General features: G+C 40.3%; 46 protein-coding genes (2 of these 46 only partly in view). 19 read left to right on the forward strand and 27 right to left on the reverse strand.

Translation table 11 applies throughout. From position 1 onward, the window contains the following. From J7E57_RS09020 to J7E57_RS09045, 6 genes are all read left to right on the forward strand, one after another. Nucleotides 1–509: the 3' portion of a hypothetical protein gene (locus J7E57_RS09020; protein WP_215127212.1), read on the forward strand. Its footprint begins 2,908 nt before the window's first position; only the last 509 of its 3,417 coding nucleotides appear in the window; the start codon falls outside the window, past its left edge; it ends in the stop codon at nucleotides 507–509. 41 nt (nucleotides 510–550) lie between these two features. Further along, nucleotides 551–5,059: an RHS repeat-associated core domain-containing protein gene (locus J7E57_RS09025; RefSeq protein WP_215127214.1), complete on the forward strand. Its 4,509-nt coding sequence runs from the start codon at nucleotides 551–553 to the stop codon at nucleotides 5,057–5,059. Between the two features lie 11 nt (nucleotides 5,060–5,070). Beyond that, a complete protein-coding gene (locus J7E57_RS09030; protein ID WP_215127216.1) occupies nucleotides 5,071–5,520 on the forward strand; it encodes a DUF4304 domain-containing protein in 450 nt (149 codons plus the stop codon). 91 nt (nucleotides 5,521–5,611) lie between these two features. Beyond that, nucleotides 5,612–6,061 carry a DUF4304 domain-containing protein gene (locus J7E57_RS09035; RefSeq protein WP_215127219.1) on the forward strand — a complete coding sequence of 150 codons (450 nt, stop codon included), beginning with the start codon at nucleotides 5,612–5,614 and terminating at the stop codon, nucleotides 6,059–6,061. Between the two features lie 93 nt (nucleotides 6,062–6,154). Further along, on the forward strand, nucleotides 6,155–6,808 hold the full coding sequence (locus tag J7E57_RS09040) for a hypothetical protein (RefSeq protein ID WP_215127221.1): 654 nt from the start codon (nucleotides 6,155–6,157) through the stop codon (nucleotides 6,806–6,808). Between the two features lie 636 nt (nucleotides 6,809–7,444). Then, a complete protein-coding gene (locus tag J7E57_RS09045; protein WP_215127223.1) occupies nucleotides 7,445–8,767 on the forward strand; it encodes a site-specific integrase in 1,323 nt (440 codons plus the stop codon). A 448-nt stretch (nucleotides 8,768–9,215) separates the two neighbouring features. Here the strand turns inward: J7E57_RS09045 and J7E57_RS09050 are convergent, their stop codons facing one another. From J7E57_RS09050 to J7E57_RS09065, 4 genes are all read right to left on the reverse strand, one after another. After that, nucleotides 9,216–9,671: a hypothetical protein gene (locus J7E57_RS09050; protein ID WP_131029860.1), complete on the reverse strand. Its 456-nt coding sequence runs from the start codon at nucleotides 9,669–9,671 to the stop codon at nucleotides 9,216–9,218. Nucleotides 9,672–9,675: 4 nt separating this feature from the next. After that, the gene (locus tag J7E57_RS09055) at nucleotides 9,676–11,328 is read right to left on the reverse strand and encodes a hypothetical protein (protein ID WP_215127225.1); all 1,653 of its coding nucleotides are present in this window, start codon (nucleotides 11,326–11,328) and stop codon (nucleotides 9,676–9,678) included. Nucleotides 11,329–12,421: 1,093 nt separating this feature from the next. Continuing rightward, nucleotides 12,422–13,711, reverse strand: a complete 1,290-nt coding sequence (locus tag J7E57_RS09060) for a hypothetical protein (protein WP_215127227.1) — start codon at nucleotides 13,709–13,711, stop codon at nucleotides 12,422–12,424. Between the two features lie 18 nt (nucleotides 13,712–13,729). Beyond that, nucleotides 13,730–14,590 (reverse strand): HEPN domain-containing protein, encoded by an 861-nt coding sequence (locus J7E57_RS09065; RefSeq protein WP_215127229.1) that lies wholly within the window; start codon nucleotides 14,588–14,590, stop codon nucleotides 13,730–13,732. 123 nt (nucleotides 14,591–14,713) lie between these two features. On the opposite strand from J7E57_RS09065, the gene J7E57_RS09070 reads away from it, so the two are divergent. Next, the gene (locus tag J7E57_RS09070) at nucleotides 14,714–15,127 is read left to right on the forward strand and encodes a helix-turn-helix domain-containing protein (protein ID WP_215127231.1); all 414 of its coding nucleotides are present in this window, start codon (nucleotides 14,714–14,716) and stop codon (nucleotides 15,125–15,127) included. A 131-nt stretch (nucleotides 15,128–15,258) separates the two neighbouring features. On the opposite strand, the gene J7E57_RS09075 is transcribed toward J7E57_RS09070, so the two are convergent. From J7E57_RS09075 to aspT, 16 genes are all read right to left on the reverse strand, one after another. After that, the gene (locus J7E57_RS09075) at nucleotides 15,259–15,681 is read right to left on the reverse strand and encodes a hypothetical protein (protein WP_215127233.1); all 423 of its coding nucleotides are present in this window, start codon (nucleotides 15,679–15,681) and stop codon (nucleotides 15,259–15,261) included. Nucleotides 15,682–15,723: 42 nt separating this feature from the next. Then, nucleotides 15,724–16,704, reverse strand: coding sequence for a relaxase/mobilization nuclease domain-containing protein (locus J7E57_RS09080; RefSeq protein WP_215127235.1), 981 nt, complete (start codon nucleotides 16,702–16,704; stop codon nucleotides 15,724–15,726). Further along, on the reverse strand, nucleotides 16,685–17,098 hold the full coding sequence (locus tag J7E57_RS09085) for a plasmid mobilization protein (protein WP_215127237.1): 414 nt from the start codon (nucleotides 17,096–17,098) through the stop codon (nucleotides 16,685–16,687). Before J7E57_RS09085 ends, J7E57_RS09080 begins: the two co-directional genes overlap by 20 nt. A 240-nt stretch (nucleotides 17,099–17,338) precedes the next feature. Then, nucleotides 17,339–17,689, reverse strand: a complete 351-nt coding sequence (locus tag J7E57_RS09090; protein WP_215127238.1) for a hypothetical protein — start codon at nucleotides 17,687–17,689, stop codon at nucleotides 17,339–17,341. Beyond that, nucleotides 17,686–17,946: a helix-turn-helix domain-containing protein gene (locus J7E57_RS09095; RefSeq protein WP_215127240.1), complete on the reverse strand. Its 261-nt coding sequence runs from the start codon at nucleotides 17,944–17,946 to the stop codon at nucleotides 17,686–17,688. Before J7E57_RS09095 ends, J7E57_RS09090 begins: the two co-directional genes overlap by 4 nt. Nucleotides 17,947–18,070: 124 nt before the next feature. Next, complete coding sequence (locus J7E57_RS09100) at nucleotides 18,071–18,409, reverse strand: helix-turn-helix domain-containing protein (RefSeq protein WP_215127242.1); 339 nt, start codon at nucleotides 18,407–18,409, stop codon at nucleotides 18,071–18,073. 89 nt (nucleotides 18,410–18,498) lie between these two features. Continuing rightward, on the reverse strand, nucleotides 18,499–19,509 hold the full coding sequence (locus J7E57_RS09105) for a hypothetical protein (RefSeq protein ID WP_215127244.1): 1,011 nt from the start codon (nucleotides 19,507–19,509) through the stop codon (nucleotides 18,499–18,501). Nucleotides 19,510–19,788: 279 nt separating this feature from the next. Continuing rightward, on the reverse strand, nucleotides 19,789–20,877 hold the full coding sequence (locus tag J7E57_RS09110; RefSeq protein ID WP_215127246.1) for an AI-2E family transporter: 1,089 nt from the start codon (nucleotides 20,875–20,877) through the stop codon (nucleotides 19,789–19,791). 25 nt (nucleotides 20,878–20,902) lie between these two features. Continuing rightward, complete coding sequence (locus J7E57_RS09115) at nucleotides 20,903–22,069, reverse strand: ABC transporter permease (protein ID WP_215127248.1); 1,167 nt, start codon at nucleotides 22,067–22,069, stop codon at nucleotides 20,903–20,905. Next, nucleotides 22,038–23,222 (reverse strand): ABC transporter permease, encoded by a 1,185-nt coding sequence (locus J7E57_RS09120; RefSeq protein ID WP_215127250.1) that lies wholly within the window; start codon nucleotides 23,220–23,222, stop codon nucleotides 22,038–22,040. Before J7E57_RS09120 ends, J7E57_RS09115 begins: the two co-directional genes overlap by 32 nt. After that, complete coding sequence (locus tag J7E57_RS09125) at nucleotides 23,222–24,211, reverse strand: HlyD family secretion protein (protein WP_215127252.1); 990 nt, start codon at nucleotides 24,209–24,211, stop codon at nucleotides 23,222–23,224. The genes J7E57_RS09120 and J7E57_RS09125 overlap by 1 nt, the downstream gene beginning before the upstream one ends. Beyond that, on the reverse strand, nucleotides 24,211–25,662 hold the full coding sequence (locus J7E57_RS09130; protein WP_215127255.1) for a TolC family protein: 1,452 nt from the start codon (nucleotides 25,660–25,662) through the stop codon (nucleotides 24,211–24,213). Before J7E57_RS09130 ends, J7E57_RS09125 begins: the two co-directional genes overlap by 1 nt. A 20-nt stretch (nucleotides 25,663–25,682) precedes the next feature. After that, nucleotides 25,683–26,873 (reverse strand): porin, encoded by a 1,191-nt coding sequence (locus tag J7E57_RS09135; protein ID WP_215127257.1) that lies wholly within the window; start codon nucleotides 26,871–26,873, stop codon nucleotides 25,683–25,685. Nucleotides 26,874–26,932: 59 nt separating this feature from the next. Continuing rightward, nucleotides 26,933–27,982 (reverse strand): type II asparaginase, encoded by a 1,050-nt coding sequence (locus J7E57_RS09140; protein WP_215127259.1) that lies wholly within the window; start codon nucleotides 27,980–27,982, stop codon nucleotides 26,933–26,935. Between the two features lie 28 nt (nucleotides 27,983–28,010). Beyond that, on the reverse strand, nucleotides 28,011–29,657 hold the full coding sequence (gene aspD, locus J7E57_RS09145) for an aspartate 4-decarboxylase (protein ID WP_215127261.1): 1,647 nt from the start codon (nucleotides 29,655–29,657) through the stop codon (nucleotides 28,011–28,013). A gap of 37 nt (nucleotides 29,658–29,694) precedes the next feature. Beyond that, nucleotides 29,695–31,389 (reverse strand): aspartate-alanine antiporter, encoded by a 1,695-nt coding sequence (gene aspT, locus J7E57_RS09150; RefSeq protein WP_215127263.1) that lies wholly within the window; start codon nucleotides 31,387–31,389, stop codon nucleotides 29,695–29,697. A 24-nt stretch (nucleotides 31,390–31,413) separates the two neighbouring features. Between aspT and J7E57_RS27250 the strand changes: the two genes are divergently transcribed. The 7 genes from J7E57_RS27250 to J7E57_RS09180 all read left to right on the forward strand — a co-directional run bounded on the left by J7E57_RS27250 (nucleotide 31,414) and on the right by J7E57_RS09180 (nucleotide 37,913). Further along, entirely contained in the window at nucleotides 31,414–31,545 is a 132-nt protein-coding gene (locus tag J7E57_RS27250; protein WP_262897883.1) for a hypothetical protein, read from the forward strand. A gap of 974 nt (nucleotides 31,546–32,519) precedes the next feature. Continuing rightward, nucleotides 32,520–33,530: an aldo/keto reductase gene (locus J7E57_RS09155; protein WP_215127265.1), complete on the forward strand. Its 1,011-nt coding sequence runs from the start codon at nucleotides 32,520–32,522 to the stop codon at nucleotides 33,528–33,530. A 57-nt stretch (nucleotides 33,531–33,587) separates the two neighbouring features. After that, nucleotides 33,588–34,502, forward strand: a complete 915-nt coding sequence (locus J7E57_RS09160; protein ID WP_215127267.1) for a helix-turn-helix domain-containing protein — start codon at nucleotides 33,588–33,590, stop codon at nucleotides 34,500–34,502. Nucleotides 34,503–34,604: 102 nt separating this feature from the next. Beyond that, nucleotides 34,605–35,519: an AraC family transcriptional regulator gene (locus J7E57_RS09165; RefSeq protein WP_215127269.1), complete on the forward strand. Its 915-nt coding sequence runs from the start codon at nucleotides 34,605–34,607 to the stop codon at nucleotides 35,517–35,519. Between the two features lie 118 nt (nucleotides 35,520–35,637). Then, nucleotides 35,638–36,369, forward strand: a complete 732-nt coding sequence (locus J7E57_RS09170) for an SDR family oxidoreductase (RefSeq protein WP_215127271.1) — start codon at nucleotides 35,638–35,640, stop codon at nucleotides 36,367–36,369. A 173-nt stretch (nucleotides 36,370–36,542) separates the two neighbouring features. Beyond that, nucleotides 36,543–37,406, forward strand: coding sequence for a helix-turn-helix domain-containing protein (locus tag J7E57_RS09175; protein WP_215127273.1), 864 nt, complete (start codon nucleotides 36,543–36,545; stop codon nucleotides 37,404–37,406). Nucleotides 37,407–37,586: 180 nt separating this feature from the next. Beyond that, the gene (locus J7E57_RS09180) at nucleotides 37,587–37,913 is read left to right on the forward strand and encodes a DUF6616 family protein (protein WP_215127275.1); all 327 of its coding nucleotides are present in this window, start codon (nucleotides 37,587–37,589) and stop codon (nucleotides 37,911–37,913) included. Nucleotides 37,914–38,001: 88 nt separating this feature from the next. On the opposite strand, the gene J7E57_RS09185 is transcribed toward J7E57_RS09180, so the two are convergent. The 6 genes from J7E57_RS09185 to J7E57_RS09210 all read right to left on the reverse strand — a co-directional run bounded on the left by J7E57_RS09185 (nucleotide 38,002) and on the right by J7E57_RS09210 (nucleotide 42,490). Next, nucleotides 38,002–38,724, reverse strand: a complete 723-nt coding sequence (locus J7E57_RS09185; RefSeq protein ID WP_215127276.1) for a DUF5131 family protein — start codon at nucleotides 38,722–38,724, stop codon at nucleotides 38,002–38,004. A gap of 2 nt (nucleotides 38,725–38,726) precedes the next feature. After that, a complete protein-coding gene (locus J7E57_RS09190) occupies nucleotides 38,727–39,080 on the reverse strand; it encodes an MmcQ/YjbR family DNA-binding protein (protein ID WP_215127278.1) in 354 nt (117 codons plus the stop codon). Between the two features lie 53 nt (nucleotides 39,081–39,133). Then, nucleotides 39,134–40,567 (reverse strand): carboxylesterase family protein, encoded by a 1,434-nt coding sequence (locus J7E57_RS09195; protein WP_215127280.1) that lies wholly within the window; start codon nucleotides 40,565–40,567, stop codon nucleotides 39,134–39,136. A gap of 64 nt (nucleotides 40,568–40,631) precedes the next feature. Further along, nucleotides 40,632–41,009 (reverse strand): MmcQ/YjbR family DNA-binding protein, encoded by a 378-nt coding sequence (locus J7E57_RS09200; RefSeq protein ID WP_215127282.1) that lies wholly within the window; start codon nucleotides 41,007–41,009, stop codon nucleotides 40,632–40,634. An 11-nt stretch (nucleotides 41,010–41,020) separates the two neighbouring features. Continuing rightward, nucleotides 41,021–41,899, reverse strand: coding sequence for a helix-turn-helix domain-containing protein (locus J7E57_RS09205; RefSeq protein ID WP_215127284.1), 879 nt, complete (start codon nucleotides 41,897–41,899; stop codon nucleotides 41,021–41,023). A gap of 126 nt (nucleotides 41,900–42,025) precedes the next feature. Continuing rightward, the gene (locus J7E57_RS09210; RefSeq protein WP_215127286.1) at nucleotides 42,026–42,490 is read right to left on the reverse strand and encodes a nuclear transport factor 2 family protein; all 465 of its coding nucleotides are present in this window, start codon (nucleotides 42,488–42,490) and stop codon (nucleotides 42,026–42,028) included. Between the two features lie 1,592 nt (nucleotides 42,491–44,082). Between J7E57_RS09210 and J7E57_RS09215 the strand changes: the two genes are divergently transcribed. The 5 genes from J7E57_RS09215 (at nucleotide 44,083) to J7E57_RS09235 (ending at nucleotide 56,802) form a co-directional block, all read left to right on the forward strand. Then, nucleotides 44,083–44,970, forward strand: a complete 888-nt coding sequence (locus J7E57_RS09215; protein WP_215127288.1) for a hypothetical protein — start codon at nucleotides 44,083–44,085, stop codon at nucleotides 44,968–44,970. Between the two features lie 147 nt (nucleotides 44,971–45,117). Then, a complete protein-coding gene (locus tag J7E57_RS09220) occupies nucleotides 45,118–47,082 on the forward strand; it encodes a hypothetical protein (protein ID WP_215127290.1) in 1,965 nt (654 codons plus the stop codon). A 26-nt stretch (nucleotides 47,083–47,108) separates the two neighbouring features. Beyond that, nucleotides 47,109–47,933, forward strand: a complete 825-nt coding sequence (locus tag J7E57_RS09225; RefSeq protein ID WP_215127292.1) for a phytanoyl-CoA dioxygenase family protein — start codon at nucleotides 47,109–47,111, stop codon at nucleotides 47,931–47,933. An 82-nt stretch (nucleotides 47,934–48,015) separates the two neighbouring features. Further along, entirely contained in the window at nucleotides 48,016–56,142 is an 8,127-nt protein-coding gene (locus J7E57_RS09230) for an RHS repeat-associated core domain-containing protein (RefSeq protein WP_215127294.1), read from the forward strand. A gap of 87 nt (nucleotides 56,143–56,229) precedes the next feature. After that, nucleotides 56,230–56,802 carry a TIGR02466 family protein gene (locus J7E57_RS09235; protein ID WP_215127296.1) on the forward strand — a complete coding sequence of 191 codons (573 nt, stop codon included), beginning with the start codon at nucleotides 56,230–56,232 and terminating at the stop codon, nucleotides 56,800–56,802. A gap of 288 nt (nucleotides 56,803–57,090) precedes the next feature. Here the strand turns inward: J7E57_RS09235 and J7E57_RS09240 are convergent, their stop codons facing one another. Then, nucleotides 57,091–57,671, reverse strand: partial view of an SAM-dependent methyltransferase gene (locus J7E57_RS09240; RefSeq protein ID WP_215127298.1) — the 3' portion only. 169 nt of this gene lie beyond the right edge of the window; only the last 581 of its 750 coding nucleotides appear in the window; its start codon lies off the right edge, out of view — the gene reads right to left on this strand; the stop codon is at nucleotides 57,091–57,093.

A 57,671-nucleotide genomic window follows, 5' to 3' on the forward strand; every position in this document is an offset into this window, starting at 1 on the left:
TTACAGCGGCGACAGCATTACTATCGGGCGTTTCGGGTAAATATATTTATGTTCTTTCTCCTCCTAATATCCTTGGTAATAGCGATATTATCGGAAGTCAACAGCTAACTGCCGGGAAAGAGTATATACTTTCTTTTTGGTCACATAATGGAATTCCGAAGGTTTATTATGGCAGCACTTTATTACCAATACCCACGGCGGCCACATACGAATATAATGGTTGGAGTAACTATATCTATAAATTCAATGCTGGAAGCACCCCGGAGTCAATTCATATAGCACCTCAACCCACAATTGCAATTCATTTAGATGAAATTAGATTACAACCGGTTGATGCTCTTATGACTTCGTGGACTTATAACCCGCTTTATGGTATGAGCTCTGTAACAGACCACGCAGGAAGAATCTCATATTACGAGTATGATGAAATGGGCCGACTTTACCTAACAAAAGATCAGGAAGGAAATATTACAGAGAAGATTAAACAGGTGATAAATGGCGGATTGTAATTGCCTCAAAAATTCTCTATAACTAAATTAACAATAAATATATGAATCTCAATTATAAACATGGGCGTGCCCTTTGGGTATTCTTATTCACTTCTCTTAATTTCCATGTATATGGTCAAAATATTCCTGACCTTACAAAGCTCAGCGCTGATGGATCAGTAAATGTTGGTTTAACGCCCGACATTTTGCCAGCACCGAGCAATGGTAAATACAATTATTATAGAACGCTTACCCCACTTGTCCCAATTAATAATGCTAATAGCATTTCTGAATCAAGTTCTCCAACGGATGTTCAGATAAGTACGGTTTTTAAAGATGGTTTCAACAGACCTATTGAAAAGGTAACAAGAAATTTCAGTTCTAATGGGAATAACCATTATGTTGTTCCATTTGATACGCGTAATTTTTCCGGAGTATCCTACCAGTTACTCCCATATGCACGGGTTGCAGATGCCAGTGCTGCTCCTGATCCCGGGGCTGGATATAGCCCATATACATTCGCGTATCAAGCAAATTATTATGATGGTTTATATCCTCAGGAAGGGTATACTGGCTATACGGCTGTAAAGAATGCATCTGATGCCAATTCGAGGAAAACAATTAGCTATTTAGCGGGCAAAAGTCAGATCGGTCAAAATAATGGCACAACAACAAAGAAAGTTGGAAATGATGCAAATACAATAAGAATATGGAATCTTGATGCATCGGGCTTACCAGTTGCCAACAGTTTTTATGCACCGGATGAATTGTTTGGTATTGAAACTGTGAACCCTGAAGGCGAATACTCTCTTACGTTCAACGACAAAGACGGGCATCTTATTTATAAAAAGATAAAATTAAGCAGTCTGCCGTTGCAATACGCTGAAACGTACTACATCTACGATCAACTGGGTGCACTACGATATACTATACCACCAAAAGCAGTTGAGGCCATTGGTTCGGGAACCACAGTGCCAACTGTTATTCTGAACAACCTTTGTTTTCAATATAATTATGATGCCAAAGGCAGGCTAAGTGATCTGCAACATCCTGGTCAGGGTGCTAAAACCTATATGGTTTATGACAGGTTCGAAAGGCTGGTGATGCGCCAAACACCGGTTGAAAATGCGGATGGTAAGTGGGAAGTTATCTTTTACGACAAACTTGGCAGGGCAATCGCAACGTCTATATATAACAATACTAATGACAGAAGTTACTGGCAAAATTTGATGGATTCTCCTCCAATCAACCCTACAGCTTCCACACTTGCCTATTACCTTACCACAGATGGTGGAGAAGGTATCGTGCCAACCGAAAGTGCTATACCTGGTAATACCATGATGACCTATTCTTATTATGATCATTATGGCAATACCATAGATAATAACGGTAACATATACAGTTTACTGGAACAAGAACAGGTATTCCAAAATGATTGGTTGAGCATTCCGGGTGCCGAGCAACCGATAAAGAGTAGTAGGACCCATAGCTTGTTGATTGGTACTAAAACGAGAATTCTTAAGTCTGTCAATGCCCAACAGGGAATTGGGGATTGGAAGTATTCGCTTTATTATTATGACGATAAAGGCAGGATTATTGCTTCCGCCGCCTTTGATAAAATGGCTAATCAGGGCCAGATGGATTATCAACATGCCCATTTCGTAAGTAACCAATTCGGTTTTAACGACCAGATTCTGATTAGTAAACATACGGTAAAAAATAACCTTTCTCTTGATGGGAACAATCGGCATGTAGAGTTGGTAAAAAATGAATACGAGCCTGCGAGCGGTAGGCTGGTCAAAAAAAGTCATAAAGTCAACAATAGTGGCTGGTCAACTTTAGCATTATATAGCTATGATGAACTTGGAAGGGTAAAGAGACAGGTTTTAGGAAACTATGGCGAGGTCCAGGATTTCAACTATAATATACGAGGTCAATTGAATGGGATTAACGCTGTATATGCGGAAACAGGAAATAAACAGAATGAAAGCAGAACCTTTGGCCAGTCTATAAAATACGATTATGGCTTTACCAACGTTCGCAAAGACGGCAAGATTGCAGGTATCGTTTGGAGAGGTGCAGGCTCTTCAGCCAAACCAATGTCATATGGCTACGCCTATGATCAGGCAGGTCGATTAAAAACCGCAGATTTTAGAGAACTTACAAACAGTGCCTGGTCAAATACAGCAACTGATTACTCTGTATCGAATCTAAAATACGACGTTGCCGGAAGTATTCTGTCAATGAAACAACGGGGAATGGCGTTTGAAAATGGTTCACTTGTTCCTAAAGATATTGACAGGTTATATTATAATTACAATCCCAATAGCTATCGACTATCAAATGTTGAAGATACCGTTACCCAAAATTATGGTATTGGGGATTTTGTAAATAACAATGTTGGTTCAGCAGACTATAAGTATGATCTCAATGGAAACGTGACTGGTGACCTGAATAAAAAGATACAGGATATCACGTATAACCATATGAATAAGCCCGTAGCCATTGTGTTTATTAATGGTGATCGAATTGAATATAGTTATGACGCGGAAGGGATCAAACTTGAGGAAGTAATTAAACCAAACGGTGCCACCGCAAAAAGAACCGATTATATTGGAAACTTTGTTTATAAAAACGATAGCCTTCAGTACTTAATAACCAGTAAAGGAAGGACCATTTTTAATCAATCCAATGCCACTACAAAGGAGGAATTTTTTGTCACCGATCACCTGGGGAATGTTAGAAGTGTAATAGATGTTTTCAACTGGCCCATTCTTCAGTACCTGGCTTCTTATGAATTGGCAAGTGCCAATATAGAAGGTCTGTATTTTGATAACCTAAACGAAATAAGAGATGATAAACCTGCCAGCCTTAATCCGGATGATTTCAAGGCAGGAAGGCTTAATGGACAGGAACCAGATCACCGCGTTGGAACATCCCTATTATTGAAAGTAATGGCTGGCGACAAAGTAGAGCTGAACGTAAATAGCTTCTATGAGAGCTATAGTCAAAATGATGATACTCCGGTGGCTGCTGAGGATATGTTAAATGCCATTACACAGACGCTTACAAGTGGAGCAGGCGGATTCATTGGTAGTGAATCGCACAACGCGGATATGGTTGGCAAATTCTTCAATACAGAAAATTATCTTAATGTTTTCAATCAACTGGTCAATCAATCTACTGACCCCACTCAGCCCAAAGCCTATTTAAATTATATTCTTTACGATGAAAGTTATAAAATAGTCAGTCAGTTTAGTGGTGCTTTTCAGGCAACAGGAAATAATGCTTGGACCGCAATAGGAACAACCCAACCATTAGAGATACCGCGTAATGGTTACCTTGCTGTTTATATCGACAACCGATCATTTACTAATGTTTATTTCGACCAGTTATCAGTCCGGTTTACAACTGGTAAGTTGAAGGAAGAGAGCCACTATTATCCTTATGGACTACCGATGGGTAATATCGGAAGTGTCGCGAGCGGATTCGTTCCAAACAAGTATAAATACCAAACAAATGAAAATAATAATGAGCTTGGATTAAATATAATGGATTTTAACTTCCGTCAATATGATGCGCAGATTGGAAGGTTTATGGGTGTAGATCCTCTTGGTGCATCACCGGACATGATAAGTCCATATGTTGCGATGAATAATAACCCCGTTATATTTACTGATCCATCCGGACTAACTGCTTTGTCCGATTTTTACAATGGCTTGCTTGATGCATTTTATGGCGGCCAATGGGACGAAGTTATTATCGTAGGGGATGGACCAGGCAAATCGAACGAGAATCCAGGCGGAGGAAACAATCCAGGTGCCGATTATGATCCTGGACGCGATGGACCTGGCTCTGGCTGGGGAAGTGGCTCTAATGGGGGTTTAGGTAGTGTGCCTAATGCACCCGGTGGAGGTGGTGGTTCAGCTAGTGGCACTGGTAATGAAAATGCTCCAGCCAATACTCCGGGAAGCCCCAACGGCGCGGTTGATGGTGTAACAGGTGGTGGAAACGGTCACGGAACCAATACCGAGGACGTTGACGGCGCTGCGGCCAATGGGATCAAGGACGGTAGTCCAGATGGCACTCCTGATGGTTATGATTTAGGATGGCTCAATGGAGTTCAAAATGTTCTTGACATAGCAGGTCTTGTACCTGGGCTCGAATTCCTTGATGGAATAAACGGATTGATATATTTGGCACGGGGAGATAAGTTAAGTGCTGGACTAAGTTTTGCAGCCATGATACCAATCGGCGGGCAATTTGCAACCGCTGCAAAGAGTGCCGAAAAAATTGCTACAAAGTCATCAATGAAGACTGGTCGGGCGATGCATAGAGTTTATAAGGCTGCAGAACATGCACCTGAATTAGGGCGGATTAAAGAATTTACAGGTATAAAGGGAATCCGGCCAGACTTTGTAGATTTGCCTGCAAAAACTATTTTTGAGCTAAAGCCAAATAATCCGAGATCAATAAAGCGCGGGCTGAAACAACTGGAAAAGTACAAAAACGCTTTTGAAAAACGTTTCAACGAGCCAGGATTGTGGAATACGCAGTTAGATCTTTATTAAAAAATAATAATATGGAAAAGCAAGATTTAATAAACCTTTTAAACGAAATATTTGTGCCGCTAGGATTCAAAAAGAAAGGGAATAATTGGGTGCTTAATAAGGAAGAAATAGCAAAAATCTTAAATCTCCAAAAGTCACAATTTTCAAACTCATTTTATATAAATTATGATTATATAGTCAAGGCTATACCATTGGATGGTTTCAGGGCCCATATTTTTAATGGGCTGTCATCCTCAAATGAGGTAGAAAATGCCTATATAAAGCAATTGTTAGATTTAGAGTCTTCCGTAAATCCAGAAAAAAGGTTGTCAGACTTGAGGGATCGGATTCAAAGTAAAATTGTTTCTGAATTTAATGAAGTTAATAACGAAGCAGATCTGCTCAAGGTACTCAATCGACGAGAACGCCTAATTGGAATACCCCCTTTGGTGTTAGAACATTTTAATTTGGCTGCCAGGTGAGAATTGAGGTGGAGTTCTAACAAGGACTCCACTTTCAAGAATAAAGATTTAGTGGTTGAATGCGGTATTGGATTTATATTAAAACCTTAGTATGGAAAAGAAAGATTTAGCTAAAATACTCGATAACATATTCCTTCCATTAAACTATAAAAAGAAGGGAAACTATTGGGTAAACAATTATGGGGAAATCATAAAGATGATTAACCTCCAGAAGTCCAATTATAGTAACCTATATTATATTAACTATGGATTTATTCTGAAAAGTGTTCCGCTAGGTAACAATACCATGCATATTTATCATCGCTTCGGCTCTAGTGATTTAAAAGAAAATCAAAGAATTAATGAATTGTTAGATTTAGAGAATAACATTAATGATGTAGAAAGGCAATTCGGCCTAACAAACATTCTTGAAATTGACCTAGTCCAAAAATTACAATCAAAAAACAGTGAAGACGATATATTAGCTGACTTACAGAATCGTCCACATCTCAATGATATTCCACTTGTGGTTAAAAAACATTTTGGATTACCTGTTGATTAGGTTATGCTACTACAGGTTTCACACCGTACAAATTTCGTTACTCAATATTCATTAAAGTTTTGGCATTGTACATCAAATTAACCACCCTAAAACATGTATAAGAAGATCGTTTTAATTCCCTTCCTGCCTTTGGTTCTACTTACTACAAGTTGCAATGGCGACAACAAGCCTGGGGAGGTTCCTGAAGTAAAATATAACGAGCCGGGTGCAATTACTATTGGTACTGATTCCCTGCCTGTAAATAATGGGATTCAAAATGACAATGTGCATCCGAACAAAAACCAAAATCCTGCGAAGATAATTTCTCTTTATGACAACAAATTGGAAATTATAATTCCGGCTTCCTTAGAGCGGCTGGACAGGAGTAAACTAGTAAGAAAATATCCTAATGCAAATCCGCCTGAGATAGCCTTTTCAAATAAGGATGGTAGCGTTAATATTGCCTTTAGATTTAATTCGAGAGTCACAATAGGAAATGATGCTGCTAAGCTTGTGCAAATGATGTCAGCCAATTTAAAATCAACGGGCATAGAAGTTACAAGCGAAATAACGAACGTTAGCGGCCGAGATTTTGCAGTAGTTGAATTTGTGAGTGATGCCTACAATACAAAAATATATAATAAAATGGTTGCTACAGTTATTGACGGACGCGTAATGATCTGCACTTTTAACTGCACCACCGGACAGCTAATAGAGTGGAAGGAAATTGGCGAAGCTTGCCTAAAGTCTATTCGAGTTAAAGTTTGAGAACAATAACTACCAAACCACACATATGTACCATGATAACAAAATAAAAACTAAAGATTTACCAATATTAGATGGAGATATTGACGGATGGGCTTCTCGTAGAGACAACATTTATATGACGAATTCCTGTTAAAACTTCTGAGCTTCTATGAATGATTCGAGCTTTTTACTTTAGTATGTTAAAATGAAGTAAACATAAAGAATTTTGATGATAGTCTTTGCAGGATTCTACAAAATGGTTATCTTTGTTTCATACAAAAAGTTCTTTAAAACACATCAAAACAGGTCAAATAAAATGGTGACCCATTCAGTGACCCGATTTTGAAATCCTTTGAAATAACGCCATTTAAGCGGATTATATCGACATAAAGTGATTCCAGCGGGATCACAAGAAACAATATCAAAGAGAACTAAAACCCTGCAAATCAAACGATTGCAGGGTTTTTGCTTTTACGGGTTTTGCCAAAATATGCACGAAATCGCATATAAAATGTGCGTCATTCGGTGCGTCGTTCTTTATAATATCAAACTCCCCTAATTCGTATTAATACATTGATATTCAGCTAGTTTAATAGGTGAACATCTTGTGTGAATGAAACTGCAAAGCTATTTTTATTTAACCTTAATGTTATCGTTATGAAAACTAATTTTAGCGTGCTTTTCTTTTTGAAAAAGCCAAAAAACTACACAAAAGGGGCTGTCTACTTTATCTTTTTAAGAATTACAGTGGACGGGGTTCGTGCGGAAATGTCAACAAGCAGAAATTGCGAGCCGGAGCGGTGGAACGCAAAAGCCGGAAAAGTCATCGGCACAAAGGAAGATGTTAAAACCCTGAATGCCTATCTGGAAAATATGAAAGCAGAAGTTTATGCAGCCCATAGCCAGCTAAGCGTAGACGGAGCCGAAATAACCGCCGATGCTGTTAAATGCAAATTCTTAGGTAAAGAAGAAAAAGCACATACTATATTGGAGGCCATTAAAACCCACAATGAAAAAATGAAAGCATTAGTGGATAAAGAAGAATATGCGCCTGGGACACTTAGAAGATTTGAGGTACTGGAAAGGCATGTTGAAGATTTCATTGCCGCTAAATACAATCGAGCGGACTTTAACGTAAAAAGTATAGACCATGAGTTTATCGATGGTTTTGACTTTTATTTGCATACGACCAAGGAGAACGATACCAATACGGCTAATAAACACCTTAAAAACCTCAAAAAAATAGTTACCATCTGCCGGAAATATAAATGGATCCACACTGATCCTTTCTTCGGACATATACTAAAATCCAAACCTGTACATCGGGAGTATCTGACCGCAGATGAATTGCGTAAGATCACCGAAAAACAGTTTACTACTCCAAGGCTATCTCACGTGCGTGATTTTTTCCTATTCAGCTGTTATACCGGGCTTTCCTATGCCGATGTTCAAAAACTAAAATTAGCCGACATCGGTATTGGGGTTGATGGGGAACGCTGGATATTTACCTATAGAAAAAAGACAGATACCAGGGCAGCAATACCGTTATTGCCAATAGCTGCAAATATTCTTGATCAGTACATAGACCATCCATACTGTCTCAACAATGACAGGGCCCTACCCATTTCAAGCAATCAAAAGATGAACGAATATCTGGTTGAAATTGCGGCACTTTCAGGGGTTAATAAAATATTAGGCAACCGTGTAGCGAAACGGACTTTCGGCACTACTGTAACTTTATTGAATGGTGTCCCGATCGAAAGCGTATCTAAAATGCTTGGACACACCAATATACGCACCACACAACTATATGCTAAAGTATTGGATACCAAAGTAAGTGAAGATATGGCCCCGCTTATGGAAAAATTTGTTTCCCGTTACCAGCTGGTTAATGAAGTCCCAGAATCTAAAATAAGCGCAGACACAGCGATGTTAAGGAAGAAATGCACTCCGGTTTCAAAAATGACCGAAGCCTGTTAAAACTGATCACCAATTAACCCAGATATTTACCTTCAACTGCCTAATATTTAAATATTAGGCAGTTATCCGTAATATGGTTAAATTGGTATGATCGATTGGTTATAGAGGTTATTTCGGTGTGGTTTATCTAGGTTGAACAATGACTTTCTATTATTTTCAAATGGATTCTTAGGGGGCTACTTTTTTATTGCATAAGGTGTTGCTTTCCAGAGTTCACAAATTTAAAAGGATAATTTGCTTTGGGAAGGTAAAAATCATTAAAATAAACCCCTATTCATAAAAACAGGGGTTTATTTATCGAGACACAATCAACAGCTACATTTTTTTATTAGAATCGGACAACGAATGCGCTTAAAAACAGCACTAATGTGATTTTAAGTATAACCCCTAGTTATTCTTATCCTGATTTTATAAAAAAGTTACTCCGAAACAGTATGTTTATACCCGATTATTGGTTCTCTTTCACTACCACGCTATCGTCAATTGGAGTCCTATAAGGAACGAATTGTACTTTATTCGTTCTATATTTATTGCCTGGTAATACTTCTGTAATATACAGGTCATACTTATTATCAAGATAACGATTGTGTTCTGCTGAAATATCCATTAATTCTTTGAAGCTTATATAAGGATGATCTGGCTTTTTCGATACGATTTCTTCTTTCTTGTCTCCCTTTTTATTGATGTATGAAAATACTGTGTAGCTTTTATAGGGGGGGGTACACTTGCAAAAGAATGTAAAGTGGTGTTCGAAAAAACTTATCGTTTCAATTTTTAACAATCGATTAGGCGGAGATATATTTATTGTGTCTGCTAAGAAATAAATTTTCTTATTCATGCTTTGGGAAAATGCCTCAAAGATTATAGTTGATAAGATGGCGATAAAAAACAATTTCTTTTTCATGGTATTAAGGGCAAGTGGTAGGCAATTTTTTATTAGCAGGAACATTTTTTAGATTTGCTAAATTAAAAGTATTTAATTCAGCATCGGTAATTCCATACTTTGTTTTAATATTGTTAAAAGATGTGATTAGCATACCCTTGTAAATTTCGTATACATTTACTCCATTTACAATCGGAGACTGTGGGGCTGGGCCAGGATTGTTCAAACCAAATAATGCGGCCATTTGGTATTCTTTATTCGTATATGCGGTACCGTTGACGGCCTTCAATATCCCCCAGAAATTCTCGAAATATTCTTCTAAAAATATGGAATGGTCGTTGAAATTCCCACCTCCTTGGGCCGAACTCTTGGCAACCGTTTCAAAATTAACAATATTAATCGCCCATGTCGAATATCTAGTTGTATCCACAGGGAAGCCATACTGACCAGCCTTGATATAATAATTAGCATATGCATGACCAGTTTCATGGATTGCTGTTGCCTGCAATAAGAGCTGTGAAGCATTGGTCATAGCCGCGGTATTAAACCTAATAGTCGAGCTCGTTCCTGCATATTCTCCCGTTGTTCCTAAACTATAACTAGTTGTGCCAACTCCGTAATCCTGTGCCGAAAAATCATATTTCAAATTTGGTAAACCCTGCATGCCGAGTGTTGTGCCGTTTGGCAGTTGGATTTTCTGAAAAGGTTGAACTAGCTTTCCGTATCTCTGATTGCCTTCCAATTTGTTTAGAACTTCCTTTACCATGCATGGATAATGTTTCAAAAGGGAGTCTTGTTTCACCTCTATGGTTGGTATACTTTCCCCTCCACTGCCTCCAGTTCCGCCACCGCCCGGTGCAGCTGGTCCGCTACCCCCTCCGCAAATGGTATGTCCAACATAAAGGCTATAGACATTCTCACAATACGTATAATAAGCGCCGATGTCGTAGCAATCCACCCCAATTACTTCGTATATGGGTGTTTCTATACAAGCATCAGGTAAGGCTTGCATTATTTTGCCACTACCGGATTGATGATTTATGGAAGCTTGCTTATTAGGCAATTTTACGCCACCGATCGATATGGCATTGGTCATTTTGCCATCAAGATTATGATACACTATCGTGCCTATAAAATTGGGTTCCTTTTTTAAGAACGTATTCTGTTCTGGGTTCGAAGAGCTGGCAAGATATTCATCACTACTAATAATGGTCATGAAATAGCCTTCAGTAGCCGTTGACGTTTTTATGAACAAGAGTCTTGTAAAGCTTTTTTTTATGTTGACCTTTTTTCCTTCAACAGGTGCTTCCGTGTTGAATTTAAATATACCCTCGGTTGTTACCGGCACTTCTATAATGGTACTGTCTGAAGATTGGTAAGATTTAGCATTTGTCCAGTCAATACTAAGTGAATGATCAACAATACCTGGGACTGCCTTGGTAGATACAAGCCCTAATGAGGAGATTTTATTGGAATTTGGTTGCCGGAAAAGTGATGTAGTCAAAGTCCTATTGGATGTTTGACTGGAAAACCAGGCTTTTACATCAGAAATAGTTTCTGCATTCTCGAGTTTTTGCTGATTATCTTTTTTACAAGCTGCTATAATAAGCAGGATCATTAGGCAACATAATCCAATTACCTTTAATGGCATTGATAGAGCGTTGATTTTTATCATCATTGATTTAGATTGTTTTAAGTTAATTAATATTAGAGAGGATGATTGAACGAATGTAATTCCATAACTTGATAAAACAAAATATAATTAGACGAAATTGTAAATTATTAATGTATTAAATTGTCATGATATTACATATTGCTTTAATGATAAGCAATGAGCTGAGACGGTGTAATTTAAAGTGCGGTATATAGAATAAATCATATTGTCCCACTCAACACGCTATGTCACAATTGATCAAAGCTCTGGCATTATATTCCTTGATTTCTCATTTGTAGCTTCTCCTAAGCCTCTTAAATAATTAAGCGTTACAATCTCATGTTTGAGTGTCCTAATATTACTGTATGATGTTTAAATATTTTGTTCTGCTATAGATCATACGACATCAGTATCTAAAAGAATACAAAGTTTGATTGGCGGTAATTAGATTAAACATAGTCGTTTGGGTTTTGCTCTTGACTATTGTGTCTTAAAGTAATCATCATTAAATGGTTCTGATGTTAAAGTGAAGATATTTAAATCAGCTTCAGTAGAGCGGGTCATTCTTTTAATCAATTCCTATTTCAAATACTCTGGGTTAAACCAAAGAAAAGGAGGAATCGGTCATAGTCGTTTAATTTCGCGAATACTTGACTATTAGTCTACTTTTATCCATTAATAGTTTACTATATACACACAGATTATTACCCAATTAAATTATCCCTTTTTATCTAGTTAACATTATTGTGTTTATGTGAACTTTATCAGTAAACTGCGATTATGTAATGGCCGTTACTCGTTTAGCCTTCTTTCAGAAAATCAAATTACATTAAAATCATATTTTGTTTGGGACACATCAAAAATGACCGTTGCAGAAGAATAGGACGCTAGTTTTGCGTAAATGCAAAATGCGGGAACAGCAACGGCCCATGGAGGGTTTGGCTGTTCCGCAGGCCACACTTGCGGGATGGGCATCCCTAATAAAAAACTTGGATAAACCACTGAAAAGAAGCAAGAGTATTGATATTCTTGCTCTCTTTCTTATTCTATTTTGTATTTATCTTGGTACCCAAAAAGAAAAGCTTATTAGTTTTTTATCCCTTCCATGTCAATGGATTTATTTGACTTCAAGCTCATAGTATTCTTTGATTTCATTAACGTAATGTTCAAAATGCTCCTTATAATAACCCTTAGGAACCTGGATTCTAAAATTTTTCCGACTAAAAAAGAGAACTACCCTGGAATCCGTTTCGGATTCCAAAAAATACCACACATTGGGCTTTGAAGCGGAGCAGATGAAAAACATGGCAATCCTATCCTCACAAAAAAGCAAAACCTTGCCATTTACCCTGAACCTTAATTTAAGCTCATAATGATCTCCCTTGTCGGTAAGGAGAAAGCTTAAAGTTGGGACTTCCATTGAAAAAGTCGCAACCTGCATATCCTTTTTCATAGGCCTCTTCTGTATGTTTCTCATTCCATAGGTAAACAGGTAGTGGCTAAACGGTTCCCGCGAAAGCATTGGCAATGCTTTATTAAAAAGTTCAAAAATCTTATCTCTGTTGTTAAGGTTCAAATCGTTGATTTCATCCGACAGTTCCTCATTGTCTGCATATTCCGTGAACTGAATTCTTGCAATGTTCTTCATTTCATAGCAGATCTTGTTTAGATCGGCCTGATTTGGGGTAAAATCAAATCCTTCAGTATCACTATCCTCGAAAATGAAGCCCTTATATGATTTTACAGTTTTATTATCTGCATTGGCAGAAAAGGTATAGGGGAGCAAAAAAGGATAATGGTTAGAATGGAACCGGACAGGATCTGTATTGGCGAGACAGTAGCCAACAGCATTTTCATTATTTAAGATAATCGGCTCCTTCTTTCCAACCTCCCTCTTCAAGACTTTTCGTTCCGTCATAGGTAAGAAATAATCATTTGGCCTAAAAAAGCCATTGAATATTTTCTTTAATTTGATGTCTATTCCATAGCGGTCACAGATCACATCAAGATATTTAGACCTTCCGGTTATCTCATTAAAGCATTCCGGCCAGTAATATTTCTCAAAGTCATGGAATTCATTCCATAACATTGCTCTTAGGGTTCGATAAGCATATCTTCCGAGATAACACTCATCCGTATCAACGCTACAGCTTACCAGTAGATGATCATATTCCACCTTTAAGTAAACCTTCACAGGGTGCTCATTTTCAAGCTTTACCCTAATTGTTAATACTCCCTTCTTAAAGGAAACTGGTTTCCTTTCCACTCGATAAAATGGTCTGTTACCAGCCCTCATCTCGGTATGGGACTCAAGGACATTTAATCTCAATATGCGGCTATTTTTTTCAAAAGGAAGTTTGTAAAACTGGGAAATCGGTTTTCCAGCTACCATAGTTATATCAGCCATTTTCGATTTCTCCTTTCTCTAGTCCTGTATCTTCACACTCCGTGCAAGAAGATCTATTTTTTTGTCACAGAGGCTTTTTGCAAGAACCAGAAAATTATGTACCAGCGTATAAAGTTTATCCGCATCACCCATTTCGACATTAAAATTATCCTTATACCTTGCATGGCTGTAACTGTTCATCAGTTTTTCAAATAACCTCCTGTTATCCGGAGTACCTAGTAATAGTTCTCTCGGCTTTTCCGAGAAACACGCACAGATATCCAGTAACCTGCCCAGATGGTGTATATCAGACCTATAAGCCATAAATACCCTGATCATTGCAATGCAGGACTGCTCTACAACCTGGTGAAGCATAAATACGCAGACATTGAATTTTTCATTGCTGTAACATTCTCCGGCACCATCCAAAAACCCCTGTGCCATTGGTATCCTATGATAAAGGTGTTTTTTTGCTTTTTCAAGGGATATCTTTTTATCGAGCTGGTACTCGGGAAACAGGTTGAAAGTACCATCGTGGCTATACAGCTGAATGCCTGTATTAAATACGTTAATAAAAAACCTGTTGTTGCCCGCAATAGCCGCTTCAACGCTCTCTTTGCTGTGCACTAAAATCGTGATCTTCCCATAATTAAAATGTGTGTTTACGTAGTCCTGAACCCCATGTTCAATCCGTGTAGTTCCCTCAATGACCATTAAAAGGTAATAATGAAAAGTGGAGTTTTTCTGCTCAGGCATAAAGGAGCTACAGGAATCCTTATTGGTACTGATTTCCCCAAACTTGAGGATATTTAGCGGATTAAACTTTTGGGCGAGTTCCCGTACAAAAGTAGAAAACCTTTCGCTCTGGCCTTCCACTGGCTTTAATAATTTCTTTTTCATATCTTCATGGTTAATACGAAAACCAATTTCGATCAGAAAAAGCGCGTACGGAACCATAACAGTTTGTTAAATACAAGCACAGGGTTGTTTTTAACTGTCGGAATTTTTTAAATATATTTGAACATGGAAACCTCAGAAAAAACGAACAAAATGCATCTTGGTAGAAAAATAAGCCGAATTCGTGAACTGCGTGGTATGAAGCAGGAAGCGCTTGCGGCTGAACTAGGCATTAGCCAGCAGGCTATTAGCAAACTTGAACAGAGTGAAGAAATTGAGGATTCGACATTAGAAAAAGTTGCAATTGCTTTGGGAGTCTCTAGTAATGCTATAAAAGAATACTCGGATGAGGCTGTTTTTAATATTATCTCTAACACCTTTCACAATACCAGTAGTGATAATTCAACATTGATAGCAAGCTCGTTAAACTACCAACCAACTTTTAATACTATTGAGAAAATCATAGATCTATATGAACGATTGCTTCAAAGTGAACGTGAAAAGGTAGAATTACTTAAAGGTACGAATAACGAAAAGTAAATTTTCCGGTTTAACCTTTTTATAATATAAACGGAATCAGCCTCTGTAGTACTACGGAGGCTGATTTTTCTTAAAACCAACGGATTTTCAATACATGTTAAACGTAAACGCAGCAGGCACTACTTGACCTTTTACTTTAGATGTTTATCCATCAACAAATAAGCGAAGATCAGGAATACAAAAGTTAATATGCAGACAATAACCCTGGTCAATACTGCCCTAACATATTCCACACTCCTAAGCTGCTCGGGAAAAAATATAAAGCGGAATTCTTTTTTGAGCGGCGTTGGCCATTTCTTCATACTTTGGTTTATACCGGATAATCCATTTTTCAATGTTGCATTGATTTCAGACAAATCAGGCTTAGGGCCTTGAATCACCACATTGCTGAATTTTTGTTCAAAATTTGCTATTAATGATTGTGTCTGTTCTTCTTTTTGCAAAATTGCTGCATTTTTAGTGGTCAGCTCCTTTTCCAAAAAATCTGTCTTTCTGATTAAATTTTCTACCACTTCATCAATCATTGTTTTTTCAGGTGTCTGTTGATTGCTCATATTAGATTCCTTCCTTATAAATGTTATAATTAATAGTTTATATTATCTGGTATTTGTACGGGCTTTCTCTTGCCTCCTCCGGTTTCGGCCATAGATCGCCTCATCATCCACATCGTCTGATATATCAATTCCTAATGAGCCTAGATAATTGGTTTTTGGTTCATGACTTAAGTACTGTTCTTTGGGTCCTTGTTTGAGATAATGGGGCTCATTACCGGACTGTTTTAAAATTTCTCTTAGTTCATCTGCCAGACTTTTAGGTTTCGCCAGTTGCACTTGTTCCTGTTTTTCCTGCATACGGTCAGCAATCATCTTACTGATTTTTCCGTAGCTTAAACTACGGTCAATTTCCGATCCCTTGAACTGATATTCACCTTTACCAAAACTGATTCCCTGTACGTTCTGTGTGCCGCTTTTAAACTTATATAGTATATTGATGCCCTGCTTAGCCAGTAGCTTTTGCAATTCTTCCATGCTTTTAACCTTCGGTAGTATCGCTTTGATCTGATCATGGATTTGGTATTTCGCTTTGTCGGCTCCTTTAAGCCGTTGACGGTTTACCCTGTCTTTCCCTGCTGCCATGTGGAAACCGTATTTTAGGGTCAACGCTTTGCTTGCTTTTACATTGTTCCACCGTTGGTTGGCATCACTTATTGTTTTGCCATCGTTGTCTACACGGTTGTAAACAATATGTAAATGGTCATGATCCGTATCGTGATGCCTGACCATTAGCACCTGTGTATCGAAAATTTTCATCTTTTTCAGGTATTCCTTAGCAATGCTTACCATCAGTTCATCCGTAAGTTTTGGGCTGTCCTCCGGGCTCCAGTTTAAAGCAATGTGTCCGACTGCTTGTCCCAAGCCAGGGCGCATTTTCCGCTGCATGTTAAAATCTGCAATCGTATGTGCTACTTCGCCTGTTCGCAAACCCGTAGCGTCCAATATAACCGCATCTTTTTTCAGCATACAGTACTCTACGCAGCCCTTAAAGCTTTTGCCGGACTTAGGTATTTTTCCCATCATCGCTATTGAGGTATTTAAGTGTCTGATCGATCTCTGTTAACAAATGACCGCACTTGATCGCAATACTCATGATCCCACTGGTGTGCGCCAGTTTTGTTAATTGGTTTAAGTTGTTGGCCATACCTGCCAGCAGGTGTAAAACACGCCTGTCTTCGGTTGTAAGGCGGGTCATTACTTTTGCTTTTAGGATGGCTTCCCTAACCCAATCACTGATCCGCATGCCTGCCCCACGGGCTTTGGATTCAATCAGGAAACGTTCTGTAGTGGTTAGCCGTACTTTAACATGTACCTCCCGCCTGATCCTTTTTTTTGGTGCCCCACCCTTATGTTTGGGGCGTTGAGCTGACTTATTTATCTGGTCTTTTAGACCCGTCTTTGATATTATACTGGTCATAATTTCATGTATTAAAATAACTTATCGGCTCTTTGTTTCTGCGCCCTGCATCTTCTTGCGACCATCGGGAGCTTGAAGCAAGTTTCCGTTCCAGCCCTTCGGCTGAACGGAGTTTTTGGGTACCAAAAACACAAACTTGCTTCCTACAAACCGCATAAGTTTGGCGTGCTGAAAGCCTCGCCTTACTTCCTGCGGTTTCCATTACCCGGATGGCTCCCAAAGGGAGCGGCCGGGTAAATACTACGCCGGGTTTCCCGGCACCTTTTTCTTATCTGGTGGCCGCTCAGGTTCGTGCGGCCACCAGATAAGGCTTCCTTTTATAGGATGATAGGAAGGCTGGTAACGGATGTACCCGAATGCATCCAATTCACGGATGCATTTGTGATAGGTGGCAATAGATGCTATTCTGGAAAAAGCCATCAGCTTTTTCCGGCTCACAGTAAATGGATTGTTAAATCCGCTTTGGTGCCAAAGAACAAAGAGCGCAGTAAACAGGCTGACATGGGTAGCCTGCATTCTGTTATCAGCACCTATGCGCCCGATCCATTTACTGTAATTGGCGGTCTTACTTTTAATGCTGGTTTCTGTCATTGTTGATCTCCCTCCAATAGTCTGGTAATATCCTCTAACTTGTAATACATCATCCCGCCAATCTTTGTGTACCGCAATGTTCCGTTAATGCGAAGGTTTTGTAAAGTGCCCGGTGAGATATTAAGCATTTTGCGTACTTCCGCACTTTTAAGCCACTCCTTCGCTTTTTCCTGTGGTTTAACAATATCTTTAATGCCATTCAGCAATTCGGCCTTAAACTGCCTTAAATCGTCTTTGGTGATAATCTCTACTATCATTCTTAACCTCCTTTATTTGATGATTGCATATACTTTTAGTATTTGAGTAGGTATCGGTAGCTGGTTATATGGTTGGGTAGATACATAGCCTATCAGCTATATGGCTATGTAGATATACAGCCTATTATGGTGGGGGGATTTCCTCCGTACACTTATGTTTAATGTCGCTTTGAGTTCCCTCTACGATTTTCTTTTTGCCCGCTCTTATCCAAGCGGATAATTCAGCCAGAGAGAAATAAAGTCTTTTACCCCGTTTGTTTACAGGGATTTCGCCACGGCTTACCTTAGTGTAAAGTGTGGGTACGGAAAGTTTAAGAAATTCAGCAGCTTGGACAATCGTTAATAAGTCTGAATGGGGGGATTGATTTGCCTGTTGGTTTTCCACTAGCAGGTCTTTAATGCTATCGACTTTTTCGTGTAAGGTACTGATGGCTTCCGGCAATTGTTCAAATGTGTACTTCATATACAGTATATTTTATTTTGATACTGCAATGGTACAGGCTTGTTTTGTACGGTTACAACAGGTTAAACCGCATCCTTACTGTTTCCTTACTAATATTTACTGTTTTTCTTGTTTCTGACAGTGGGAATAATGGTAGAAATCTTTTCCCTTATTAAAACTTCCATTATCGGGGATTTACAGTACTTGGTATCAGTAGAGATTATAGAGCTTAGCCAACCTTCGGTATATTCTTTTGGTACCTCTCCGGTAGCATATAGAAAGTGCTGGGCAATCCACCTTTCGAGATCAGATTTTTTACAACCCACAATCAGGTTAGCTTCATAAAGCTGTTTGAAAGCATCGGCAAGCTGATTACCATTTCCCTTAAAGATAAGCTTACTTTCAGGCTTTGCACCAGTATTGATTAAAGTAGTAAGCCCGATATGATGTGCTTCGGAAAAATAGATTTTCATCAGTTGCAGGAAATCAGCGGTAACCAATTCGTTGAAATTTGGCAAGCCTGCATCTTCATTAAAAGAAACTTTGGCAGATAGATCAGTACTTATGTTTTCGTTTGTTTCCGGGCTTTTCTGTCTTGCTTTCCATTCCTCAAACGTTTCTTTAGGGTATAGTGTTTCTTCTATGTCATTGATTAGTTCATTTAAAAAAATCTCCCGGAGTTTGACAGAATCACTCAAGCTCTCCACAAATTCATCGCCGATATAAATATCGCTATGATCGGGTTGCAGATTCCTGACAATAAATAAACGGTCGAGGCCGATTGAAAAGATATAATTACGGGGATATTCTGCCTGTAATTCACTGTAACTTTGCTGGAAGTTCGTCCAGAACAGTTTAAACCTCTCTTTTAATTTTTTAAGTTGTGCAAGTTCCCTTTTTATACTAATGTCATTAAGAGATAGCAAGTCTATCAGTGCAGTATCTTTCAATACCCTAGTTTCACTCTTATAGCTAAACGACTTATAATACTGTGTTTCATGAACAAGGCTGTAGGCTTGTTTCTCCGCTTCCTCCTTTACCCGGTTTTGTAGTTCGCCTTTGGTAATAATTTGTAAATCAAAAGTTTGTAAACGGGTTAAAAAAATGGCTAAGTTTTGCATATCAATTAATTTCGTTATGAACGCTAGTAAAATCAACGTTCACTAAATTAGCTATTTTTCTCAAAAACTTAGAGGCTTGGCAGTTGAATTGATTTTATCGTATACTATGATTTTCAAAAAATTATATGCTTAATACAAAAGAAGACATAATTATAATCAAACTCCTCTAGTTTATCATAACATATTGATTTACATTATGTTATTAAAATAAGCGTCTTGTGTACGTGGAATTGGCTGCAATATTGTGTTAACTAAGTTTGGCCGCTACTGTGCCAAGTGCTAGGCCTTCGAATATCTTTGCTTTTTTTTCAGCCAGGAGTTGAAAATTGTATAGGAAACTGCCATAATTATGGCTCCTTTAAACATCCCTGTAAATCCCCAGGCAGCCAAGCCTCCGGTTACTCCAATGAACAATACCAGAAAAGGAATTTTTCCACCGCTTTTAGCAATTAAAATGGGCTTAAGCAGGCCTTCGGCAATTAGTAGACACAAACCATACACTATTAAAAAAACTGTTGTTGCTGTATGACCTTGCATACTTGCCCAGATCACCAGGGGTAGCCAGATCAGCAAGGGTCCCATTTGCAGCAGTACGAAAAAAAATACCAATGCGGTAAGGATCAACTTAAAATGAATACCCGCTATTGCAAATCCAATCCAGGAAAAAACAGCAGCAAAAAATGCAGTACCAATCACCCCAACCGACACACCTTTAATCGCCTGATCAATTGCATCCAGGAAAAGCAGCCCCTCCCGTGTACCCAACAACTGCTGCAAAGTTAATTTAACAGGCGCTAATTTTTCATTACCACCAGCCAAAAAAAAAGCAGAAACAACAATTCCAAAAATAAGTTGTAAACCGGTACCCAACAGTCCTAGCCCACCAGTAAGCAAATGATGCAAGACATCTTTGATCTGATGTTTATGGCCAATCAAAGCCTCTTGTGGGTTTTCCTGCAAATGATGCCAGAATTCAGCAATACTTTCACCAGTATAAGGCAGCTTAGTTATCTTTTCAGGTAATGGCGGAACCCCGTGTGTTTTAACTGCTTCCATCCAATGGGCTATATCCCCAATGTGTTTACCCAGTGCAGTAATCATAAAAATAAAAGGCAAGGCAATCACTAGAATTAGAATAAGCGCATATATGATTCCCGCAAGTTTTCGTTGATTAGCTAGTAGCCAGACAAGACGTTCAAAAGGACCTGCAAAAGAGGAATAAAAGATAATTGCAAAGGTAAATACTCCAAAAAAAATCTTGAACACATCGTACAGGGCAAACAGTAAGGCCAACAGCGCCAGTATCAATAAACTCGTTTCTATAAGATTGCGCGGGGTTGATATAGTGAATTCCGGTTTGATCTTCATATGATGAGAATAAATTATTTAAGGACTATATTGTCGCTACCTTGTTTTTAATACCCTTGAGCCGGTAGTACACTAAGCCACTATAAAATAACCATAACAATACTAAATGCAACAATGTTCCAGGCTGACTGAATAAACCAGCACCCGATTGCACAATACCCGTATACATTTTAATAAATGGTGTAGTCGGTAAGAGCATTGAAATCCACTGTACCGCCTGTGGTAGCGATTCGAACGGCCAAGAGTATCCTGTGATTAGAAAAATCGGATAGGTAGAGAAGGCCATCATTTGCAGGCAGATTAATTGCGATTTAAACAGCGATCCTATAAATTGGGCCATAGGAATGAGCGTAAGAATAAACAGTATCAATAAAACACTCAATTCGAAACCATTGCCGCGCATCGGCAAATTGAGCAGGCTGTAGTTTACATTCAGAAAGAAAAAAGCATAAGCGGCAAATAAAAACAGGTAAAATGATCCTTTCCCCCAAATTCCGGTAGAAATTCCTCCCTTTAGCCACTCGCCCACACGTGAATGTTGCCGTTCTCCGGCCACACTTTCAGATAAACCTATCAATAGGGTTTGCTGTAGAATTAATGCCAATAATCCCGGAAGCAGGAAGGCGCCATAGCTTGATCTTTCATTAAACATCGGCCTGTAATCTAAATTTATAGGCATTACGTTTTGCATTGCTATTTTTGAGCTCATACCTTTGCTCTTTTGGAAATACTGTAAACGTACACCTGCTCCAATGGTCAAGCATATTTGCTGTACATTCATTAAGAGATCGCTTGAGGGCAGAAACCGGGCTGCATTTACGGCAAGCACCACATTGCTCTGCTTTAAGGTTAGTAAATTGGATTCTGTACCTTTTGGAATGTAAAAATATCCCTGGCAATTTCCCCGATACATCTGCTCTTTGGCTTCTTCCAGATTAGGGAAATGGATTAATTCAACAATAGGTGAATTATCGATATTTTGTTGCAGCAACCATGACAACCTTGAATGATCATCATCAACAACTGCAAGCTTTACATTTTGCTCTTCTTTATTCATATAAATGCTTCCATAAAAAAAAGCATAAAGTAATGGCGCAATCAATAAAGTTAGGAGCAAACTATGGTCCTTTGGCACAAGAGCGGCCTCTCTTAAAAAGAGCTTAATTATGGACTGTCCCGATTGCTTTTTCATCTGTACTGGTATTAAACTGACGTTGGAATAAAAGAATTGCAGTCGGGAACATCACTGCGCAAAACAATAAAAGTTTATTTAAATCTGCCTGTGCATAATGCAATGGTAAATTCATGTAGTAAACTTTAAAAAAGGCATCCAGAAATGGTGTGTAAGGCATAATGGTAGCATAGTATTGATCATACCAGGGCATGGCCCATCTTGGAAAGGTAAATCCACTAAAAACGAATGCTGGAGATGTGTAAAATAAAGCAGTATCCCCGGAGAGCATTACATCTTTAAATAAAGCCGAAATAAAGATACCGATTCCAAGACATGCTAATGAGAGTAAGGTATAAATGACAAAGAATTTACCTGTAGCAGCCGGAACTCCAATATCAAAGAAGGGAAATACTACAAAAGCGATGAGTATAAAATTAAGCCAGCTAATCACAAGATGGGCAATGGTTTTAGCTGCAATTACGACTAGTGCAGAACCATTGGATAACTCATATAGTTCCTGCATTGTCCCAGTTTTCCATTCATAATTCAAGGCCAGCATACTGCTTATGATCAGTATCATTTGCATGCCAACGGTTATTAATCCAGGTACCAGGTACTCCTGGTAATTGTAACTCGCATTATAGAGCTGATAAGAATTTAGTTTAATTGGATTGGCAAGCGCCATAGCCTGATCAGCTTTCATCCCTGTTTTAATCAGCTTCTCTAAAATTACTCCCGAGCTTCCCGTAATTACAACTTCGGCCACTGCCTTATATACCATTTTTGCGGGTACCAGAGCTGCTGCATCGGTATAAAGCGTTACATTAACCGGGTGCCTGCTATAAATGTCTTTCTGCATGTTTACAGGGAAATGTACAGCTCCTAATATTTTGCCCTGTTGTATTAGTCTTTCAACTTCGACCTCACTGCTTACCCTTCTGGTAATGTTCAATGCTTCTCTTTGTTCAAGTAAAAAGATAAGCTGCCGGCTTACCGGACTTTGGTCATCATCCCATATGGCAAATGATAGATGTTTGGCTTCTTCTTTTTGATAAATTACTGCATAGAATGAAAACAGAAGCACAGGAACCACCAGCATAACCAGGTAAAATACCTTTAAGCTGAGGATGCGCTTCCATTCCCTAATGATGATATGGCCAAAACGATTCATTAGGGCAGAATTAATGATGCAGTCATACCAGAACGTAACCCTTTTACCTGCAATTGGTTTTCGGGCTTAAGTTCTATGGTAAAGGTTCTAAGTTCAAACTGTCCCTTATCTTTTGATGGCACCCAATTGGCAAATTCAAGTGTTGGCGATATTGAGGTTACTTTTACAGGGAAAGTTTCAGGTTCGCATCCGGGTACTTTTACAAAGGCTACTGCTCCTAATTTTAGTAAATTGGCCTTGTCCTGCCTGATGTTAAAACGTAAAAGTGTGGAGTTCTTTTTTTCAATAGTCATCATCGGGTAACCTATTGATACGATCTCACCCTGATGGGTAACCAGACTCGAAATAACTCCATCTGCAGGGGCATAAACTTTGGTGTTGTCACCAAGAGCCTTTGTAAGCTCGTATGCCTGCTCTGCCTGTTTTACAATAGCATTAGCCGTTTTAAGCAGTTCCGGTCTTGTACCGTTCTTCAGCATTTTTAAGTTCAGTTCGGCAGTCTCCATTTCTTTTTTAGCTGCCTGATACTTGAAATAGAAAACGTCTTTCTCTTGCCCCGATATCACATCAGCATTGTACAAACGCTGCATGCGCTGATAGGTGGTATTAAAAAGATTGTACTGTTCCTGACTGATCTGATAGAGTTTAGAGGTTGCTTCAATTAGCTCTGGTCTTGCACCGTGGGTTAACAACTCTTGCTGACCTTTGGCTGCATCTATAGCTGAAAGGGCCTGAGCTTTAATAGCATTTATTTCGTTTGAACGTAGTATTGCTACTAATTGTCCTGATTTCACAGTGTCACCCTGTTCAACAAGCAGCGAATCCAACCTACCGGGAAATTCTGCCGCAACATCCACACTAGCGGCATCCACCATGCCAACAAAGTTGTTCTCATCTTCCGTATTGCTGGATAAGAAGAAAAATAAAGCAATAATTACTACCAATATAGGAATGAGCAGTGCCCAATAGTTTTTTAGAAGATTTTTCATTACTTGATATATTGAGTTATTTGCTGTGGTTTACCTAGGCTGTTGAAATATTCTGCTGCCGCTAAAAAGTAACCAAACACTGCGGTATGATAGCCTTTTTCAATTTCTGTTTCTATCAATAAAGCGTCATTTACATCTTTTGGCGAGGAGAGCTGGTTTTTCATCCGCTCAGTGATGAGACGGCTTGTGGTATGGGCCTCCTTTCTGGCATTATCCAATGAAGTAACTTCATTTTGAAGTGATTTCATCTTGTTTCTTGCAACTGTAGATAAAACCTGTATACCCAGACTTGCGTTTTCTTCAGCAAGTTTTGCCTCATCTATCAGTTGCCGGGCAGCAAGTGTTCTTTTTCTTGTTTGTCCATTAAAAAGCGTCCACTGCAATTCTACACCAATAAACCAGTCGGGCATAAGAAGGGGCAGATCGCGTTGATATAAATTATAATTTCCAACAGCAAAAATATTGGGTAAAGAAAACGACTTACTGATCTTTTCGGCTGTTTTAGCATAAGAGATTTTACTTCCAGCCATTTTGTATACTGGATTAGACCCCCAAAAATCGCCCTCAGGTTTAAATGGCTCAATAGCTGCGTACTTCAGTGTATCTGTAATTACGATTGCAGAGTCTAATGGTACGCCCAGTAGCTTGTTAAGTTCTATATACGCATTTTGCTGCGCCAGCTTGATGTTGTTAAAATGGCTTGCGGCCTGCATTAGCACTACATTTGTCCAGCTTTTCTGATAAGGAGCAAGTATTTGGTTTTTCACCAGTTCCTGAGCATAAGTGTTATTTTTGGTTAGGGCGTTTACCATTAACTGCTGCTTATTGAACAGGGTGTTTAAGTATAAAATGCGCAGGTATTGTGCAGCAATTAAAAAATCTACTTCCTTATTAACAAGATCAACATTAATACCCGCAGAATTCACAAGAGATTGAGCGAGGTTGCCGGCAGCGTCCAGTTTGTTTCCCAGAAAAATGGGTTGCCTTACACCTAAGCCGGCAACAAAATAAGATTGCTTACTTAAGCTCGGATTATAATCAGGGTAAATGCCCCCGATAATGTTTTTGGAAGCATTATATATCCGATCCTGTGCTGCTTGGGACAAATCACTACCGGTAACCTCTTTAAATACTTCATTTGCGGCATTAACACTTTGCCTGGATGATCCCTCTACAATGCCATCTTTTACTGTTTGTAAATTTACCGTTAATGGGCTGCTTAGGTAAGTGTAACTAGACAGCAGATCTACCTTGGGTAAGTAGTTCTGCTTCTCAGCCTGCAAATTATACTGACTGGATAATAGTGCAGATTTTGCTTGTTTAACTGATAAATTGTTTTCATTTGCAATGGTCAGGCATTTTTGTAAAGTTGTATTTTGTCCAAGACTTAGAATTGGTAAAACCAGCAATAGAACTATTGCTGTTCCAAATTTTATATTTGCTATTGCCATAAGCTATTCATAGAGTGGTGTTATAAGATCAAGAGCGGCGAAGAAATACCAATTGTCATTTTGCCACTGTTGCTATTAGCCTGATTATAAGTAGATTTTGAATAAGCATTGTATTCAAGGTACCTTCCAACATAGGCCCCAAAGAATTTGAGGTTATAATTTTTTATCGGATAAAATTCAACGGAAGGAATAATCCCCCAAGCAGTCCTTAACCTTTTGGAGTTTGCCACATCAGGAACGTCTTTCCAATGTGCGGTACTCACCATACCAATAGTAGAGACCTTCCACTGCTGATTTATGGAATAAACCAACCGGAGCCAATGTTCCTTATAGTCTACATGCTGAGCTGCATGACCTAAAAGGCTTTCCGGGATTAGCGAGCTGACTACCCCTGTACGGTCCAGCTGCTCACTGCTCCATTTAAAATCATATTGAACCAGCCAGTTTTTCGATCTGTACTGGTTGCCTAGGGCTGTGTAGTACATATTTACCGGATTACCATTTTTACTGGCTTCCTGAAAAATGCTGAAACTCCAGATGGTCTGAAATTTACCTCGGAGAAAACTGCCGTTCCACGTGCCCACATAAGCAGCCGGAAATTTAGCCTCTTTAAGCTCAGGAACATTCTTGTACAGCTCTGTAAAAGTTTTAGTCCTCGAGTTTAGTACCTGGGCAGAAAGAGTATGATTAGCTGAAGCCTTCCAATTGAATTGTACCCCTGTTAAAAAATTATCCGCATTATCTACAATATCATTGTACTGATAAATATCAATGGGGTTCATATCAAACTCATAACCTCCCCAGGCTGCACACATTTTGCCAATGGTAATACTTGTCCGCTCTGATATGTTATAACCAATAAAGGCCAGATCAGTAGATCTGGTGATGTTATCAACGGATTGCACTTCTGGATCCTTGGTGTAGCGATCACGAAACCTGAAAAACACTTTATCCTGAAATACATTTCCTTTAATTTCAAGCCTGAACTGGTTTACTTCAAATTTGCTATCGGTATAACTACCATTGCTAAAACTATTATTTAAACCCATCTGGGTGTTCACAATAACATCCACATTATTTAGCAGGTCAGCTTTATTAGCTGTGATTAAAGGAACGGTATGGTTCACTGTGGTATCGGCCTGTTTATGTTGCTGGGCACAGAGCTTTGCAGAAACAAAACACAGCAAAAGTACTGAACTAAATATACGCATATTCATACAATTAAAATAAAAAGGGGAAACTAACCATTGTTAATTCCCCCGTTCAAGAGTTAGTACTCAAAAAAGTATTGCTGCAGTTGTTTCTTATCACTTGTTTTGGTTAGCCCAAGCATTAATAAGATACGTGCCTTTTGCGGAAGCAGATCATCTGACACAATAGTTCCCAGCTTTTCATCGTCCGTTTCATCCAATAATGTTACCCTTCCGGTGGGGATCCTCGAAGCCCTTACCACAGGGATTCCTTTTTTAATCGCAGCCGCCACAGCGTCCATGTTGGTCTTATTCAAATTCCCATTCCCTAAACCACCAGTCACAATGCCTTTAACGCCAGCAGCAACATAGGCATTAATTGCTGTTGCCGGGGCATCTGCATACAGCTCTACCACCGCTACTTCTGGCAATGAAGTCATTCCGGTAATGTCGAAAGGGGTATTCTTATTCGTTTTTCTGGTAGGGGTTTCATACATGACCACTTTACCATCATATACCTGCCCAATGGGACCGCTGTTTGGTGCAGTGAAAGCATTTAAATGTGTGGTACTGGTTTTAACGGCTTCTCTTCCGGAAAAGATATATTCATTAAATACCAGTAAAACGCCGCTGCGTGCCGCCTGTTTTGAAGCTGCCAGCGTAACCGCATCGTACAGATTTTTTGGCCCGTCAGCACTTATAGCCGTTGCAGGGCGCATCGAGCCGGTAACCACAACCGGTTTATCATAACGGACAGTCAAAGAAAGAAAATAAGCCGTTTCTTCCTGTGTGTCGGTACCATGGGTAATGACGATCCCATCTGCTTCGTTGTTCTTATAGATCTCATTGATCCTTTGATTCAGCTTCATCCAGATGGCTACACTCATGTCCTGGCTACCCACATTGGAAACCTGTTCGCCGCTAATGTCAGCTACTTTTTCTATACCAGGAACAGCAGCAATGAGGTCTTTAATGGGCAGTGCCCCTGAAGTATAAGCAGAACGGTCAGCAGAAGCGCCTTTGCCTGCAATTGTTCCACCTGTTGCCAGGATTTTTATCTTGGGTAACTTTTGAGCATACGCAGATACGCTTATTAAAAGCGGGAACAAAAAAATAAATAGTTTTTTCATAACAAATAGATTTAGATGATTAAAGGGTTTATTTTTTGGAATTTTCCCAGGCGGTTACATATTCCATTAAGATTTCCCGGATGCCTTTTCCGATCTTGCTGTAACTTTCCGTAGGAAGATTGGCCAGTGACACCCGAATACTCCATTCCGGCCCACCAAAACCGCCACCGTTAAGCAATACTATGGATGTTTTCTCGGCCAGGCGAAATACGACATCCACCGGTTCAAAATTATCTTTAAGCCATTGCGCGAGTTCCGGACCATAAAAATGATTTGCCCCAACCATTACATCAATTTCTGAATAATAACCTGCCCGCATTACATCCGGTACCATTTCGATGCCCATACCGTCCCACAGTAATTTCAATCGCTTATTCACAAGTTCCTGGGTCAGTTTTTTGTACTGATTGTTGGTGTCGAGTAAACAGAATGAAGCAAACAGCATCATCTGGAATTGCTGGGGAAGAGATAAGCCCGCGGTATGATTTAAAGCCACCTGCCTGCTATCGGCCACCAGCCGGTCAATAAACTTGATCTTTTCCGGTTGTAGGGAAATAGTCTCATACCGATTGTGGAGCTCTTTTTTTTGTTTATCGCCAAGTGCAGAAATTTTATCATCAAAAACATTTTTCTGATGCAGGGCAATAGCCCCAAGCCGCCAGCCGGTACAGCCGAAGTATTTAGAAAATGAATATACCGTCAGGGTATTGTAAGGCAGGGCAGCCATTAAAGAGACAAAACCTGGCACAAAAGTACCATATACATCATCTGTAATCACCATCAGACCAGGGTTGTCTTTTTTCACAATGTCTGCTATACGTTTTAATGTTTTGGCAGGAAAGGCAGTCGAAGGTGGATTACTTGGATTGATCACAAAAGCGATCTTGATTGCGGGGTCCTTCAGTTTATCTATTTCAGCATCCGGATAATGCCAGGTATGAAATCCGTTCTTAGCTACACTGGAAGCCGTGATATTGACCACATCAAAGCTATACCGGTCCAGGTGCGGGATTTCGATATAGGGCGTAAAAGTAGGTACCAGCAGGGCTATCTTATCTCCCTTTTTGATCAAAAAGTTCTGCATGAGTGAATCAAAAATATAACACATGGCAGCAGTTCCGCCCTCTACAGCAAAGATGTCGTACTTTCCTTTGGGTGGCTTACCTGCACACATTTCCTGCAGCAGGTAATCCTGTACAATCGGCTCGATATGGGCGAGCATCCGGTCAGGAACAGGGTAATTAAAACCCATGCTGGCCTCTACCATTTCCCTTACCCAGGCATCAGCTTCAAACTGATGTTGCTTAATCCCATATTGATAGGTCTTTTTCAATAGCTCCAGTCCGGGGCTTTTCTTACCTTCCGATAAAAAAGTTTCAAACCGCTTGGCGATTCCTGTTTTATCCTGTACAATACCAGCCATTCCGCCAGCCACGTCCATTGTTCTGCGACATTCATCCAATGCAAACTGTCCGAATAAAAAGAAGGCTTCCCTGGGTATAGTTGCTATCCAGTTTGGATTTCCACGGCCCGCATTTAGCATTATTCCTGTTGATTTCTGTGCGTTTTCATCCGCCAGCTGGATGAGTTCATTTTTAATTTCGAAAGGGCTCAGGCTTTCGAACTTTTTCTGAGCGCTCCTTGAAGTTTTAATTTTAGAGATGTTAGTTGCCATAGAATAGGTATTTTAAGAACAATATTTGATTGATTATCTAGCTCATCAAAATGATGATCACCACACCCCAGATGATGAGCAGGGTATTACCAACCGCATAAGTCACGGTATAACCTAAAGCCGGGGTTTTACTTTGTACTGCATCCTGAATGGCACCAAGAGCAGCCGTAGTGGTACGGGCACCGGCAGCACAGCCTAGGGTGATAATAGGATTGAATTTAAAAACATACCGACCAAGTAATATGCCCCCAATTAAGGGTAAAGCCGTAGCCAATGCCCCTGCAATAAATAGCCCCCAGCCAGCTTCCTTAAAGCCCTGCACAAAACTTGGCCCGGCAGTAATTCCTACAACAGCAATGAACATATTTAATCCTACATTATTCATCACCCAAAGGGCCGGTTCAGGAATACGGCCAAAAGTAGGATGCTGCCCTCTGAGCCAACCAAAAACCAATCCGGAGATCAGCGCCCCGCCACTGGTACTTAAGCTAATAGGCACTCCGCTGATCCTTAGTGATAAGGCGCCAACGAGCCCCCCAAGTACAATCCCCAGGCCAACAAAAATCATATCTGTTGTATTGGTAGGCCGGTCGGGATAGCCGATATTTACCACGGCTGTTTCAACATCCTTTTTATGCCCCACCACCTCAATCATGTCTCCTTTATAAAGTTTTGTACCGGGGAACACAGGCAAATCAATACCTGCCCTTTTTAATGTTCTGATTACTACGCCATGCATGTAATCCATCGCACGCAACTGGGCTAAGGTTTTGTTCAGTATTTCCTTTTTCACAATCATCACACTGAGTACCTCCAAGGGAAAGTTCAACAATTCCGCATCCAATACTTCTGTCTCATTTACCGCTACATAATTCATCATGTATTCCCGGCGGCCGCCTAAAGCAATCACATCATTTTCCTCAACAACGGTATCCGGGCTAACATCTGTAATCTCTTTGCCTTTACGGATGCGTTCTACAAATAATCGGCGGCCTTTGTGTTGTAATTCTGCCTCTATGTCTGCTACAGTTTTATTACAGGCGTAGGATTGGGCTGATATTCTGTAAGCATTATACATTACCCTGTCGTATGCCGAAGTAATACCAGGGTCATCGCCAATGGAATCCCCTCCAAGCTCAATTTCCAGTTCTTTGGCTTTTTGAACAAGATTACCACCAAGCAGTTTTGGGCCGATAGATGACAACAACCAGGCTGATCCGGCAGTTCCAAAAATATAAGTAACAGCATAGGCTACAGGGATCTTGTTGATGATGGCCGCCTTTTGATCAGCGGGAATATTCAGATGATTAATGGTATCTGAGGCTACACCAATTACTGCTGAAATGGTTTGAGAGCCAGCCAGCATACCCGCAGTTAAACCCATATCATAGCCCATGAACTTACCGATCAGATAAGGGAAGACCAGGCAGAGCACACAAACAATGGCTGCGTATAGCATTTGTGGCAAACCATCTTTCTTTAGCCCTCCAAAAAACTGGGGTCCAACACTATAGCCAACAGCAAAAAGAAACATTAGAAAAAATACCGACTTTACATTTGGGGAAATTTGTATGTCCAGCTGCCCAATCAAAACACCTATCAATAGCACACTGGTTACAGTACCCAAAGAGAAATTTTTAAATTTAAAGCCGCCGATGAAATAACCCAGTGAGAGGGTTAGAAAAACTGCCAATTCCGGGTATTGCCGAAACGTTTGAATAAACCATTCCATAGATTAATATTTAAATAAGAAAAAATGAGAAAGAATACTGGATTAATACACGGTGATATCAATACGTTGCTTAGGTACGCTTATGGAAATGGCTTTAGAGCGAATAAATACAGGTTGGAAGATAAAGATTACTGTGTTCATAGATTGAGTATTTAGATAGTGAATGATTAAAAATTAAATTATAATGTAACGGCACTTCTTACGTTTCAAAACTATAACTCAACGAATACACACAATCATGCATAGAATGCATTTCAATCTGTTGTTGACGAATTCTCGATTAAATATAAAGATTTTTTTAAAAAATAAAAATTTAGCTGATCGAATTCTTTGCCTTGAAGTATTATTGATGGTGTCTTTTAAAAGTTTAGACTATAAAAAGCAGCAAACAAATACTATCTTAGGATTAAATGAGACTGTGAGCTGAACTATTGACTTTTGACAACAGAGGAGTAAGCATAACTAATTTATTATTTGCTAATGAACATAGAAAAATGCACCAAAACACTTGATTGAGCGCATCAAAGAATTCATTTGTCGATTAAATTAGAATACATTGTTTAATTTAATTAAAATCTATATATTTATGTATAGCATTTGCAGCTAAAATATATTAAAAAAAAGGTGCGTTATTCGGGGAGTCGAATTTCAAAACCATCCTCATACTGTTAAAACGTTGATTTTTGCACCAGGTGCAAATCCCAGCGGGATCACAAGAAACCTCACAGAAATGTGAGGTTTCTTTGTTTTATTCCTGGTCGGATTCGAACAGAAGCGCCGGCCTGGGTTCGATTTGTAAAAGGCTCTGTTTACCTTATCCAATCTGGGGATAACCTTTAACGAGACTAATATTGTTCCAGTATTAGTTACACCTGGAGATTCTTTCCGCTCTTCTAAAATGGAGATTACGTTTAATGCATGCCTTATTATGCTCACTCCTATTTGACCATTATTTTTTTCATCAATCTCTTATTTATAGAAACGATGTTCTTACTCCGGTTGATATCATCTGTAATCCAAATGTCACGCAAAAACATTGACCTCTCATTTGGATACAACAATATCTTATTTAGATACTTTTTTCAGAAACAATAGTTTGACATTTGCTTTGATATTAAAAACGAAATTTTATGAATACTATCAAAGAAGTAAAATTAGGCAGTCAAGGATTAGTGATTCCAGCTATCGGTCTTGGCTGTATGGGCATGACAACGGGATTCGGCGGAGACATTTATGGAAAAGCAGATGAAAAAGAAGCGATTGCTGCTATTCACCGTTCATTAGAGTTGGGTGGTAATTTTTTGGACACAGCGGATATATATGGCCCTTTTCTGAATGAACGTCTGATTGCAAAAGCCATTCAGCTAAACAGGGAAAAATATATAATAGCCACAAAATTCGGTTTTGAAATTGACGATAACGGACAAGCAACTGGAGCATTCAATGGCAGTAAAAATTATGTAAAAAAAGCCGTAGAGCGTTCACTAAAAAACCTTGGCACAGATTATATTGACTTGTATTACCTCCATCGATTGGATACCAATACACCAGTTGAAGAGACTGTCGAGGCGATGGGCGAATTAGTAAAAGAAGGCAAAGTAAAATACATCGGCCTTTCGGAAGTAGGTTCCGAAACGATCAGAAAAGCACACAAAATTTACCCGCTTACGGCAGTACAGTCGGAATACTCCTTGTTTGAAAGAGAAATTGAAGAATTGGGCATTTTGGATACGCTGCAAGAATTAGGCATCAGTCTAATCGCCTATTCACCAGTTGGAAGGGGCTTTTTAAATGGCGAAATACAAAAGCCTGAAGATTTTAACGAAAATGATTTTCGAAAATTTATACCCAAATATCAAGGCGAGCAATTTTACAAGAATGTGGAGTTGGTAAATGAAATTAAAAAAGTGGCAGCCGAAAAAAATATCACTTCTGCACAATTGGCAATTGCCTGGGTTATTGCCAAGGGACACTCACCTATTCCCGGCACAAAACGCGTGAAATATGTGGAAGAAAATATAGCAGCAGCAGGCATATCGTTAACGCAAGAAGATTTGGACCGATTAGAGAAAATTATTCCATTAGGAACAGATAATGGTGCAAGATATGACGCAGCATCAATGAAAGGAGTTAATTTGTAAGATGCAAAACAGCGGATAACTGAATTGCTTATCCGCTGTTTTTATTAAATTTATAGTATGAAAAACAATAAGACTTATTTTCTTAACTCCGTTTCAGAACTGCATCATTTTCTGAATATCAAAAAACCGACGCACCCTTTGGTCAGTGTTGTAAATCTTGATGATCTTGGCTGTATCGGTACAGAAGAAGTGAGCACGATTGTCTTTAATTACTACTCCATGTATTTGAAAAAGAATTTTGACGGAAAAATCAAATATGGGCGACAATATTATGATTTTGACGATGGGATTATGACATTTTTTGCACCAAAACAAATGTTCTCGATAGAAGAAAATAGCACGGCAAAAGCGGAAGGCTGGATGCTTGTTTTTCATCCCGATTTTATTCAGAGCTACACTTTAGCAAAACGTATTAAAGAATATGGATTTTTCTCTTATGCTAATAATGAAGCATTACACCTTTCAGACAAAGAAGAAACTATTATTGCAGGATTAATGCAAAATTTGAAGCAGGAAATTGAAGCAATGATAGACAATTACACACAAGATGTTGTTGTTTCTCATATTGATTTGTTGCTGAATTATTGCAACCGTTTTTACAATCGTCAATTCATCACACGAAAAAAAGCGTCAAACGATTTGTTTTTAAAATTTGAAGATTTGCTGAATACATATTATCAAAATGATGACTTGAGTGTAGCAGGGTTACCGACCGTTCAATACTTTGCCGAAAAGTTATTTGTCTCCCCTCATTATCTAAATGATATGCTGAAAAATCTAACAGGACAAACCACACAACAACATATTCAAAACCAGCTTTTAGAAAAAGCCAAAGAACTCTTATCGACAACAAAATTATCCGTAGGTGAAATCGCATATCGATTAGGTTTTGAATATCCGCAATCATTCAGCAAAGTGTTTAAAAACAAAACGAACCAGACACCACTGGTATTTAGACAATCATTTAATTAACCTTCGCCGGGCCTACAAGAGAAAAATGTCGGTCACCAACATCACATCGGCGGTAAATATAAACAGATTGTTTTAGTTAAATTAGCACTAACAAATTAGATTATGGAACTTCAACCAGACAAAACTTTAGCACTCAAAAATACAGGGAATCACACATCAGAAAACCCGATGAATTTTGTCGATAATTTTGAAATTCTCGATTTAAGTAAAGTAGATAAAAATCATTTTTTTTCCTTCAATTATTCCCGAAAGACATTCTACACAGCCACCTTATTACAAGGAAAATATAGCATTGAATTTGAGGATAAAAATATTGAGCTAAATGGCAATACACTACTATTTACAACTTCCAAAATTCCGTTTGGTATTCATACATTAAACGGAGTTTATACAGGTATAAGTTGCATTTTTAAAGAAGATTTTATAACTAAAAATAATAGCGGTTACCGTTTGTTAGAATTTCCAATATACAAACCAGGCAGACAAAATATTTATTCACTAACCGATAACCAAGCTGAAAATTTTACAGCCATTTATGCAAAGATTTTAGACGAAAAGCTCGATAACGGTAACTACAAAGAAAGTTTACAACGCAACTACCTTCTTGAACTTATTTTTAATGCCCAAAAGTTTGATCCTGTAGCGTCCTATGTCAAAAAAAATAACACTACTGAAGAAATAGCTTGCTCATTTATAAGATTGTTGGAATCACAGTTCCCCATCAACAATCCGCAAGATGTTGTTAAATTAAAAACTGCTGGCGAATTCGCAGAACATTTATCGCTGCATCCCAATTATTTAAACCGCCAGGTGAAGCTGTCTAAAGGAAGAACCGTTAGCGATATCATTAATTCAAGGATTGAGCAGGAAGCAAAAATTCTACTGAAACTGACCAATTGGAATATTGCACAGATTGCAAATTCATTAGGCTTTGAAGAACCATCCCACTTTAATACATTTTTCAAAAAGCATACGAAAATATCTCCCACAGATTATAGAAAACTAAAAAAAGATTAGTATTAAATAAACTTTATAAGCTAGAAGTTTGATTTTGGTAAGGATTGGTTTTAATTACGCTATAAATCAAACTATCATTTGTGCGACCTTTGTTTTATAAATTTTAACACAATAAAAAATGACAAAGATAGCGTTAGTAACAGGTGGTAACAAAGGAATTGGTTTTGAAACAGTAAGACAACTTGCAGCGCAAAATATTAAGGTTCTAATAGGTGCAAGAAATGAGCAGGAAGGTAAAAATGCTGAAGAAGTGCTTCGGGGTGAATCTCTGGATGTAGAATTTATAAAGCTGGACATCAGTGATTCGCAGGATATTGAAAATGCCAAAGCCTACATTGAAAGTGAATATGAAAAGTTGGATATTCTAATCAACAATGCCGCAGTATTTCTTGACGGTGAGTGGTTCGGCAATAATGTGGAATCGGTGCCTATGAAAACACTTCGTGACACCTTTGATATCAATTACTTTGGAACAGTTGAACTTACCCAGGCATTGTTGCCATTAATTAAAAAAAGTGATTCGGGTCGTATTGTAAATATTAGCAGTGTTTCTGGCTCGTTTGGCGTTCATCTTGATGAAAATCATTGGCTGTACCAATTGAAACCTTATGCTTACAGTGCTTCTAAAACGGCATTGAACCAATTTACCGTTTTCCTTGCTAATGCACTTAAGGAAACCAATGTTAAAGTAAACGCTGCAAATCCTGGATGGGTACAAACTTCAATCGGTTCGAATGAAGCGCCATTGACACCTGCACAAGGTGCCGAGACAGGGGTTGCATTAGCCTTGATTGACCAAAATGGTCCGACAGGCACTTTCTCTCAAGCAGGCGAAAGTTTACCTTGGTAATCTGCTGACAGTAAATTCAATGTATGAAATTTGTTTTTTTTGAACTGGGAAATATTATTTATCCTGATGCGTCGATACCTGTTCCCGGATACTTAATGCAGAAGGAAAACGGAATTTTGAACCAAAAAATCATTTAGACATTGTAGTTTTATATCTATGTAAATAGTGTACTTATGAAATCCATACCTCAATATCATTTTTCAAATGAAAAATATGGAAAATCTTTACTCGTAGATATTGTTCCTATTTCAGAGATCAATAAATACATAGACATTCAGCCCATCCACAGGCTTACTTTCTATGACATGACTTTCATTACAAAAGGCAATGAAAACTTATCGATCAACCAGATAGAATTGCAGGTTGGGTCAGGTGATATCATTTGCTCGATCCCGGGCGAGATATGGAGCTGGCCTAAAAAAACAAGCCTGGAGGGATATGTATTATTATTTGAAGCGGAATTTCTCCTCTCATTTTTTAACGACAAACAATTTCTAAACAAGTTTAAATATTTGCAGCGTAACCGTATTTCTCCATTATTGAGGATTGACGAGAAACTATTCAATAAAAATCTTGAATACCTCAAAGACATACAAAACGAAATACAACTTGGAAAAACCAGTAATGAACATATTTTAAGGGCATTAGTCTACCTTATTTTATCCGTAATTGAGCAGGGAACTACAGTAAATAAAGACATAAATGAAGTAAATCAACAAATAGTAAACAGGCATATTCAGGCCTTTGTAAAACTGGTGGATGAATATTATTTAAACTCACATGATGTTCAGTTCTATGCAGACAAGCTTTTTATTACAACCAACTATCTGAATAGGGTAACCAAAGAATTTATAGGGTCTACAGCAAAAGTTTACATTCTCTCCAAGGTCATTCAAGAAGCAAAAAGCTTACTCAAATATTCCAATTTTTCTGTTTCACAAATAAGCAATGAATTAAAATTTGAAGTGCCAAGCTATTTTGTCCGCCTTTTTCGGAAATATGTGGGAATGACACCTAAACAATTCCGGGATCAATAAAGACAAGTAATTACATATGTTACATATGCTAAGGATATTTTAAATATCCGCTTATCCATAGGTCACTAAAGTGGCATTTTCTGCCCCATTAGTGGCTTAATTGAAGGTGATTTTAATTATACATTTGTGGGTAACAGTAAGAAAGATTTGATAAATAACTAAATTATAAATTAAAAGAATATGAAATATTACATTGAGACGTTCACTGCAAAATCGACCTGGTTAGCGTTAGGCAAAGAAGAAAGAGCAGAATACATGAATAAAATTGCACTTTCGTCTCAACCTCTTGTTGATCAGGGTGGTGAATTGGTAGTAATGAGCGAAAATGACAGTGATACTGTTCAAGGGCTAAAGCACCAGTTCTTTGTCATTTGGAAATTCCCAACTGATGAATTGGCAAAAGCTTTCGAAACTTTGGGATTAGAAGAAGGGTGGTATAATTACTTTGATCAATTTAACCTTAAGGGAGGCGATGTTGACATAACCGAGAAATTGGTTAATTTGTAAACTAACATCGATTGCGGAAAAGTCTTGTAATGAATTAATCTTTACAAGACTTTACTGTTATCATTTAAAAAAAATACAGAAAGGTAGTTTATGGCTCGAAGTTGATCCCAGCTTTTCGAGCTTGCCAAGCCTGGAGTTTTCGCTCGATTTTATATTCATGGCCATCTCTTACAAACAGTGTACCTGTCTGCTTAAACAGGAAAGTAACATTGTTCTGAATACAAGCGTTTCTAACCTGCATCACCCAATCGTAATCGCAAGGACGGGCGTTATCGCCGGATTCTCCGCCAACAATTACTTTATCAATCCATTCACCTTTTAAAAGTTCTGTGAGATCAATAGGCCCGACAAGGGGTTCACAGATGATTGACTTTTGCTTAAAAGGAAGTTTTTTAAAACCAGGAAGCCGGAGCGCTGCCTGTTTCTGGTTCTCGACTGAGCATAAAATACTGACATTATCATAACCCTGACCCCAATCATCCGGCAGGCATTGCGCTACCCGGTCTATCCGTTTTGTGGCAATTGAAAAAGTCAAGTCTTTACGCTGGCTTATCATTTCCCAAGCCTCATCACGCCATTGGTCTGCTTGTTCAATAAAGAAATCAGAAGTAAAGCAGGTCCATACATGTTCACCAGTGGCTATTTTATAGTTTCCATCGCGTTTTCTTTTTAGAGGCAGGCCAAAGTTTTGGGTTTTGTATACATTCCTGCTGTCGATACCATACAGTGCATCCCGCCGAAAGACATAACAGTTCTTGCAGCCTTCACTGATCTTGATGCATCCGTGCCATAAATTCCATATTATAGACATGACTATTTCTTAATTTTCTTTGTTGTAGTTGCTGAGACTAGCTCATAAGATTTTGTGGCCAGATCTTTTATTATGTCTTCGGAAACAGTACCATCTAAAGCAACACTGATCCAATGTTTCCAGCTCAAATTGAACGGTTTTTGGATGCCTTTGTGCTCTCTGAGTTCTTCAATAGATTCAGGATCGCATTTCAATGTGCAGTAATCAAATTTATCAATATCAAAAAAGCAGAACATCTTCTTTCCAATATAAAATACAAGGATAGACCTGGAATTTTTAAAAAATCCCTGAAATGGCATCCCTTCGTGAGTATCTGGAAATGATAGACAGAAAGCTCGGAACGTTTCTATATCCATATTTTTCTTTAAAATGAGATAAGTGATTTTACTGAAAACTGACCCAAATTATTTTATGTACGTTCTATACCTTCAAAAACCTTTAAAACATTAAGAGCGTGAGCAGTTGCATCATAAGGCGGATTGCCAATGCCTTTTACCGTAAGTTCATCTGTTACTGGTTTCCAAAGTTGCTCATGTTTTCCGGTTGCAAAATCAATGAGTGCATCACGAACAAAGTTATCTCGAACAATCTGCTCTTTGCTTGCACCTGGGCTTTGCTGACCAACGATGCCGTACATTTCGGTTCCGTGAACGGCAGGAACTCCTTCTACCGGCCCAACACATATCAAATAAGATTTACCTCCTGCAGCAGCGTGTGCAAGTGCACCGCGTGTTTGGGGCAGGGTAAAGGAGTAGTCGGTAAGCAACAAGCCACGAACCTCAACGGGAGTACGGCCTTCAACGTTGTATGTATCGATAATTTGTCGGGCACGACTGCGTGGAATGCGATTTCGGTTGGCGAATTCTTTGACCAAATTGTCAATGCTTTTAGGGTCAAAATCATCGGTTTTGTAAAGAACCCACCACCCAGTCTCGTAGGTGGTACTGCTAAAAAGTATATCGATGTCCTTGTGTTGTCCAGATTCAAGTATACGCATGGGATGGTTGATGAGAACGCCATTTGAAAGATGACTGTCATCTACTGTGGCCACGCATTCGTTGTCGGTGCCGTGCCCAACGCCAGGATCTGTATACACTGTCTTATTCATCGTATCGGCAAGGAGTTTTCCATCGATGTTCAGCAGTTGCTCCGGATTATCCTCAATACCGAGTAATTTAAGAACCGCCACGGCTCGTTCTTCGGCGCTCCAAGCTGGAACTTGGCGTGATGGCATACCAGAAAATGCGGCGATACGATGAAAAAGCCCATCAGCTGACGGTGCTGCAAGTAAAGCGAGTGCTGAGAATGCACCTGCACTGTGTCCGGTAATAGTAACATTGTTTGGGTCGCCACCAAAACGTGCAATATTCTGCTTTACCCATTTTAGTGCAGTGATGATGTCTTGCAAGCAAAGGTTTGTAGCCTTTGCGAATGCACCCCCGTATTGAGAAAGGGACAGGGCTCCGAATGCACCAAGTCGATAATTTATCGACACCCCGATAACACGACCTGTGGAAGCGAGCCCAGACGCATTTGATACAGTTTGTGTATTTGCACCACTCATCCATCCACCACCAAAAATATAAACGATGACGGGAATATATTCTTCATCGATATCTTCAGGAGCCCAAACGTTAAGGTTCAAGCAGTCTTCGCTAAAGCCGTTGTCGGCTTCCAACCAGCTAGTGTCTCCAGCCTGTAATGGGGCTGTTCCTTTCTGGTCGTAAGGTAAGTCAGGATTGAATGGCAGCAAAGTGGGACTCTGAAAGCGTTCTGCAGTGGCGTACTGAATACCTAACCAAGAGCGGACTGCTTTGGGAGTGATATTTTTTTCTCTATTCATAACCTTTAAAGTATTTCATTGCTAATTTTTCAATTTCTTTGAGCGGAATCTTCCTAATTATCTATTACTCCTTGTATTTTAAGGACTCCTGTATTTTAAGAGGAAAACTTTTCACAATCAGCTCGTATGATTTTCGGACAAGTTCCTTAATAATCGGATCTGGAACATCGCCGTTAAAATAGGCACTGATCCAATGCTTCTTGTTCATATGGTATCCTGGCTTGATGCCCTGATATTTTTCCTGTAGCTCTTTCGACTCTTCCGGGTCACATTTTAAATCGCAGAAATCAAACTTATCGATGTTGACAAAGCAGAACCATTTGTCTGCTACATAAAATACAAGCAGGTCCTTATCGTATTGAGAAGTTGCTTTTTCAAAAGGAAGCTTCTCCATAGCACCGTTGAAGGAAAGGCAATATTTCCTGAAGGTTTCTATATCCATAATTAAGTATTTTAGGAAGGCTTATTTCCGACACGGAATTCTTTTGGTTTTAAGCCTACGGATTTTTTAAAAAAACGTGTAAAATAGCTGGGCGATTCGAACTTCAGCTGATCACTAATCTCAGAAATTGACAGGTCAGTAAAATTGAGCAAATTTCTAGCTTCCTGCGCAATTTTACTGGCAATGTACTTTTTGGAAGTTGTGCCCAATAATTCCCGTACAATTTTATTGAGGTAATTGGCTGATATAAAAAGCTTGTCGGCATAAAACTGAACTTCATGTACTTCAAGACAATGCTCTTCCACCAGCTTAATAAATCCTTGAAGGTGTCTGTTGTTTTGATGTTCAGATAACGTATCTAAAGATGATTTATTCTGCAATTTCTCCTCATTGTCCAGTTTAGCCAAAACTAAATAGACAAATGCTCTGATGACATGTTCGCTTCTATCTTTTCCTTTTATTTCATTTCTAATCTTTTCTAAAAATTCGAGAATTTCAGAAAATACTTCAGCTTTGAGCCCTATGAAAGGAGATAAGCGGTCGGCTTTTAGAAAGTTAAGATTGTTCAGAAAAAACTTGTTGATGAAAAACGACTGGAAAAAATCTTCTTCAAATACCAATGCAAATCCTTCTAATGCTGTATTTCTTTCCCAAGTCCAAACATCTCCAGGAGTTGAACAGATCACATCGCCACACTGAACCCGTAATTTTGACTGATTGATCGTTACGTATTCGTTACCCTCCGTAATAAATGTGAGATCGAAATAAGTCAGCCTATGTGTTGGGGTTTTCTGAATATATTTTCTGAATTCTGAAATCCTGACAACATCTGCCAGTAAATGCGCTCCATATTTTTTCTTGAAGAAATTGTACCTATGAATGTTTTTCATAATATAACTAGAGCCAACATTTACAAAGGTAAAGCTAGTGACAAATTATAACTAAATCCTATCCATAAAACTATTTCAAACAGTACTAGATAAGTGGTATGAAAGCATTTTATCTTTAATATGGCACTAGACGATGTCTTTTAATTTACTAAAGTCCTTTTCCATCGGACGGATAATCGACCACGTGGAATGAATGGCATACCAATTTCCATCTTCCTCTTTTTGAAAGACCTCGATGCAATTATAATCTATATCTAAAAGATTTGTCTTTGCAAAGAGCTGATAAGTCAAGACAGCCATATCCACGCCTATCTGTACACGTGGACTACGGACTTCATAGCTATTGGCTGATAGTTTGCCTTCAACTCTCTTGAAAAGATCAGCCATCGATGCAAAATCTTCCAAACGCTTCTTTTCTACGGCATCAAAGTAAGTAAAACTCCGTTTAGACCAGAGTTGAGCATAGCCTGACGTATCGCCTTTGAACCACTTTTCAAGTGCAGTTTCTTCCAAACTGATTATGTGTTCTGCAAATTGCTTTTCTACTTCATTTTTGTACTGCCAAACAGCAATTGTTTCTTTTGTTCCCATTATTTATAAATTTGATATACAAAGTTACTTTGTAATCAATCGATTTCAGAGAAATTAAGGTGCTGAAAATGTCACTTTTCGGGACTATTGAATAATATTATCGTTAACAGCTATACTCCAAATAATGTAACAGACCAATGAACTTATCAAACCTAAATAAATCAGGTTACCAGTTACCATCATATTGGTGAGTGCCTCCATGTTGATATTTAGCGTTGCAAATTCCGTGGTGATTATGAAGCAAAATGTACGCAAATGCGTACACGAAAGGTGAATTTCATTTTCATTTGCTTTTCTCAAATAGCATGATTATTCTATACATTATAGAACGATGTTCTTTAAATCGCGTCAAAAAAGATCAACTACAACTAGTTGAATATTTTAGAAAATATAAAAAAAGCTTCATCTATTTTTATTCTAAATTCAAAAGGAGATTCCAATCTTGAAATCAAGATCATCAAATAACTCGATAATTTGAATAATCCCAAAGCCGTTTTATTGCCCCTTACCCGCGCTGCTCCGACACAGCTCTAGACCAACAATACCTTAGGATAACTTTCTCTTTACCTTTCGTTTAGCTATAGTTAACACGCTGATCTAAAGCGATGCAAATCTTTGGCCTAGCTGATCTACACCAGGGCCATAACTCAACCAAAGCAAGTACCCAGCAGGCCATAAGCAAGCCTGGCCGGAAGGTGGCCTAAACGTGGCGTAAAGGTGGACTTTAGAATATTTTTTTTGGGGAATTTTTAATCAGATGGATTGATTTGGGATACCATCTCTTTTGATTAACCCAATATACTAAAATTATGGCTATCCGGAATGGAATTAACAAAATAAACGGGGTAAACGGGATCTTGTTTTTTACAAACGCGGAATTAAGGTTATTTTAATAAAGGAAATGGTAACAGCCTAATGGCCTTGGAGATTTGTCGAGACTTTCCTTCTACTTCATCCTGGACGATTCCATAAAAATAATCCTGCATTTGTCTTTTCGGGTTGATCATTCTTTACATCACAATCGCCTATTCGGTGTGCATTGGTGAAAACACTGCCAAATTCTACAAACTAGATTTGTTAAATAAAATGGGATGGTATTTACAGTTGCTTTATCTTACGCGACCGTCTTGTAGATACTACGTAGTCAGCATCTTTCCTGCTATTAAGACCCTGACACTAATACTAAACTACCTAAAGAATAGCGCTAAAAGTCAGATTGTTAATTGAGTTCAAGTTATATCATCCTTAGCATTAACAGGTTAGCAAGAGCTAACGTTCAAAGGAAAGAGCGTATAGTTTAACAAAATCTATCCACAAAAGATGCGATGGAAAGAAAACTTCGATAATTATTTTTCATCGAAATACTGCCTGGATTCGTTAAATGGGCTGTTTTTACTAATTATCATCGAAATCATCAACATTAATTCTAAAAAAAAACAATTAAATATTAGGAAATTAAAATATAAATACATTAATTTTATACAACAGAATAACTATAGTATTACATTAGTTTATACATTAATATTACAATTTGTTTAAATATTATCTTACAATTCTTTTCTACTAAATTTTTAACCTCTAAAAAACCTTCTATGTCAAGCTCATCAAATTCTACCCCATTAGACGTGACAGTAAGTCCGTCAAATCCGCTGTACATCACGGACACTAACAATCAGTTCGGAACAGTAACCGTTTTACCTGGCGGACAAATTTTTGTCCAGACAACAGGTAAAATTTCTATTGCTGTCCTAATCAAATCAACTACTAGCGCTGCGAAAGTATTAGCCGCGCAACAAGCCACCGGCGACATCAACATTCTTGGTGCACCAGGTACAGCGGGCACAAATGGCCAGCCAGGCGGAAGCGGCCAGAATGGCGTTGCTGGTCAGAACGCAAGTTGCAACTGGGCTTCCGGATGTAACGACGGTTCTAATGGTACTAGTGGTGCCCTTGCTGGTAATGGTGGTAATGCCAGTGTTGGCGGCAACGGCGGCGATTCTCCCGCTACTACCATGAACATTGGTAAAGTTATCGGTACTTTCTCTGTTGTAGGCGGAGGCGGCAATGGTGGCGATGGCGGAAGCGGTGGTAATGGCGGCAATGGTGGTAGTGGTGGCAATGGTGGTAATGGCAGCAGTTCAGGAGCTTATTCCCGTGGTGGCTATAACGGCGGTAACGGCGGTAACGGTGGAGCCGGAGGAAACGGAGCTAATGGTGGCAATGGTGGTAATGGTAATGTAATCAATATCACTTACGGAAGTGTGGATCCTGGCTCTCAGCTTATTGGCCATCCTATAGCTGGTCTTCCTGGTAATGGAGGCAGCGGCGGTGTTGGCGGCACAGGCGGCTCAGCCGGTACTGGCGGCTCATCAGGTGGCGCAAACGGAACACCAGGAAATACTGGTTCAAATGGCACATCCGGTTCAACAGGCAGCAATACGGGTCAGACTCCACAGATCAATATTCAACAAGGTGGTTAATTCGTAATTTACGATTGTAACATTCTTCGTTTGCAATCGCAATTTAAACTATTCAAACCCCGCGGCTGATGTTCAAATCAACTGTGGGGTTTATAAGCTCCTAAACCAAAATCTAATTTATCCTGTTCTCTCAACCTTAAAACTTATATGATTCGTAGTGTACGCCTCGGCCAAAAAGTTCAACGGCTTATTTCGCTTGCTGAGCGACTCCAACCTGCGGCTAACGCTTTAACAGATAGCTGTTACCAGCTTCTTGATTCTGATTCTGGTTCTGAAGATTTTATTACCGGCGCTTCATGCCTGAACAACGACGGTTCACCATTACAGCTTTGCCTTACAACTTCCGGCAAAGGAACATCGCTCCGCGTTATTGGCGATCCAGGCGCATTTCATACTGCCACTGAATCACGTTATCATTCATCCATCAAAACACTTAGGCATGCTATTGACAGCAGCGGAAGCAGTGACCTGAAAGCAGTTGCTGAAAAGACTATTGAAATGTTATTGCCAAAAAATAAGGATGACCGCACCATTTACAAACAAGGATTCGTATGGATTGGCACGAGCCCGCAACAGGCTGGAATTGCTTTCTACCTGGAAATGGCACCCCTTAGCGAGGAAAAAGGATGGAATACTGTAACCGCCTGGCTCAAAGCAATTTTACCTTCGGCCAATGATGCAATAACCATAATAAATAAATTAAAGGAACACTGTATTGTTGCAAGTGCGGGATTGGAAGGGAGCACGCTTGAAAATTCAAGGGCGAAGATCTACTTCCGGATGCGCGAGACTACAGACTTTCAGCATTTAGGGATCGACCTGTTTTCATCTCAAGAAATGAAAGATTTCCTTGCCATTTCAACAGAAAAATATAAAACAGATTTGAATGGGTTGGTGATGAGTATTGGCTTTAATCTCCTAACCGGGGCTCATGCCGACGTAAAAGCAGACTTGTGTGGCCATTGCCTCAGATATACTTCTGACGAATGGTCATCGATTATTAGCCAATTAACAACGCGATTTTTACTTACGCCTGTAGATACCGGCATGATGCTGAACTGTCAGGAATACCAGATAGCTTTCATTGGGTTTGGACTAACCACGGATCAAAAACCAAGGTTGAATCTATACCTAAAGCATGATGTACAAAACGGTATGCCGGAATCAGATGAAATATGGGGAGCGCTCAAAGATTCGATGCGGTACCTCCTATCGGTTCAAAACGAAAATGGCAGCTGGGACGATTATCACTTGCCTGTAGGTACATCAGACCAATGGGTTACCGCATATGCAGCACAGGCACTGGCCCAGTATGGCAAAAAAAGCGGCAATAACGAAGCTATTAATGCTGCAACCAAAGCTGCCAGCTGGCTAGCCGAAAAAAGAAGTTATCATTCCGGATGGGGATTCAATGCCATGACAGGACCTGATGCAGACTCAACTGCAATGGCTGTTGCATTATTCGATGAACTTGCACTTCCCGTTGCAGCGGCTGACCGTTTATTTTTCCGGGAACACTGGCGGGAAGATGATTGTATTGCCACTTATACCGAACCTGATGCATGGGCCACAGGTCATTGGGATGTTACTCCCTGGGGTTATCACGGAATGTCTACGGAAGATAGGACCACGTTTCTTGATCCGTTTCAAAAAGCTTTACACACCCACCGGATGGACAACGGCTTTTGGCGTTCCTACTGGTGGCGAAACCCCTATTACAGTACATTCATAACGTTGGAAGTACTGGATCGCTTGGGCCTACAGGAACCGCTGGACACTTATGAATATGATGTATCTTCTATTCAGATAGACAATGCTTTTGATCTTGCCTGTTATATCGGTATTGAATGCATCAGAGGTTATGCTGATGAAAAAATAGGCACTCATCTTCGCACCTTGCTCAACTGGCAGGCACACAATGGGCAGTGGTATGGTTCGGCAAATCTCCGCGTGACAGATAACTTCTGTTACGAGCCCTGGAACAATCCTTCGGGAACATACTACGAAGACAAGAGGTCCATTATTACAACTGCAACTATCATGCGGGTACTTTCGAAAATTATTCCAACAAAAGCACCACACAACAGCAGCGTTATATATAACTGGATGTGATTTTCATTTTTTTAATCCAATAAACTATGGCACAAAATGTATTCGTTGACCAAAAATATAATGCAACTTTCCAGGAGCAGGGATATTTGGTTTTGGATCTTCTTAGCACAAAAGATATAGCAGACTTAAAGTCGGTTTTTACAGCCGTTGAGGTGCAACATACGTTTGATATTGTCGCTTCTGTGGTACTTCAGGATATTGAAATGCGGCGTTTCATCCATCAAAACATCTTACCGGTTTTTGAACGGAGCCTGCTTCCTGCACTAAATGAATATAAATTTGTTTTAGGGAGCTTCGTGGCCAAGCGCGCAGACTCAGAATATGGTAAGTTCCCGCTGCATCAGGATCCCACTTTTGTAGAAGAAGAAAATCACACAGGACTTAGTATCTGGTGCCCGCTCGTTGACGTAGATAAAACCAATGGCTGCCTTGGCGTTTTACCTGGAAGCCATCGCTTAAAAAATCTTTACCGTTCACCTACCATGCTGCCTTATCCCGAATGGATAGACACTATTGAAGCCGGACACATGCATTACATTCCTATGAAGGCTGGACAAGTGTTATTCATGAATACGAGAGCAATCCATGGCTCACCGCCCAATTTAAGCATGGCCATCAGACCCGTAGCCGCAGGTGTGGCTATACCAGCCCATTTACCGCTGCTTTGTTGTCATGTAGACGAAGAGGCAGACCCCGCACAAACAAGTGTATTCCATGTTCCTGATGACTTCTATCTGAGACATATGATGACAACCCTGCCCAAAGAAGGAACCTGTTTTAGAACCCTTCCAAAACAAATAGAACAACTTTCCCTAGAAAAGATAGAGAAACAGTTTACTGTTTTGAATTAAAATACTAAGTCTACATTTTTTAGCCAAATAACGCATCTCCAACTTCAATCACTAAAAGTTCTCAAATAAAATCCAACCTGTTATGTCTACTAAACCATCAAATAATGGCAGCGGTGCTGCTCAATCTGAAGTGCCTGCATTACACTCTTTTGAGTTTGATAAAACGGCAATAGGCAACATTAAAAGCAGCGTCAATAAATTTCGCGGCTGTGTATCAATGCCATTGGATCTGATGACTTTACCGGGGCTCGAAGGCCTTGATGTAAAGCTATCTGTTCTTTATTCCAGCAATATAAAAAACAATTTAAATACCTGGAATACAGAGGCTCCTACAGGCATCCTTGGGTTGGGCTGGCAGATGCCTATTGAAATGATTACAGTAGACAAAGGAGGAAGTGCATCGGTAACGTCTGACACCTACTACCTGGTCTCCGGAGGCAGCTCCAACCCAATGGTAAAAACCGGTGAAACCGTAAGCGGCAACTGGATATTTCAACTGCGGAATTTTCAGTTTTGGTCAGTACAGTATAATCCTGCACTAAAGATTTGGATCATTATAAAAGAAGACGGGTTCACCTACACTTATGGCGCGGGAAACGATACCGCTTCAAATGCAACCCAATGGGGTATAAGCTGGGGAAACTGGATCGGTTCCAGTAATGTTGGCGCAACCCAGGTGCTCTATCCCACGTCCTGGAATCTCGCATCCATTGTAACGCCAATGGGCAATTCAGTTAACTATCAATACATAAACGTAGCACAGAAATTAATTTCCTCCGGACTTGCGTATACACAGGCCTCTTATTTGGGAAAGGTAATTGACAGCTATGGCCGGGTCATTACTTTGAATTATGGAAATAAATTCGGCATCCTTAATCCTGGTAGTGCAAGCGACGGCACTCCAATTGTCGAATACCAGCCATTACATACCCAGATAGCGCCCCCCTCTCCCAACGCCTATCAAGACAGGTATGAAACCTATTTTTTAGATTCTGTCGACGTGGCAGATGCAGATGGCAACCCACTCTCGGGTATGAAGTTCACCTACGAATTCATCAATAATACGGCATCATCAGACAGCAATTATTCATTGATGTACAAACGGTGTCTCCAGTCGGTGTTTCAGTACACAAATAACGGCGAAACACTTCCGGCAATGAATTTTGAATATTTCCCGACAAATCCGTCCAGCATCAACCCTGGCGCCCTAAGTGCCGTTGTATATCCCGAAGGCGGCAAAGCGTCATTTGAATACAAGGCACAAACCATAACATCTACTAATTCATCAAAAAAAGTACAACTGCAAAATCCGATCACCGGCAGTATTCCCCGAGTTTGGTTTGGTTCCAATTACGTTGTATTCACTTACCAGAGCAGCAACCAGGTACAGGTAAAAATCCAATCGTGGAATGGACAATGGGTTAACCAAACCATCAGCATTAGTAAGACTGTAGCGACCGGTAGCCTGATGGTACAAACAGCGGAAAATTTCTTCGCGCTTTCCCTCCGCAATAGTTCCACAGGCAACGATGAATTGTACCTGTTCCGTAACGATGACGCAGGACAGGACTTAAAATTCGGAAACTGGGTTATGTACAATAATCAGCCTTTCGTGCTTACCGTAAAGGCCAATTCAAAAGCTCAGTCCGTTTTTGTTGGAGGAGACAGTTTTGTAATGGCTTATAACACCGATTATACCACCACCCGGGTACAGGGATTTTCGTATAACTGGCAGGATGGAATGTGGAACGGGAACGGATCTCCGCTGTTGCCAAATTCTTCTGATTGTGTACTGGCTGCCATTACCGCAGCTCAGAATTTTTATGCAGTGTCCTGTTATCTCCCGAGTTCCCAACAACTGAAAAATTATCTGTTTTACCGCGCTTTAGATGGCACATGGAACGCCGGCAGTACATGGACTTTAAGCAATATCGATATAGTAGTGGATCAGCCAACCAATATGGCCTTCCTCGCCGTAAGCCCCACGCCAAGCTCATTGGTACTTACATTTGCTACAACTACTACCGATACGGCTATTAATTATAGCCTTAGATTATTTAACTGGAACGAGAATTTCTTTGTCCTGAACACGTCATCACCAGGCACTGTTGATTTGTCTTCTCCAATAGTAAGCGGAAATTTACTCTATCAAATATTCCAGACATCTATTGTTGGATCCACCGTAAATAATAATCTCGCACTGTTGCGGGATGCAGGCGGCGATCAAAGTTATGGCTCGGTTTGGAATCAGAAAAGCTTTTCCTCTCCTGGCGCTACAATTGGTTTGAACATGGCCACTGGTGAGGATATATCCATTCTATCTCCTGCCAGCGGTTCTGCAGCAAATCAATGGGCAGCGTTCAATCCCAATGCCGGCTCATGGTCTATTTTGTCAAATGTACCATCCGGGACTAACCCGAGTATTTCGGGGGATTATATGACGGTTGGAAAAACCGTTTATTTCCGCGGCACAGACGGCAGATGGCGGGCATTACCAACACAACTCGGCAGTTTCAATTATCCGCAAAGTCTCCAAAACCGGGGTCCGAGATTTATTAGCTACCAGGATGCCAGCGACAATACAGCATCGTCCTACGTAGCAGCTTTAAAAAATGGAAATGCACAAGTGCCGCAAAAGCTGAATAATGTAAAATCATATGTACCCGATGGCACCGCCGGGACACTGTTGGTTGCCGGCCGCTTTCTGGTCACCTATCCTTCGTCTGCAGCTTCTTTCGATGCGAGCCCGACAATGGATTTATGGAACCTGGATGAAGTTAATTTCAATCAATCGGTGACGGATACACCCGTGGCATACCTTGTGATTGAGGATCAGTACGACACCACACAAAGTTTTACACAATCCTACTACTACAACAACTCCCCCGAATCTCAAATTGTTTACAATGCCTTAATGGGCGTGGCGCAGTATCCACTGGTAATTGTAGTTCCCGGTGTTAAAGAGAAAGTTGCCTTACCAACATCCACACCAGAAGGAAGCAGTCAGTTTTATTATTCCAACGGACTGGCTCAGCAATCGACGCTTTATCCTTCCGGTGGGCTCCAGAATTTTCAGAATATTCTTAATGGAATTCAACTGGGCCAAAAAGATTTTGCAAACGACGGCAGTCTCGTATCGTCGCAGCTGAATTACTGGACCGTCTATCCAAAAGATGTTTCCGGTAAATATCTTTTAGGCGGATATGCACGTTGCGAAAAGACGGCCAATATGAAAGATGGCATTGTACAATGGTCAACAGGCACTTATGACAAGACAACCGGCGTATTATTATCTCAGGAGAAATCTTATTATGATGAAGACGGTGTGCAGAAAAATCTCCGCATAGAAACCTTATACGCTTACCAGGTTCCGGCATATGCTGCTTCGTTCAACAAGCTGCACATGTTCTCTACAGTGGCTATGACAACCCAAAGTGTAGCGCCGGCAGATAATAGTTCAAGGAATTATGTGAAGAGCCAGGCGACCATTTTCCGTAACTGGGCGAACAGTACCGTGAACACCGATTGTACTGGTGCCGGTTCGTGCAAACTGGCTGCTTATCAAATTTTTGACTGGACGACGCCAGGCACTGTGGCACCACAATTCCCATCCGACACGCAGACGGCTGCATGGCAATTAAAGACTAAAATCATTTCCAGATCAGGTACCGGTAACCTCATAACAGAGCAGATAGATGGCAATGGACTTGTTTCGTCATTCATTTACGATAAAAACCAGCAGTCATTAGTTGCCAAATTTCCAAATGGCAGTCTATCGGGAAATGAAGTGAGCTATTATGGTTTTGAAACTTACGAAACGCCAATTGGCTGGGTAATTGGATCTGGTGGGACTGTTGTTCCTAATAGCCAAAATACCGTGGTGGATGCCCATACAGGCACTAATAGCTTAAGCATTACAGCCGGAAGCACCGGCGCAGCAGGCGTGCAAGGCTCATTTACCCCTATCCGCCAGGATCAGCAATATATATTTTCTGCCTGGGTTAAAAAACCCTCAACATTTAACAATAGCGCCGGTAATGCCTCCTGGCAAATATCGGTTGCCGGCGGCACCCCGTCTGTTCTCAACTTCCCCGATACCGTTGGTCAGTGGGTGTATGTATCCCAATTAATTGATCTTCCCAACCCGAAGGGCACTGCGCAGATTACAATTATTTGTGAAAATGCGAATACATCCTGCAACGTGCTTGTAGATAATCTGCGGTTCACACCATTGGCATGTACCTTCGAGGCTTACAGCTATAATAACACTTTAGAACAGCCTACAGCCATACTTGGCGCAAATGGCGAAATAAGCCGTAAAGTATTGGACAGTTTCCAGCAGCAAATTTTATCCACCAATGCGGCAGACAGGACTTCAAAAATTCAAAATGGTTACTTGTCCCGTAGTGGAAACCTGGGGGTATTTGCGCCCACAAACCCTAATTCTTCACTTACTATTACCGGGACCAATGGCGGCGAGCTCACCGAATTTACACATGGCCCAGAATGGTCGTCCGTATGGCAGCAAGGAGCCGGCAACTGGAGTGTAACTGGAACCGTCCTTACGCAGCAATCAGCTGGCACAGCAGGCTCGCTCACATATGCCGACGGTAATTTGACCTCAGATTATGCGTTGGATGTTGAATTCAATCTGCTCGAAACGCCTGATGCGCCATTGGGAATCCACCTGGGATCGGTACTTACCATTCAGTGGAATCCGCAATTAACTTCCTGGCAATTGCTGGATTCGACTGGAGCAAACGTGCTGCCTGCTGTGGATGCACGCGCATTTAACCTTCCCCAGAATCCGTTTGCAGCCCAGCTTGATGCAGGTACCTTGTCTGCTGCTCTTTGCATTGCATTTAATAATGCCGGCTTCCTGCTTCCTGCAACATCTACTATCAGCACAGGCGCTGCCACGGGCAAAGGCTGGACGATTACCAGTCCCGACAACGCTTACCGTTATGCGCTGAAACTGGATGGCGCTAATATAGCAGTATATACCATGAACAAGCAGTGGACATTGCTTGCCGGCCAGTCAACCGCTGTTTTCTGGGCAGATGGAAAAATGATTTTCAGCTATACAGCATCTGCTAATTTTTCTGGTGTACCCACCATTTTCTTTGGCAACAAGGCAGCCATTTCACAAATCGCTACAGCAGTAACACCAATGGCTGCTATCTCATTCGACGATGCAAATGGCAAAAATATCCAGGCGCAGCAATATGCTGGCTCACAAATGGTGGTTGGTCAGCTGGTGTCCGACAATCTGGGCAGAATGGCCATAAGGACGAAACAGGCATACATTTCTCCCCAACAAAACCCAATGTTTAGCTACTGCAGCGATTTTGCCGCCATGAACTGGACTGCAGGAACCATGACAGGCCTAGTGAGTACGGCCTACCCTGCTGATAATGGTTACCCATTTGCAAGGCAAACATTTGAAACATCTCCACTTGCCCGAGTAGTCCAGGAAAGTGTACCTGGCGAAGATTTCAGCGTAAATGGTGGCAAATGCACCTATACGAGTTATAGTGCTGTAGCCGGCCAGCCGGGAGTTATGATTTATTCGAAAAAGACAACAACGAATCCCAACGGCAACGTTTTCTACGAGGTAAGCACATTGCTTGATCAGGTGATCCAAAATGTGTCTGCTAACGGCACCGAAATCAGAAATGAGACCGGCTTTGATGATGCTGGCAACCCAACAATTGTCCGCTCTCCAAACTATTTCAACCCACCTGCCAATTCTGTGCAAAACGATTGGGTGACACTACAGACTTTTGATTATTTAAACCAGCTACTCACACTGAAGCAAGGAACGAATGCGCCAGCTACATTTATCTATGACCAGGCTGGGAATATTCGCTTTAAACAGGATCCGCAGGGAGCAGCAGACGGAAATTTCATTTATATAAAATATGATCTCCTCTCCCGCCCAGTTGAAACCGGCTACATTGCGGGAACCTGGAACCAACAACAGTTGCAGCAATATGCCAATACTGACCCACTCTGGCCACAGAATACGCCGACCTGGAGACAAAAGAACGTGTATGATGGAGGTGGTATTGGTTCAAATGCAATCGGCAGAATTTCTTCTATGCAAGCCAATAATGGTACTACCGGAACCGCAGATGTAACAGAAAACCTCGCTTACGATATTTTTGGCAATGCAATTTCCGACACCCTGACCGTGAATTCTTTTGATAGCGGTAACGATCGGGTTGTTAATTACGAATACAATGATTTTGGCACCATTACCCAAATTCAATATCCGAATGAAACCTATGACTATTCTATATTTTACCAGCTAAATTCATTGAACCAGATTACCGGCATTACAGACGAGATATCATCCCAGACACCGGGCCAATCGGGAACCAGTACGATCGGAAATTTCAGCTATGATGCAACGGGTACACCTTTGGAAAATCATTTGGCGCTCGCAAATGCAACTATCAAACAGACCTATGGTTTCAATGCACCAAACTGGTTGCTGAACATCAATAATCAGAACCAGGCAGGCTCAAGCCTTTTCCAGGAAACCCTTACTTATACATCGGGAGGCTATGGTGGCGCAGGATATTTTGATGGCACCATTGCCTCTACTGCTGCCCAGGTTAGTGGTCAGGGTAATGACCAGCTACAGTATGCCTACGACTCCATAGGCCAGTTACAGAACGCGAAAGCCCCGACAAACACAGCTGCCGGCCAAGGCGCGGCACCCGATGTGAATTATGATGCAAACGGTAACATACAGAACTTTTCGGGCAGCAGTATTTCGTGTGCCTACGCCTATAACCAGGGTAGCCAACAAGTAAACACTATTAGTGACATCAATAGTTCACAGGTGATCGCACAGTTTGGCTATAACCATAACGGGAACGCCATTTTCATGACCACAGCTGATTCAAAAATCAGCAAACCATTTGCCCTGGGTTTTACTTACGACCCTGCTTCTATGCTGGCTGTAAGTATTACAGATACCACACAGGGTGGTGCCACGTTGAATTTCACTTACGGTTGCCGTAACGAACGATTGCTAAAAACCGTTACGGGAGGATCTACGCCCGCAGGTACAAAATTATATGTCCGGGGTACGAGTGCAATGCCATTACAGGAGATCTTTATCAGTGCAGATGGAAAAACAAGGTCCTCTGTGAATTATGTCTATGGTCCTGGTGGACTTATCGCTATGCGAAAGTTTGACGGTACTACTCTTGATCTGTATCATATCCTAAAAGATCATCTTGGGTCTGCGAGGGCGGTTATCGATCTCACTGGAAATGTGGTTGCCTCATACGAATACCTCACATTTGGCGCTTTGTCGAATGTCAATGAGCCGAGTACCGGGTTCCTGTCTTATCTGTACACCGGTCAGGAATTTGATTCGGAAATAGGGTTGTACAACTACAGGGCCCGTTTCTACAGTGCTGCCATCGGAAGATTTATAGCAACCGACCCTGGTCGCCAGTATTTCAGTCCTTATATCTACGCATCCAACAATCCGGTATTGTTTATTGATCCAACCGGTATGTTCTCCATAGGTAGTTTCTTCAGTGCCATCGGAGGGATAGTTATAGGAGCTGTAGAAATCCTGGCAGGTGTTGTTATCGACGTGGCGGCCGCAGTTATCGATGTACTTACGGTTGGATTGGGCACACCAGCTTCCGTTGGAATGGCGGCACTTTCCGGCTTTTTCTACGGAGCCGGTGTGAGTTCGATTACCTATTCGGCTTTTCACTTCGATGATTTTAGCTGGAAAGATTATGGTATCCAGATGGGCATTGGTGCGCTTACCGGCGCATTAAGCGGAGGTTTTGGAGCTGGTTTGGGTATTGCAGCAAAATCAGCCCAGGTAGCACTTACAGAATTTACGGCTACAGCGCGCGCTGCCGCAGGAGTGTTAGAAGTTTTCGGTCAGCCTGGAATGGCAACAGCTGTAAAGGCAGGAGCATGGGTTACCGAGAAAGGCGCAGCGCTTGCAGGCTTGGCTGTTAATGGGCCTGTAGCAGCCGGATGGGGAGCTTTAGCCAAGGGAATTGGAACCGGGATGATCAAGAGCGAGGCAATTGGAATTTCCAACAATACCATCAGTAACCTGGCATTTGGCAATAACTGGGATGCTGGTCTTGGCCAGGTTGTATTTAGCTCGGCACTCAGCGGATCAATTGGAGGATTGCAGGTTTCAAACCGGATCAGATATTGAGTACCTTATTGAAAATTGCCTTTGAAGATTTAACAGCTGACATAACGCTATTTTTCATTAATGCACAAATAATTAACTGACTTGTATATGCCTATAGAATATTTCTTTCCCAAAGCATTTTATTATAAGGATGAACTCATCAGTGAAGATGCGAATGAGCGGCTGGTCGAAGCCGCTCATTCGCTAAGGCAGGAGTTTCCATTGTCTACAAGGTCCAACCTGTACACTACATACGGTTCTGTCCCAGACATTTTTGCGCGCAGCGAATTTAGTGTTTTGCACAATGGACTGATTAATGAGATCAGCCAATATCTTGATATCCTGGAAACCCGGCCGGGCAACAAGTACGCCATCTCCGATTCATGGGTCAGTATTTCCTCCCCTGGAAATTATGAACGTATGCACACACATGACGGATCTTACATCAGTGGTGTTTATTACATCAGGACGGCCCCGGACTGTGGTGATCTTTTGTTTGAAGAGCTATCGGACAATTTATGGGCATCAGCCCGTACAAAACCCGAAACCTTCAATACGGTAAGGTATGCACCGAAGGATCGGCGTCTTATTTTGTTTAACAGCAAAATACCGCATTCAGTAGGCCAGAATCTTTCATCAAGCGAGCGCATTGCGCTAAGTTTCAACATTATCATCGTATAGCCATTTCGCAAAAATGTCTTATTAAGCCCCCATTCAACGCTGGCTTTCTGAAGGAGCTCGCGAAGCGCAGAAACCAACAAAATGGCCGGGTAAACGCATTCGAAAGCTTCAGGGCCAAACAGGATCCCAACAATCTTTCCTGAAACGATTATGTACTGGCTATGCTTAGATAACCCAAGCAGCCAGACATTCTTAAATAGTCTGGTATCCAGGTTGATGAATGCATCGCCGGAATATCAAACTATTTGTCGTTTAATTGTGTCCATAACGACCATCATTTTTTTTTAATTATTGTTTCTTCAAACTCGTTAGCAGGTAGGCAATAACCGAGTTTTCAAGCCCATTGGCGAGATCTGTCAGCTGCATTGAAGTACGGAGATAATTGCAAAATCCCTTTATGGAAAAATGCTTGATATCGATGCATTGGAGTAGCTGAAAGCCAGCGCCGATGCATAGTTTCGTATAATTATTTATATCAGTAATCAGGTTTGCAGCTGGCACAGACCAGTTTCCAACCCAATCGGTATTATTCAACAACATGTCCGAAAAAATAAGTTGACCGCCTGGACGAAGTTTTCGGTAGGCGCAATCAAGAAAATCTTTTCGGGTATCAAAATGAAATGCAGCTTCAACACTGACGATTAAATCAAAATATTCGTCCGGGAATTCCATTCGTGTAGCATCCATCACCCGGAAATCAATACCGGCATGAGCCTCCTGTGCAAACGAAATCTGCTTTTCAGAAATATTGATACCAACAACGTGCGCGTTGCCAAACCGTTGGGCAATGACACTGGAACCCGTTCCAAGTCCGCATCCCGCATCCAATATCCTAATGGGATCCTGCTGCATTGCTACCTGATCAAGAT

The sequence above is a fragment of the Pedobacter sp. ISL-64 genome (assembly GCF_018613605.1).
Classification (GTDB): Bacteria; Bacteroidota; Bacteroidia; order Sphingobacteriales; family Sphingobacteriaceae; genus Pedobacter.

What these genes read in the sequence shown, in the direction of transcription:
- J7E57_RS09025 (WP_215127214.1), top strand. Translation starts at nt 551, where the DNA reads ATGAATCTCAATTATAAACATGGGCGTGCCCTTTGGGTATTCTTATTC.
- J7E57_RS09030 (WP_215127216.1), top strand. Translation starts at nt 5,071, where the DNA reads ATGGAAAAGCAAGATTTAATAAACCTTTTAAACGAAATATTTGTGCCG.
- J7E57_RS09035 (WP_215127219.1), top strand. Translation starts at nt 5,612, where the DNA reads ATGGAAAAGAAAGATTTAGCTAAAATACTCGATAACATATTCCTTCCA.
- J7E57_RS09040 (WP_215127221.1), top strand. Translation starts at nt 6,155, where the DNA reads ATGTATAAGAAGATCGTTTTAATTCCCTTCCTGCCTTTGGTTCTACTT.
- J7E57_RS09045 (WP_215127223.1), top strand. Translation starts at nt 7,445, where the DNA reads ATGAAAACTAATTTTAGCGTGCTTTTCTTTTTGAAAAAGCCAAAAAAC.
- J7E57_RS09050 (WP_131029860.1), bottom strand. Translation starts at nt 9,671, where the DNA reads ATGAAAAAGAAATTGTTTTTTATCGCCATCTTATCAACTATAATCTTT.
- J7E57_RS09055 (WP_215127225.1), bottom strand. Translation starts at nt 11,328, where the DNA reads ATGATGATAAAAATCAACGCTCTATCAATGCCATTAAAGGTAATTGGA.
- J7E57_RS09060 (WP_215127227.1), bottom strand. Translation starts at nt 13,711, where the DNA reads ATGGCTGATATAACTATGGTAGCTGGAAAACCGATTTCCCAGTTTTAC.
- J7E57_RS09065 (WP_215127229.1), bottom strand. Translation starts at nt 14,590, where the DNA reads ATGAAAAAGAAATTATTAAAGCCAGTGGAAGGCCAGAGCGAAAGGTTT.
- J7E57_RS09070 (WP_215127231.1), top strand. Translation starts at nt 14,714, where the DNA reads ATGGAAACCTCAGAAAAAACGAACAAAATGCATCTTGGTAGAAAAATA.
- J7E57_RS09075 (WP_215127233.1), bottom strand. Translation starts at nt 15,681, where the DNA reads ATGAGCAATCAACAGACACCTGAAAAAACAATGATTGATGAAGTGGTA.
- J7E57_RS09080 (WP_215127235.1), bottom strand. Translation starts at nt 16,704, where the DNA reads ATGATGGGAAAAATACCTAAGTCCGGCAAAAGCTTTAAGGGCTGCGTA.
- J7E57_RS09085 (WP_215127237.1), bottom strand. Translation starts at nt 17,098, where the DNA reads ATGACCAGTATAATATCAAAGACGGGTCTAAAAGACCAGATAAATAAG.
- J7E57_RS09090 (WP_215127238.1), bottom strand. Translation starts at nt 17,689, where the DNA reads ATGACAGAAACCAGCATTAAAAGTAAGACCGCCAATTACAGTAAATGG.
- J7E57_RS09095 (WP_215127240.1), bottom strand. Translation starts at nt 17,946, where the DNA reads ATGATAGTAGAGATTATCACCAAAGACGATTTAAGGCAGTTTAAGGCC.
- J7E57_RS09100 (WP_215127242.1), bottom strand. Translation starts at nt 18,409, where the DNA reads ATGAAGTACACATTTGAACAATTGCCGGAAGCCATCAGTACCTTACAC.
- J7E57_RS09105 (WP_215127244.1), bottom strand. Translation starts at nt 19,509, where the DNA reads ATGCAAAACTTAGCCATTTTTTTAACCCGTTTACAAACTTTTGATTTA.
- J7E57_RS09110 (WP_215127246.1), bottom strand. Translation starts at nt 20,877, where the DNA reads ATGAAGATCAAACCGGAATTCACTATATCAACCCCGCGCAATCTTATA.
- J7E57_RS09115 (WP_215127248.1), bottom strand. Translation starts at nt 22,069, where the DNA reads ATGAAAAAGCAATCGGGACAGTCCATAATTAAGCTCTTTTTAAGAGAG.
- J7E57_RS09120 (WP_215127250.1), bottom strand. Translation starts at nt 23,222, where the DNA reads ATGAATCGTTTTGGCCATATCATCATTAGGGAATGGAAGCGCATCCTC.
- J7E57_RS09125 (WP_215127252.1), bottom strand. Translation starts at nt 24,211, where the DNA reads ATGAAAAATCTTCTAAAAAACTATTGGGCACTGCTCATTCCTATATTG.
- J7E57_RS09130 (WP_215127255.1), bottom strand. Translation starts at nt 25,662, where the DNA reads ATGGCAATAGCAAATATAAAATTTGGAACAGCAATAGTTCTATTGCTG.
- J7E57_RS09135 (WP_215127257.1), bottom strand. Translation starts at nt 26,873, where the DNA reads ATGCGTATATTTAGTTCAGTACTTTTGCTGTGTTTTGTTTCTGCAAAG.
- J7E57_RS09140 (WP_215127259.1), bottom strand. Translation starts at nt 27,982, where the DNA reads ATGAAAAAACTATTTATTTTTTTGTTCCCGCTTTTAATAAGCGTATCT.
- aspD (WP_215127261.1), bottom strand. Translation starts at nt 29,657, where the DNA reads ATGGCAACTAACATCTCTAAAATTAAAACTTCAAGGAGCGCTCAGAAA.
- aspT (WP_215127263.1), bottom strand. Translation starts at nt 31,389, where the DNA reads ATGGAATGGTTTATTCAAACGTTTCGGCAATACCCGGAATTGGCAGTT.
- J7E57_RS27250 (WP_262897883.1), top strand. Translation starts at nt 31,414, where the DNA reads ATGAGAAAGAATACTGGATTAATACACGGTGATATCAATACGTTGCTT.
- J7E57_RS09155 (WP_215127265.1), top strand. Translation starts at nt 32,520, where the DNA reads ATGAATACTATCAAAGAAGTAAAATTAGGCAGTCAAGGATTAGTGATT.
- J7E57_RS09160 (WP_215127267.1), top strand. Translation starts at nt 33,588, where the DNA reads ATGAAAAACAATAAGACTTATTTTCTTAACTCCGTTTCAGAACTGCAT.
- J7E57_RS09165 (WP_215127269.1), top strand. Translation starts at nt 34,605, where the DNA reads ATGGAACTTCAACCAGACAAAACTTTAGCACTCAAAAATACAGGGAAT.
- J7E57_RS09170 (WP_215127271.1), top strand. Translation starts at nt 35,638, where the DNA reads ATGACAAAGATAGCGTTAGTAACAGGTGGTAACAAAGGAATTGGTTTT.
- J7E57_RS09175 (WP_215127273.1), top strand. Translation starts at nt 36,543, where the DNA reads ATGAAATCCATACCTCAATATCATTTTTCAAATGAAAAATATGGAAAA.
- J7E57_RS09180 (WP_215127275.1), top strand. Translation starts at nt 37,587, where the DNA reads ATGAAATATTACATTGAGACGTTCACTGCAAAATCGACCTGGTTAGCG.
- J7E57_RS09185 (WP_215127276.1), bottom strand. Translation starts at nt 38,724, where the DNA reads ATGTCTATAATATGGAATTTATGGCACGGATGCATCAAGATCAGTGAA.
- J7E57_RS09190 (WP_215127278.1), bottom strand. Translation starts at nt 39,080, where the DNA reads ATGGATATAGAAACGTTCCGAGCTTTCTGTCTATCATTTCCAGATACT.
- J7E57_RS09195 (WP_215127280.1), bottom strand. Translation starts at nt 40,567, where the DNA reads ATGAATAGAGAAAAAAATATCACTCCCAAAGCAGTCCGCTCTTGGTTA.
- J7E57_RS09200 (WP_215127282.1), bottom strand. Translation starts at nt 41,009, where the DNA reads ATGGATATAGAAACCTTCAGGAAATATTGCCTTTCCTTCAACGGTGCT.
- J7E57_RS09205 (WP_215127284.1), bottom strand. Translation starts at nt 41,899, where the DNA reads ATGAAAAACATTCATAGGTACAATTTCTTCAAGAAAAAATATGGAGCG.
- J7E57_RS09210 (WP_215127286.1), bottom strand. Translation starts at nt 42,490, where the DNA reads ATGGGAACAAAAGAAACAATTGCTGTTTGGCAGTACAAAAATGAAGTA.
- J7E57_RS09215 (WP_215127288.1), top strand. Translation starts at nt 44,083, where the DNA reads ATGTCAAGCTCATCAAATTCTACCCCATTAGACGTGACAGTAAGTCCG.
- J7E57_RS09220 (WP_215127290.1), top strand. Translation starts at nt 45,118, where the DNA reads ATGATTCGTAGTGTACGCCTCGGCCAAAAAGTTCAACGGCTTATTTCG.
- J7E57_RS09225 (WP_215127292.1), top strand. Translation starts at nt 47,109, where the DNA reads ATGGCACAAAATGTATTCGTTGACCAAAAATATAATGCAACTTTCCAG.
- J7E57_RS09230 (WP_215127294.1), top strand. Translation starts at nt 48,016, where the DNA reads ATGTCTACTAAACCATCAAATAATGGCAGCGGTGCTGCTCAATCTGAA.
- J7E57_RS09235 (WP_215127296.1), top strand. Translation starts at nt 56,230, where the DNA reads ATGCCTATAGAATATTTCTTTCCCAAAGCATTTTATTATAAGGATGAA.